Origin of the sequence: Sphingosinicella xenopeptidilytica, assembly GCF_042676985.1 — a bacterium.
In the GTDB taxonomy this organism is placed as follows: domain Bacteria; phylum Pseudomonadota; class Alphaproteobacteria; order Sphingomonadales; family Sphingomonadaceae; genus Sphingosinicella; species Sphingosinicella xenopeptidilytica.
The window spans coordinates 504,539-561,763 of sequence record NZ_JBHTIK010000002.1 but is presented as its reverse complement, the minus strand read 5'-3'; the positions used below and the strand labels follow the sequence as shown (position 1 = coordinate 561,763).

Below are 57,225 nucleotides of genomic sequence, written 5' to 3'. Positions count from 1 at the left end.
AGAGGCCGAGGCCCTCGTAGGTGATGATCTCGTTCGTGGTGAAGCAGTCGTGGAGTTCCACCAGATCGACATCGGAAGGGCCGAGGCCCGCCGCTTCGTAAACGCTCTCGGCAGCCTTGCGCGTCATGTCTGCGCCCACCGCACGGATCAGGCTGTCGCCGTCGAACGTCCTGTTGGTATCGGTGGTCATCGCCTGCGCGCGGATGCGGATCGCCGTGTCGATACCGTGGCGCCGCGCGAAGGCCTCCGAACACAGCACCGCCGCCGCGCCGCCGCACGTCGGCGGGCAGCATTGCAGGCGGGTGACGTTCAGGAAAATGGACGGCGAGGCCATCACGTCCTCGACCGAAATCGGCGTGCGGAAGATCGCCTTGTCGTTGTGCTCGGCGTGGCGGCTCGCCTTGGCGCGCACCGCCGCGAAGGTTTCGGTGCGGGCGCCGTAGCGTTCCTGATACTCGTGCCCGGCCCCGCCGAAGAGCCTGAGCGCCATCGGAACCGCCGTCAGATCGCCGAACTTGCGGTCAGCGATGGCGAGGAAGTCGGCGAGCGGGCTCGGCCGGTCCTTGAACACAGTGTCGAGCGCGCCCGGCGTCATCTGTTCGAAGCCGACCGCGATCACGCACTCCGCCGCGCCGCTCGCGATTGCCTGCCGCGCGAGATACAGCGCGGTGGAGCCGGTCGAGCAATTGTTGTTCACGTTGATGATCGGAATGCCGCTCAGCCCGACGCGGTAGAGTGCCGCCTGCCCAGCGGTCGAATCGCCATAGACCCAGCCGGCATAGGCCTGCTCGACGAGGCGATAGTCGATGCCCGCATCATCCAGCGCCAATCGCGCCGCAGCGGCGCCCATCTCGTCGTAGCTCGGGCTGGTGCCCGGCTTCACGAACGGCAGCATCCCCACCCCGGCGACCACCACATTCGCGGCCATCTCATCCTCCATTTTTCTTCTACTAGGTAGTACCCTTATTGGTGAGGCAGTGGGGTGTCAATCGGCAGGCGTTTTCTTCGGAGCTGACGGATCGAGGACGTCGTCGTGCATGTACGGAAACCGCTGCGACGGACATAAAGGCGCGTGCGAGGCGCAGCATCGTGGTACGCCTGCGCGATTTCTGTATGACAACCGAGTACCCCTGATAGAAAAATGGCACTCAAGGACGATATGACATCCGCTCCGCAAACATTGCTCCAGGCACCGACGCCCGCGCTGGTTCTCGATGAGACCCGCCTCACCGCCAACATCCGTCGGATGGAAGGCCATCTCGCGCCCTTCGACGTTACCTTCCGCCCGCATGTCAAAACGGCCAAATCGCCGGATGTGCTTCGCGCGGTCTTTGATGGCACCGGGCCGATCACCGTGTCGACGCTCATGGAAGCGCACAGGTTCGCGGAGGCGGGCTTCAACGACATTCTTTACGCGGTGGGCATCGTTCCATCGAAGCTGGATGCCGTCCGCGCGCTGGCGGATGCAGGCGTCCGTATGCAGATCATCCTAGACGACGCCGATATCGCGCGCGCGGTCGCCGATGCGATCACCGGAAACAGCGGCATCACCGTGCTGATCGAGGTGGACTGCGATGGCCACCGCTCCGGCGTCGCACCGGAGGCGGATGAACTCCTCGTCATCGGGCGCACACTGGCGGAGGCGGGGCTGCTCGGCGGCGTGCTGACGCACGCGGGCGAAAGTTACAGTTGCGAGGGCGCGGATGCGATTGCCGCCCATGCGGAGATCGAGCGCGCCGGACTTGTGCACGCGGCGGAGAGGCTGCGGGCGGCGGGGCTTCCCTGCCCCATCGTCAGCATGGGCTCGACACCGACCGCGCTGTTCGTGCGGGCGCTGGACGGGATCACCGAGGTGCGCGCGGGCGTTTACATCTTTCAGGATCTGGTGATGGCGGGGATCGGCGTCTGCCGGCCAGAGGAGATCGCGCTTTCCGTGCTGGCGACGGTGATCGGATATCAGAAGGCACAGGGCCGCCTCGTCATCGATGCAGGCTGGATGGCGATGTCGCGCGATCGCGGCACGGCGGCGCAGCGCGTCGATCAGGGCTACGGGCTCGTCTGCGACGCGGGCGGCACGATCATCGGCGATCTCATCGTCACCGGAGCCAATCAGGAGCACGGCCTCGTCGGGCGCCGCGACGGCACGCCGCTCGATCTTTCGGCCTATCCGATCGGCACCCGGCTGCGCGTGCTGCCCAATCACGCCTGCGCCACCGCCGCGCAGCATCCCGCCTATCTGCTCACCGACACAGGCGGCGCGGTTACAGCGCGCTGGCCGCGCTTCTCGGGCTGGTGATCGCGGCTTGCGCAATGTCGGCAGTCATGTCAGAAAGATAACAATGATGAGATTCAGGCGATTATACGAACATCGCCTGCAAGGGAGAGCCGTCATGATTCGATCGGTGCTGCGTGCCGCGCTCGTTCCCGCAGTCGCGCTTTGGGCGACGGCCTCCGCCGCGGAAAGCTTCGTCATCGTCGGCGCGACCGTCGTGGACGGCACCGGCGCACCGGCGCGCAAGGCCGATGTGCGGGTTGAGGACGGCCGCATCACCGCCGTCGGCAAGCGCGCGCACGGCAAGGGCGTTCCCGTCGTTGAAGGCAGCGGTCTCGTGCTCGCGCCCGGCTTCATCGACACGCACAGCCACCACGACCGCAATCTCGATGCTCACCTCGATGCGCTCGCGGCGGCCGCGCAGGGCATCACCACGATCGTCGTCGGGCAGGATGGCGGTGGCCCTCTGCCCGTCGCGGGCCTGTTCGCGAAGCGCGAAGCGCAGCCCGCAGCCGTGAACGTCGCCACGTACATCGGCCACAACAGCGTCCGCGACGCCGTGATGGGCGCGGACTACAAGCGCGCAGCGACACCCGCCGAGGTCGAGCGCATGGTCGCCGTCGTCGAGGACAACATGCGCGCAGGCGCGCTCGGCCTGTCGACCGGGCTCGAATACGATCCGGGCATCTATTCGGACCCGTCGGAGGTGATGGCGCTCGCCCGTGCCACCGCGCGGCATGGCGGACGCTACATCAGCCACATGCGGAGCGAGGACACGCGCCTCGACGCCGCAGTCGACGAGCTGCTGGAGATCGGCCGCACCGCGCGTCTTCCCGTGCAGATCTCGCACTTCAAGATCGCGATCGTCGACCGCTGGGGCGACACCGCGCCCCTCCTTGCAAAGCTCGACGCCGCGCGCCGCGCAGGCATCGACGTGACGGCGGACGTCTACCCCTACACCTACTGGCAATCGAACCTCGAAGTGCTGTTGCCGAAGCGGGATTTCACCGATCTCGCCGCAGCCGAGTTCGCGCTCGCGCACATGGCGCGGCCGGAGGATCTGCGTCTCACCCAATATCCCGCGAACCCCGCCTACGTCGGCAAGACCGTTGCCGAGGTTGCCGCGCTGCGCCACGTGCCCCCGGCGCGCGCTTATCTCGACCTCATCGTCGAAGCCGAAGCGAAGGGAATGCACAATGTGGTGATGGGCCGTTCGATGGCGGACGACGATGTCGCCGCGCTCATCGCCTGGCCGCACAGCAATATCTGCTCGGACGGCGGCATCGAGGACGCACACCCGCGCGGCGCAGGCGCCTTTCCGCGCGTGCTCGCATGGATGGTGCGCGAGACGGGCCGGCTGAAGCTCGAAGAGGCGATTTACAAGATGAGCGGACTTGCCGCCGATCACATGGGCATCGGTGATCGCGGCCGCATCGCCGTTGGACAGGCTGCCGATCTCGTGCTGTTCGACCCCGCGACCGTCGCAGACCGCGCGACGATCGAAAACCCCACGGCCCTCCCCGTCGGAATCCGCACCGTGTGGGTGAACGGCGTCGCCGTCGTCGAGACCGGCAAGGCCACCGGCGCCCGGCCGGGCAAGCCGATCCGCCGGGCCAACTGAACCTCCAACCGGAAACTGAAACCCATGCAGCCACCGTTTTTGCTTTTTCTGGGGACAGCTCCCGATATCGGCTGGGCCAAGACCGCCTCGGGCCTTGCCGAATGGCGCGCGGGAGACTGTGCGGGCCAGTATCGCATGGAAGGCTGCCCGGTCGATCTCGGCCTGCCAGACATGACATTCGCCGAAGCCGCCGCAAAGGGCGTGCGCACGCTGGTGATCGGCATCGCCAACGACGGTGGCTATATCGCCCCCGAATGGGTGCCGCACATCACGGCGGCGCTCGCGGCGGGTCTTGATGTCGCGGCCGGGCTGCACCAGCGCCTCGCCGATCACCCGGAAATATCCCAAGCCGCGCAGGCACACGGACGCACGCTGCACGATCTCCGCCGTCCGCAGCAGACGTTCAAGACCGGCACGGGCAAGAAGCGCTCCGGCCGCCGCCTGCTGATGGTCGGAACGGACTGCGCGGTGGGCAAGAAATACACCGCGCTCGCCATCGATCGCGAGCTTCAGCGACGCGGCGTGCCCTCCACGTTCTGCCCCACCGGGCAGACCGGGATCATGATCACCGGGCGCGGCATCGCCATCGACTCTGTCGTCGCCGATTTCATCTCGGGCGCCGCGGAGTGGCTCTCCCCCGATGCGGCGCCGGGTCACTGGCATGTGATCGAGGGACAGGGCGCGCTCCTGCACCCGGCCTATGCGGGCGTCACGCTCGGCCTCGTCCACGGCAGCCAGCCCGACGCGCTCGTCATCTGCCACGAGGCGGGGCGCCGGGAAATCCAGGGCTATGAGGGCGCCTACCCTTGCCCCTCCCTCACCGATGCACTCGCCGTGCATGTCGCCGCCGCGAAGCTCACCAACCCGAATGCGCGCGGCATCGGCATCAGCCTCAACACCTCACTGCTCAGCGAAGACGCGGCGCGCGCTGCGATCCGGGATGCCGAAGCGGAACTCGGCCTCCCCGCCTGCGATCCGCTACGGTTCGGACCCGCGCCCATCGTCGATCACCTGCTGGACGTGTTCGCGTAAAATTGTAGCCCGCAGAATCTTTGCATCGGCGCTTCCTCCCCTTTCCCTCGCCCTGCCTACCAATGTGATGACAACTCTGTCGCGAATGTTATTCTGAAAACATTCGCGACAGAGTGTGCAGAGCGAGAATGAAATGAGCGACCTGTTCACGCGGCTCGAGGCCGAAAATGCGAGTTACACGGCTGCGGAGCGCCAGATCGCCCTGTTCCTGCTCAACAACCGCGAGATGATCCCGTTCGAAACGGCGGCATCGATCGCGCAGCGGCTCGATGTCAGCGCGGTAACAGTTGGCCGGTTCTGCCGAATGCTTGGCTTCAAGCATTTCCGGGAACTGAAAGAGCACCTGCGCATGTCCGCGCACCTGCCGTGGCTCGCCGGGCAGGCCTTCCAGGATTTCCTTTCCGACTTCACCGACAGCGACAAGCGCCGCCGCACGCTGGAACGCGAGATCGAGCTGCTCGTCGCCGTCTACGAGCGCAGCCAGCACAAGGTGTGGTCGGATACAGTGGCGCTGATCGCGCGCAGCAGGCGGGTGCAGATCGTCGGCTTCCAGACCGAGCGGGGCATCGCGGCGATGCTTGCGCATAATCTTCAGTATGTACGCCCCGGCGTGGAACTGATCGATAGCGCCTCCGGGCATTTCGCCGATGTGCTCATCGAAGATCCAAGCGATCGCTGCCTCGTCATCATCGATGTCCGCCGCTATTCCAGCACATCGCGCCATCTCGCGGAGCGCGCGGCGGACGTAGGCATTCCGCTCGTCATCATCACGGATACGCTTTGCGACTGGGCGCCGCGCCTCACCGCAAACGTGCTGGCGGCAGACAGCGACGGCGCGCTGTTCTGGCAAAGCGCGGTGCCGATGACGGGCCTCGTCAACCTGCTCGTGAACGACATCGTCGGCCACGGCGGCGGCCGCGACGTCGAGGAGCGGCTGGAGCGGATCAGCGCGCTCTACGAAGATTTCGTGGGCTTCGTGCGGCCGACGCGCACGCGCGGAAGCGATGCATGACGCGCACCCGCGACACCGTCGCGGGGCTTTCCGGCCGGTGGCATTGAATGCTATCTCCGCGGCATGATCTCATTCTTCGATGAGCGCCAGCTCCGCCACGCCCCACTTCGCGAACTGCACAACGGCGCATGGACGCCCTATGCCGAATGCGCTGATCGCGCGCGCAATATCCGGGAAGCGATCGGCACACCGGCACCCGCACGAGATTTCGGCATGGCGCCGATCGAAGCGGTTCACGACGCGGACTATCTCGCCTTCCTGAAAGGCGCGCACGCGGCATGGCGTGCCGCTTTGCGCGAAGATGATGCGATCGCCTACACGTGGCCCGTTGTCCGTCGCCGCAAGCTGTCTCTGGACCGCATCGATGCGCGGCTCGGCCAATACAGCTTCGACGCCTCGACACCGATCGCAGAGGGCACGTGGGACGGCGCCTACTGGTCGGCGCAGACCGCGCTCACCGCGCTCGATGCCGTTCTTGCGGGCGCGCGCACGGCCTTCGCGCTTTGCCGCCCGCCGGGGCACCACGCCGGTGCCGATTATCTCGGCGGCTATTGCTATCTGAACAACGCCGCGATTGCCGCGCAGCACGCGCACGCCGCCGGCGCGGGGCCTGTCGCCATTCTCGACGTCGACTATCATCATGGCAACGGCACACAGGATATCTTCGAAGCGCGCGGCGACATCTTCTTCGCCTCGATCCACGCAAACCCGGCGACCGACTATCCCTATTACTGGGGCCATGCCGACGAGACCGGCAGCGGCGATGGCGACGGCGCGACGCTCAACATCCCGATGCCGCGCGGTACACGGATCGATGCCTATCTGGCCGCACTCGATATCGCCTTGGCGCGTATCAATGATTGGGGTGCCAGACTGCTTGTTCTCTCCTTCGGTGCGGACACGTTTTCCGGCGACCCGATCTCGCACTTCGCAATTGAAACCGAGGATTTCGCCACGATCGGCGCACGCATTGCGGCCTTGGGTCTGCCGACCGCAATCATCATGGAAGGCGGCTACGCTGTCGGCGATCTCGGCGGCAATGTCGCCCGCTTCCTCTCCGGTTTCCAAGACTAGGCGATCTTGCGGGGAAGGCCAAAACGCAATACTATAAGCCTGTTTATCGGAAACAGGCCAATGAAGCGGAGCACGGATTATCCCCTCGAACTCAGGCCCGTGATGGGCTTCGAGGATGATTATCCGGCGGGTTTCGTCGACCCCTTCCATTCGCACGATCGTGCCCAGCTCTCCTACGCCAACTCCGGCGTTATGCTGTTCATCACGGATCATTCGAGCTTCGTGCTGCCGCCCCAGCGCGCGATCTGGCTTCCTGCCGGCGTGCGGCACAAGGCGATCTGCCGCGGTCCCGTGAACATCCACACGGTATTCATCGATCCCGACATCGAATACCTGCCGCACGCCTGCCGCGTCTTCGAAGTCTCGCCGCTGGTACGCGCGCTCATTCAGGAGGTTTTCGGCTTCCAGCCCGCCTATGACGAGGAAGGCCGCGAGGGGCGGATCGTCCGGCTGCTGCTCGAAGAAATCCAGCACATGCCGAACATCCCGGTGATGGCGCGTATGCCAGCGGACAGCCGCCTGCTCAGGGTATGTCAGGCCATACTCGACGACCCCGCGGACCCGCGCGACATCGACGACTGGGCGAGCCTTGCGAGCATGGGCCGCCGTACCTTCACGCGCCTGTTCAAGCAGCAGACGGGCATGGGCCTCGCCACGTGGCGGCAGCAGGTGCGGCTGATGGAGGCGCTGTCGCTCCTCGCGTCCGGCGTCTCCGTCACCAACGTAGCCTACGACGTAGGCTACGAAAGCCCGAGCGCATTCACCGCGATGTTCCACCGCTCGTTCGGCGTGCCGCCGAGCCAGTACGTCGGCGGCTGAGCGACGTTACTTCGCTTTGGACGCGAGAAAGTCCGCGGCCGTCGTCGGCCCCTTGGCAAACGTATCGCTGTGCTCCGCAATGTATTTGCGGATTTCGAAGAAGAAATCCGCGCCCGACGGCAGCCCGCTCTTCTCCCACGCCGCGTCCAGCGCCGCACGCTTGTCCGCGGGCGTTTCCGCCGGCTGGATCAGCATGAAGTCCCATCCTTCGCCGTCGCTGTGCACATAGAGCTGCCGCGGCGGCAAACCGGCTTCGGCATTCACGGCATCGGTACGCGCGATGAAGCGCAGAAACGCCTCATGCTGCCCCGGTGCGATGCGATAGATTTCAACGAGGCTCTTCGGAAATTCCTTGGGCGCGGCCGCGGTCTGCGCCGCCACTGGCGACGCGAGAGCCAAGGCAAGGAACGCGGTCATAATTCTCATCTGTCATCTCCATTTGTCCCGAACCACGGCGCCTCATGCGCCCGTGTGCGCGGCCAGACCTCGTCGAGCGTGGCACCGTCGTAGAGGCGGCCGTTTTTCATCACCTGCGCTATGCGGCGCGCATTGCGGATATCCGTGCGCGGATCAGCATCGAGGATGACGAGATCGGCATATTTGCCCGCTTCGAGACTGCCGAATTCTGCGCCGCGCCCGATCGTTCGCGCACCGCCGATCGTGGCCGCACGCAGCACCTCGGTGGGTGTCATGCCGCCCATCGTGTGCGCTTCCATCTCCCAGTGGTACCCGATGCCAGGAAGCTCACCGTGCGCGCCCATCCCGACCGTACCGCCCGCACGCTGGATCGCCGCCGCACCCGCTGCGACCGCCGGAAAGCTGTAGTCGGAATCGATGTGCCAGCGCTGCGAACGCATCTTCGTGTCAGCCGCGAAGTGCGGCGTGAAGCGGCGGTATTTCGGATCGTCGTGCTGGTTGTCGCGCGCGATGAAATAATCCTGCCCCGGCGGGCCGCCATTGGTGATCACCAGCGTCGTCGTATAGGCGCTCCCGCTGCGCGCGACGAATTCGATCACATCGTGCCCGAGCGGCGTCACCGGCAACGCATGTTCGCTGCCGCCGTAGCCGTCGGCGATCTGGCCGAGATCGAGTTTCAGCGACAGCGCGCCCTCGGTGGTCGCCAGCATTCCGAGTTCCTGCGCCGCCATCGCGATCCACTGGCGCACGCGGCGATTGCCCGCCTGATACTGCTTGATGTTGAACGTGCGATAATGATCCCGGTAGCGGCGCAGCACCGCGCGCACCTCATCCAGTGACTCGAACCGGTTGAACGAGAACAGCGCCGTCCCCGTCGAAGGCATACGCGATCCGACCGCGAGACCCGCATCGATCAGATCTTCGTAGGCGAGCCCATCGATGGTCAGCGTGGAAGGATCGAACGCCGTCGTGATGCCATAGGCTAGTCGCTCGGCCGGTCCCCACGGCTGCATGTCGAGCACATCGCGGCGCACGTCCGCGACATGGTCGTGCGTGTCGATGAAGCCGGGCACGATCGTCTTGCCGCGCACGTCGCGAACCACAGCGTCCGCGGGAACCGAAATCGAACCGCGCGCGCCCACAGCGGCGATCCTGTCACCGTCGATCAGGATATCGGCATCCTCGATCACAGTGTCGCCGTTCATCGTAATCGCGCGCGCGCCGCTCAGCAGCAGACGCCCCGAAGGCGTGTCGCGCGGCACCTCGACGACCATCTCCATCGTCGTCTGTTTCGTGCCATCGAGCGGCATCCTGTAGAACGTCGATCCAACCGCCAACGTGATCGTGCGCCCGCCATCCGCCCATTCCAGAAAATCCGCGCCGACATCGGAAAGCTGGCGATGCGAAGGGCCGGGCGTCAGAAGATCGACCTTGCCTTCCGAATTCCCACGCAGGTCGACGAGATGCAATTGCTGCGCGATGATCGCGATGGCGTGCGTCCCGTCCGGGCTGATGCGGACATCATCGACCGGCACCGGCCCCTCGATGAAATAATAGCCCGGCCCGACGATGGAGACCGCGCGCCGCCGCTTGCCGCTTGTCAGATCGACGGCATTGAGACCGTCCCCGAATTGCAGATACACTTCACCGGGATTGGCCGCGAAATGCAGCTTGCCGCCCATCGTGTCGGAGAGGATTTCACGCGCCGTCCCACCCGCCACAGGGAGCGACACGAGCGCCGCCTGCCGCTGATTACCGAATTCCATGTAGGTGAGCAGTCGCGCCGCCTGTGCCGAACGCAGCGCAAGAACGGTACTACCGTCCGGCGTGAACACGGGGTTCGTGTAATAATCGGCAGCAGCACTCAAACGACGTGGCGCGCCATCGAGCGGTGCCATCCAGACATGTCCCGCCCCCTTCGCGGTCCACGTGACATAGGCGAGACTCTTGCCGTCCGGCGACCACGCGGGATGGAATTCGGGATCACCGCCAGAGGTCAGGCGGCGCGGTTTCGCGCTGCCATCCGCGGGCATCAGATAGACGCGGCCGAGCGCCGAGAACGCGAGCGTGCGTCCGTCCGGCGACAGCACCGGCGTCTGGATCAGCCGCGCGCGAACCGGGCCTGTCTCCTGTCGGATATCGGGCGCCTGCAGGGTGCCCAGTTCCACGTCGACCTTCGCGCTGAAAGCGATGTTCGTCCGCGCTCCCGATGCGACGTCGATGCGCTCGATCCGCCCATTGGTGCCGACGATCAGCGCCTTGCCATCGGGCGTGAAAGCATAGCCGGGAAACAGATCCTGCCACAGCGCAGCCTCGGCGAGATCGCGCTGCACCGGAAATGCGAGCCTCCGGTCGGTGCCCGTTTCAAGGTCACGCACGTGAAGCGCGGTGCCGCCGTCGTGATGCGTCGCATAGGCCAGCATCTTCCCGTCCGGCGACACCACGGGCCGGAAGAACGCGCCCGCGGGCCCGCCGCGCCGGTTTGCCGGTTCAGGCAGGATCACGCTTTCCGCGCTCGTCGCGAGCTCGCGACGGCGGATCGTCCATTCGGGAACGCTGTCGAAATTGATGCTGCCGGTGAGCGCGGCATAATAGAGATACCGGCCGTCGCGCGAGGTATTGGCGCCAACCGAATGCCGGAAGCCGCTGCGGTCCTGATCGGGGCTCGACCGCACCGGCACCACCAGCTCCTCCGCGCCGGAGAGCGCGTGCCGCCACAATTCGTAGGCGTTGAGTTCGGGCCGAAACCGCGTCACGTAGAGCGCGCTGCCGTCCGCGCTCCACGCCGGCGAGGTGATCGGCGAAACCTCGTCGCGAAAACTGATCTGCCGCGCGCCCGATCCATCGGGGCGCATCACCCACAGGTTTTCCGATCCCGAGCGGTCGCTGACAAAGGCGAGCCACTTGCCGTCGGGCGAGAACACCGGCTGCGTTTCGAACGCCATGCCGCGCGCGATCGGCTTCGCCTGACCGCCCGATACCGGCATCACATAGAGATCGCCGAGGATATCGAAGGCTATCGTCCTGCCGTCGGGCGACAGCGACAGCGACGCCCAGCTCGCCTCGCGCGTTTCGAAGGCGATGCGCCGCGTGGGCTTCATCGGCAGCGTCTGCCCCGGCGACTGGATGCGCGGCGCGGCGGCGACCGGTGTTCCGGTCTGTGCCGCAGGCGCCAGCATCGGAAGTCCGAGTTCGCCGGGCTCGTGCGCGGCGGCGGGCCACGCGATCAGCGCGGAGAGGATGAGGCAGCGTTTCATCGGTATGCCGGCGGCAATGGCGTTTCGGCGCCCGGCCGGTAACGATCGCGCAGCGCCGCCTGCCGCGACGCATCCGGTGCCTCGCGTCCGCCGATCAGCACGATCGCCGGGCCGGACTGGGGCTCCAGCGGATCACCATCCCAGATCACAAGATCGGCCGCCTTGCCGGGCGCAATGCTGCCCTGCCGGTCGTCGGCGCCCCAAATTTCCGCGCCGCTGCGCGTGATCGCGCGGAGCGCCGCCGCATAGGGCAGCCCGTTCGCAGCAGCGATCCCCGCGCCTTCGCGCAGCGCCGATCCGGCATTGTAGCTGAGATGAATGCCGAAGCCGGGCACAGTGAACGCAATCCGCACGCCCGCATTCGAAAGCAGCGCAGCATTATCGAGGCGCGCGCCGATCTGGTCGTAGCTGAGCGGCAGGTTGAGCATCGGATCGAGGATAACCGGAATCCGCTTCGCCGCGAGGTCCGTCTTCGCGCGCCACGCCTCCGCGCCGCCAAGGATGACGATGCGAATGCCGTAATCATCGGCAAGTGCAATCGCCTGCCGGATATCCGATTCCCGCTCGGCGGCGATCACCAGCGGAATGCGCCGATCGAGCACAGGCGCAAGGCTCGCGCGGTCGAGGCGGCCGAGCAGGCGCTCGCGCGGGTCGATGCCCTGCGGTGCGCGCGCCTCGTCGAGCGCATTGCGGATAAGCTGCCACTGCGCCGCGCGCGAACCGCCCGTCTTGTCCGACGTGCCGCTGCCGACGCGCACGAACAGCGCCGCCTGCGCGCGATCGAGAATGTCGCCGTCCGGCTGCAGATGCACGAGCGCGCCGCGCCCCTGAAACGGAGCGGAGGCGGAACCGCCCGGAAACACCATCGCTTCGGTCACGCCATCTGCCCGCGCCTGCGCGACGAGCGTGGAATTGGCGTTGAGCGCGTACTGGACATCGAACGCCGCGCCGAGCGCCCCACTCGCCACCGACTGGTCGTTGGTTTCACGCGCGCCCGAAACCTCGGTAAGCCCAAGCTGCGTCGCAGCGTTGACAAGGCCGGGCGTCACGACACGGCCCGCCGCGTCGATCACGCGCGCACCCGCGGGAACCGCGCCTGCGCCCGCAATCGAGACAATCTTCCCGTCGCGCGCCACGATCATCGCGTTCTCGATCGGCGTCTCCGCCGTCATCGTCCACGCCCGCGCATTCACGATCGCCACGGTTTCAGCATGTGCGGGCAACGTCGCAAGCATCGTGAGGGCGGCAAGCATCTGTTTCATCGCGGTGCAGCCTCCGTGCGGCCGATCTCGAAATCGCTGCGCGGCCGATACGCCGGGTTCGCGCGATCGTAGACGAGTGCGCCGTCGATGTAGACGCGGTCGGCATGGCTATAGATGCTGAACGGGTCGCCCGACCACAGCACGAGATCGGCGTTGTAGCCGGGCGCGAGCGTGCCGATACGGTCGTCCAGACCCATCGCCTTCGCGGGGTTGCTCGTTACCCAGCGGATGATCGTTTCCGGCAGCAAGGACACGCCCGCGCGGCGCCCCGCACCCGCGGCCTTGGCAGCCTCGATGGTCAGGCGCTGCCCCACCTGCGGCGAATCCGAATGCATCATCGCGCAGCCGCCCGCAGCCTCGACGAACGCGGCATTCTCGCGGATCGCGTCCTGCGCTTCCACCTTGAAGCCCCACCAGTCCGACCAGACCGCCGCGCACGTCCCCGCCTCGCGCAGCATCCCGGGAATCTTGTAGGCTTCGGTCGCGTGGTGGAAGGCTGCGATGTGGAAATTATATTCGCGCGCAAGACCCAGCATCACCGCCATGTCGTCGGCGCGGTAGCAATGCGCCTGCACGCGTATGTCTCCGGTGAGCACGCCGCTAAGGGTTTCGAGTTCGAGATTGCGCGGTCCCCTCGGGCCACCATGACCGCCGCCCCTGCCCGACTTCTCGCCGCGCGACCGTTCGAGATAATCCTGCGCGGCGGAAAATGCGGCGCGGAACATCGCAAGCTCGCCCTGGCGGCTGTTCGGCGCACTCCCACGCCCGCCGTAGTAGAGTTTCGGATTCTCGCCGCAGGCGATCTTCAGACCCTGCGGTGCGCCGGGGAATTTCATGCCCTGCATGGTGATCGCGGGAACATTTTTCAGAACCACCGAACGCCCGCCGATGATCGTCGTCGATCCGGGCAATATCTGCAGCGTCGTCACACCGGCGGCGAGCGCGCGATCGAAGGCGACGTCCTGCGCGTTCACCGCGTGCTCGATCCATGTCTCGGCGGCATTGGGATCGCTGATCTCGGTCACATCGGAACCGTGCTCGTCGACCGACGTGAGCGGCACCACGAAGGTGCCGTTATGGCTGTGCACATCGATGATGCCGGGCGTCACCCATTTGCCGCGCCCGTCGACGACCGCCGCACCGCCCGCATCGAGATTGCGGCCCACGGCGACCACGCGCCCGTCCCGCACCAGCACGTCGGCCGCGTCGTGCCGACCACCGGCACCATCGAGGATCGTGGCGCCGGTGATCAGCATGTCCGCGCGCGGCAGCGGCCTGTATGTACTCGGCCACGGGTCCGGCGCGGACGGAGACACAGGGGAGGATTGACGCCCCTCCTCCTTCTTCTTCGCGGCGACCACCGGGGACGCGAAGAGGGCTGCGGCGGCAACCGCGAGGATGACATGGCGGAGCTGTCCGCGTGTGTTCATGTCATCCCCCATTTGCCGCCCCACCCCACGCTTACGCATACAAATCAGAACTTGCGCGTCACCGTTCCGATCACCTGACGACCGGCGCCATAGGTGCAGCCGGACACACTCGCACATCGCGCCACGTACACCTTGTCAAAGATGTTGGACCCGTTGATTGCAAAGCGCCATTCTGGCGTATCATAGTGGACAATCGCATCGAACAACGTCGCACTTTCACCCAAGAACACCGGACCTCCGCTCGGGAGACCACCAGCACTCTTGCTCGTATATCGGCCTCCGATCCCGAACCCGAGACCACCGAGCGAACCTTGCTGAATCGTGTAATCGACGAACAACGACAACTTATGTTTCGGTGTCGTTGGTAGGACTGCACCAGCATCACCGAAGAGGCTCTTCTTCACCTCGCTGTGATTGTAGCTGTACGATCCATTGATCGATAATTGCTCTCGGATGCGAGAGACAATTTCCACCTCTCCGCCATAGACTTCAACCTCACCAGATTGGACATTGCCAATCGGCGCCCCAGTAGAGCCTACTTGCGACGAAACAAGATTCTTTTGTTTGATCTGGAAGGCCGCGGCCGTAACAAACAATTTAATGTCATCTCCCAGACCTCGGGCATCATACTTGACCCCTCCTTCAATTTGACGGCCCGTGGTTGGATCATAGGGATCGCCCTGATCGTTTGTCCCGATTGTGGGTTCGAATGAAGTCGCATAGCTCAAGTAAGGTGCGATGCCGTTTTCGGCTACATAGTTGACACCCAAACGGTATGTAAACTTATCCTGCTTGGTTTCAGCACCGGTTGCGATTGCCTTGACCTTCACCCAATCATATCGTCCGCCAGCTGTAACGTACAAGTTACCAAACTGAACCTGATCCTGCGCATAAATGCCGGTCTGCTTCAGGCGCTGGTTGTTGAAAGAAAATGCATAGCCGGGCGTGTAATCAAGCTGAGGTGCGTACACGGGATCGAACAGATCGATCGTGTTGGCGAAGATGAAGCCGAAATCCGCCTTGTTGTAGACGTTACGGTAATCGGCGCCGACCAGCAGTTTATGCTCCACACCTCCGGTCGCGAAATTCACGTCGATCCGGTTGTCGGTCGCAAAACTCTTTACATCTTCAGCATAGCTAAAATTGTATTGCTGAACGGTACGATAATAACTGGGATCAAGCGGATCGGTGGTGTTTACGAGACCGCCGCCGCCGTAGATGCCCGTAGGAGTCCGCTCCTTGTATTCACTCCACTTTGTGTTCGAGCTGAATTTAAGGCTTTCCGAAAATTCATGCCGGAAATCCCAGCCGAGCGCGAACTGCCGACGTTCATAAAGATTGTTCGGATCGCCGAGGTTGACGCTCCGCTTCACCTTGCCGATGGGGTTGTCGAGCAGCGTTCCATAAACGGGAAGGAAGCCGTTCGTATCGCCGCGGACCTCGTCGTACTGATAATAGCCGAGGCCGGTAAGCGACGTGCTTTCGCCAAGACGCCAAGTGAAGGTCGGCGCCGCCGTCAACCGCTTGGCAGACACATGATCGCGCTCAGCATCGCGGTCGCGGTAAAGCAGGGTGAAGCGGGCATCGAGCGAGCTGGAAACCGGCCCGGTCACCGTTGCAGCCAGCTGCTTGTAATCATCCTCGCCGTATTTGGCGCTGATCTCGCCGCCAAGGGCGCTCTGCGCGCGGCGGCTGACCTGGTTGTAGATACCGCCGGGAGGGGCGTTGCCGTAGAGCACCGAGGCCGGGCCCTTGAGCAGGTCGAGCGATTCAAAGGCGTAGAGATCGACACCGACCGAATAGATCGAGGTCGAAATCGGCGCAGCGAGTCCATCGATGTACTGCTTCGGCGTGAAGCCGCGCACGGTGAAGAAATCGAAGCGCAGATCGGGGCCGTAGTTCTCGCCGAACACGCCCGCTGTGTAGCGGACGGCCTGCTGCGCATCGATGAAGTTCAGAAGATCGATCTGGTCGCGCGTCACCACCGAGATCGACTGCGGCGTCTCGATAAGCGGGATGTCGGTCTTGCTCGCCGTCGCGCTGCCTTCGGGCACATAGTTGCGCGCGGTGACGACGATCATCTCTTCCCCGCCCACCGTGGTGCGCGTGGTTTCGAGAGAAGCGCCCGTCGGCGCGGCCTCCTGTGCCATCGCGGGAAGCGTAGTGAATCCTGTAAGTGCCGCCCCGGCAAGCAGCAGCGTTTTCAGCGTCCGGTCATGAACGGTCATTGCATTCCCCCTTCGATGAAATGAAGTTTCGAACCTCTTGTTGATTATGAGGCAGAGATTACTCCCGCCGGGCCCGAACGGCGTTTCGGCGCAGGGTCTAACTGTATCGCGATCAGGCCATTATTGCGAGTCATTATCATTATTGGCAGAAATCTGCGCTGCCAGCCACGTCGAAGCTTCGGCAAACGCACGGTCGGCCAGCGGCGAGATCGACACGGCTTCGAGAAAACTGTGGGTCGCGCCCGCGTATTCGCGAAGCATCACCGGCACGCCGGCGGCACGCAGCCGGTCCGCCATCGCCCTGTTTTCGTCCGCCAGCACATCGCAGGCCGCAACGGCGAAGAACGTCGGCGGCAGCCCCGCAACCTCCGCCCTCATCGGGGAGGCCAGCGGGTCGCTGAAATCCTGCGCCCCGCGCAGGTAGTTCGCCCAGAACACCGCCATCTCGGCGGTCGTGAGGTTGTATTCAGGCCCGTCGTAGCGCTCATAGCTCGGATAGACCGACTCCCGATCGAAGGCGCCGTAGTTCACCAGTATGGCGGAAAGCGGCGCATCACCGTCTCGAAGCAGCGCCAGATTGGCCGCGACCGAAAGGTTGCCACCCGCCGAGTCGCCGCCGATCGCGATCCGCTGCGGATCGAGCCCGTGCGCCGCGCCCTCGCTGCGCAGCCAGCGTACCACCGAAACGATCTCGTCGAGCGCCCGCGGGAACTTCGCTTCGGGCGACAGGCTGTAGTCGATGCCCACGACGGCAACGCCGGCCCGCGCCGCATACTCGCGCATGAGGCGGTCATGCGTGTCGAGGCTGAACAGCGTCCAGCCGCCGCCGTGAACATAGATCAGCGCAGGCAGCACCTGTCGCGCGTCCGGCCGATGGATGCGGATACGAACGCCAAACGGACCCACGTTCAGGGTTTCGGTGCTGTGCATCACCGGGCCGCCTGCGGCCCACGGCGCACGCACCTCCTCCGCGATACGGCGCCGTTCGGTGAGCGGCAGGCGGTCGAAATCGGGGTAACGGCCGTAGGCGGCGGCCATCTCGCGCTGGAAACGGCGAATGTCGGGATCGAGGTCGTCGGCGACCCCGGCTGTCGTCTGGTTCATGGGTTCAGGCTTCCGAAAGGGTGCGGCGCAGGCGCGAATGGCGCACGCCGTAGAGAAGGTAGAAGGCGATGCCGAAGGCGATATAGAGGCCGAGAATGGTGGCAGGCAGCCACTCCCCGACCATCGCCTTGCGGATGATGTCGAGCACCACCGGCGCCATCATGAGGACGCTGAAGGCGAACGCGAGCATCGGCACCACGCCGAGCCAGAGGTTCCCGATGCGGATGCTGCCAAAGGGCACGCGGAACGGGCGCGGCAGATCCGGCTGCGTGCTGCGCAGCCAGATGACGCTGATCGCCACGGTGATGAACACGCAGCCCGTGCCGAGGCTGACGAGATCGCCAAGCATCGAGATCGGCAGGAACGCAGCGGCGATACCCGCCGCCAGTGCGACGAACCACGTGCCTTGGTGCGGCGTGCGGAAGCGCGCGTGCACGCGGCTGAACAGCGGTGGCAGGAGCCCGTCCGTCGACATCGCATAGCATACACGCGAATGCGCGTAGGTGTTCACCATCAGCACGGAACAGAGCCCGGTGAGCGCACCCACCTTGATGACGATGCTGAGCACCGGCATCCCGATCGCCGAAACGGCGACGGCAACCGGATCGGGCACGTTCAGCATCTTGTAGGAGACGAGGCCGGTGAGCACCGCCGCCACCGCCATGTAGACGATCGTCGCGATGGCGAGCGCGCCGAGGATGCCGATCGGGATATCGCGCTGCGGCTTCTTCGCCTCGAGCGCGGCGGTCGCCACTGCCTCGAAGCCGAGATAGGCGAAGAACAGGATCGAGGCGCCGCGCAGCACGCCTGCCCAGCCGTAAGTGAAGCCACCCTCGTTCTCGGGGATGAACGGCTTCCAGTTCGCCGGGTCGACATGCGGCAGGCCGAAGATGATGAAGGCGATGAGCACGCCGACCTTCACGGTGACCATGATGGCGTTGATCGTCGCGGACTGCGAAACGCCGCGCACCAGGATGAAGGCAAACAGCAGCACCGCCGCCGTTGCGACGAGATTGATACCGCCGCCGGTCACGAACGCGGTGCCCGCCTCGCCCGCTGCGGGCCGGATGAACGGCGTCGCCAGAACCGCCGGGATATGAATGCCGAAATCCCCGAGCAGGCTGACGAGATACCCCGAAACGCCCACCGCAAGCGCGGACCCGGCGAGCCCGAGTTCGAGCATCAGCATCCAGCCGAGCCCCCACGCGAAGGCCTCGCCAAGCGCGGCATAGGCATAGCTGTAGGAGGCACCCGAAACCGGCAGCGTCGAGGAAAGCTCGGCGTAGCAAAGCCCTGTGAACGCGCAGGCGAGCCCCGCGAACACGAACGACAGCATCACCGCCGGACCGGCATAGTTCGCCGCCGCCGTGCCGGTCATCACATAGACGCCCGCGCCGATGATGCAGCCGATGCCGATGAGCACGAGATGCACGGGGCCGAGAGCACGGTGAAGACCGTGGCGGTCGATATCGCTGCGCACGTCGGCGAGCGGCTTGCGGATCAGATATCGGGTCGGCGCACGCGCCATGGCTTCAATCCCCCAAGGATGCGCCAGCTTACTGCCGCCGGCGCGTGCCCGCCCACGCAATCGGGCCGGGCGTCATTCCTTCCGGGCCGCCCCGCGCATCGCATCCGCGAGCGCCGCATTGGGGTGGCGCTCCACGATTTCCGCGAAGGTCTGCGCGCTCTCGTCCTGCCCCAGCTTGAACGTCGCCTGCTCCGAAAGCACCCACGCGCGGAAGGCGACGATATGGTCCAGCATCGGCACCGCGCGTGCGCCCATCTCCGCGACCGTCCACGCGCCGGGGCCGGTGCCTTCGAGATGCGCGGCCAGCCGCTCGACCGCGCTCGGCGTTTCGTCGGGCACGAACACCACCTCGGTCTCGAAGCGCACGACGGCATAGTTCCACGTCGGGCCCCATGTCGGATTGGAGACGAGACGCGGCGACACATAGCCCTCTGCGCCCTGAAACAGGATCGCGGCGCGCGGATCGGCTTCCAGCGCCGCCACGTGCGGGTTGCGCTTCGCGAAATGGCCGAACAGCGCAACCACCCGCCCCTCGCCGTCGCATTCGGCAAGAAGCGGCAGCGGCGTCGAAACGAAGCCCGCTGGCCCGTTCGAGACGATCCACGCCAGCGGATGCGCGGCGATCAGCGCCGCGATATCGCCCTGAGCACGCGGAATGAAAACGCTCATCGTGCCCTCACCTTTCGCCGCGCCGCCCAGAGCAGGACGCCGACAATGATCATCGTCACGAGCCACGCGCCGATCGCCGCGACTGCGATACGCCCGGCAAGCCCACCCATCTCGCCTGTGTGGAACGGGAACAGCCCGTCCACGAACGCACGGCTGGGCGCAGCATCCAACGCATCGAAGCGCGCGAGGATGCGGCCGTCCACCGCGCTCACGAACACGCGCGTCGCCCCGTAAGCCCGCCGCGCCTCATCAGGCTGCGTCACGCGGATCTGCCACACAGGTCGTTCGCCATCCGGCGCATAGACCGCCGCGAGCGTTGATCCCGGATAGGCCGCAAGCGCGGTTCCCGCCGCTGCGGCAAGGCCCACGCTCGCCGCCCCCGCCGGCGCATCCGCAGGCGCCGCGATCGGCGCCGGCTGTACGATACGCTCGACGCCGCCCGCGAAGGTCAGCAGCACGCCTGCCGTGATGCTCGCGAGCGCCGGAACACCCACGATCAGGCCGAGCGCCCGGTGCCAGCTGTAGTGGCGTACCGCCGCCTGGCCCTTGCGCTGCACGCGCAGCGCACGCCCCCACTGGCCGCGCTTCGGCCAGGCGATATAGAGCCCGGAAAGAATATTGGTAACGAGCAGGACGCCGCTGATCCCCACGATCCAGCTTCCCGTGTCTCCGGCGAGCAGATTGTGGTGGATCAGCACCAGAGGCGTCGTCCACGCCGCCGGCCCCGTGTAATCACCGTCCACGAGGATCTGCCCTGCCCCGTCGATGCGGACGCTGCGACTTGCCTCCGGTGTATCGCCTGTAATGCTCACATCGTAGCGATCGGGCGCACCCGCGCCCGTCCAGATCGAGCCGAGCCGCGCGCCCGAACCTTCGGGAGTCAATTGCCCAACCGTGCGTTCGATCGCGGCAAGATCGGTCTGCCGATGCGCGCCGGGGATGAATGCATCCCGGATTTCCCAGTGAAAGACGATCAGCACGCCGGTCAGCGCCTGCACAAGCCAGAACGCCGCCGCTGCAAGGCCTGCCCAGCGGTGCCAGCGGATCAGATTTGCTTTCAGCGTCATCCGCTTTGTCTCCTCAGGGCAATTCGAAGATCAGCCGCCCACCACCGACGAGCGCATCGCCCACAAGCGTGCCGGAAAGCGCCCATCCATACCCTTGTCATAGAGGCGGCATGGCCGGGCCGCTTATCGAAACAGGCCATCAATTTGCTCAATTGCGCCATCGCACGGGCAAATTTGCAGCCCGGAAACCCAACTTCGTATCAATCCAAAACAGTGTCGGGATATATTACAAAGTTACGACACCGAAACATGATTAACCATAAAATTCGTTGAAAGAGCTTGGGTGGCACGGTTCGTGCTAGGCATTTGTATAACAAGGTCAAGCTCGTTACTTTGACGTTATGGAGATTCTGATGCGTTCGACGATGATCCGGAACCTGCTCGGTTCTGCACTGACCATCGGCCTTCTGGCCGGCGCAACCGCGGCGAACGCGACCACTCTGTTCCAGGACAATTTCAACCGTGGTGTTCACGGCACGGTCGGCAACGGCTGGGTTGAAAACCACACGAGCGAAGTCGATCTCTTCGGCCGCGGCGCTGGCGACCAGGTGCTGCGCCTGAAGCAGACTCCCGCCGGCGAAGTCACGGCGACGCAGAACGACATCGACCTCACGGGCTATGAGAACATCGTGCTGTCGTTCCAGTACAAGCCCTGGGAAACCGAAGCCGGCGACGTGCTCGAGGTCTACTTCGGCGATCTCGTCTATTCGGTTTCGCTCGATAGCGCGTGGAACTGGTACAACGTATCGCTCGCGCTCGATGTCGAGGACGTCGCTGGGCTCGACCTCATCTTCAAGCTTGTCTCGAAGAACAACTCTTACTCCACCGTCGAGTGCACGAAATACGACCGCAAGGGCAAGTGCACGAAGTGGAAGACGAAGTCTTGGGACGACAGGGAAGACTGGGTGAAGATCGACAACGTCCTCATCACCGGCGATCTGATCCCGCCGCCGCCCGTCGACACACCGGAACCGGCTGCGCTGGCCCTCTTCGGCCTCGGCCTCGCCGGCCTCGGCGCAGCGCGCCGCCGCAAGGCGAAGTAAACCGGCCTCATACGCTGAAAGAAACGGCGGTCCGAAAGGGCCGCCGTTTTCTTTTTAGGCCCTAGTGACGCGCCGCGCGCCGTTCGAGACCATAGTCGATGCGGATGCGCACCCATTCGCCGATCATCGCCCGTCCGCCGATCTGCGGCGGGCGCACGCGGAACTGCCACGCGGCGGCGAGCACCGAGCGTGCGATGTTCGAGCCCTGCGGGTATTCACCGAGCGCCACGCAATCCTCGACGCGGAAATCCTGCACCGTGCGGCACGCGATGAGGCCCCACCCCGGCCCCCGCGCCGTCGAAAGATAGCCGGCCAGTTCGTCGTCATAGGGCTCGCGGTACCACGACGCCGCATAAAGCGGCTCGCCGTTCGGCCCCGTCCCGTCGACGCGCTGGCTATCGCCGGCAAACGTCGGCGCGGGCGGCCCCATCATGGGCCGCGGCGCGGGCGCAGTCGGCGGCGGCAGATTCGCGATGTCGGTTGCCGCCATCTCCTCGCGCGAAAGCTGGATCACCGGCAGTTCGATCGGAACCGGCGGGGGTTCGACCGGTTTCGGCGGAGATTTCAGCTCCGACGGCTGCGCGGCGGCGCTTTGCGTTTCTGGGGCTTCGGCCTCGCTCTCGGGCTCTTCATCGCGGATCATGTCGAGCCGGAACACCGCCATCGGCACCACCTTCTCGGAAATCGAGGGTACCAGCGTCAGCAGCAGCAGTGCCAACAGCCCTTCGATGAAGAGCGCAAACAGGATGCCCGCGGCGCGCCGCTCGAACCCCGCGCGAAACCGCGCGGGCAGGGAACGGAAAAATACACCCACAGACTGGAACACGCGAGCGATCCCGGCAAGAAACCGGGCGGCTGATACCCGGACGCGGCTCAGCGATACGGCGCCAATGCGTTCAAAACAAGCCGTTCCGGGCGGGCTCCGTTACGTCTTCGGCCGCGGATCGTTCGGCAGCGGGATACGCTCGTCGTCATCACCCGGAATGTGTGCGAAACGGTCAGCCTCCCAGTCCTCAATGGCCTGGTTGATGCGCCCCGGGCGGGAGGAGACGAAGTTCCACCAAATCTCGCGCGGCCCGTCCATCGCCTTGCCGCCGAGCATCAGCACGCGCGCATCGGTCTCCGCCGTCCATTCCACCGTCGCGCCGGGTTCGAGCACGAGCATCGTCGCCTCCTCGGCAACCTCGCCGCCGGTGAGCGCGATGCGGCCGCTCGCCACATAGATCGCGCGCTCCTCATGCTCGGTGGAGACATCGATCGTGGCGCCCGCCTTAGCATCCACGTCCACGTAGAACGTCGGCCAGACGACACCGACAGGGGACTGTTTGCCGTAGGCCGTGCCCGCGATCACCGTGAGCCGCGCCCCGTCCCGTTCGATCACCGGCAGCGTGTCCGCCGGATGATGCACGAAGCTCGGCTCCACCTCCTCGTGCGTTTTCGGGAGCGCCACCCACGCCTGAATGCCTTCCATGCGCTGGCCCGCCGCCTGCACTTCCGGCGAGGTGCGTTCGGAATGCGTGATGCCCCGCCCCGCCGTCATCCAGTTCACCGCGCCGGGGCGGATCGCCTGCGCGCTGCCGAGGCAGTCCCGATGAAAGATCTCGCCCTCGAACAAATAGGTGACCGTGGCAAGGTTGATGTGCGGGTGCGGGCGCACGTCGAAACGCTCGCCGGGCGCATAGTCCACCGGCCCGAAATGGTCCCAGAAGATGAACGGCCCCACCATGCGCTGGCCCGCCACCGGAAGCACCCGCCGCACCACGAAGCCCCCTCCAAGATCACGGCGGCGGCCTTCGATGCGGCGGAGAATCATGGCTTCAGTTCCCTTGCGAGCGTGGCGCGGGTTTTCTTCCCGTAGGGAGGTTTCAAGCCCGCGAGGCCCGCAAGGTCAAGCTTCGGCTGGCGATAGACGCTCTTCGCGTGGCTGAACGTGCGGAAACCGTCCGCCCCATGGTAGCTCCCCATGCCGGACGGGCCCACGCCGCCAAACGGCAAATCCTCCGCCGTCACGTGAAAGATCACGTCGTTCACCGTGACACCGCCCGACACCGTGCGATCCAGCACGCGCCGCTCCTCCGCACCGTCCGTGCCGAAGTAATAGAGCCCGAGCGGCCGGTCGCGCCCGTTCACGAACGCCACCGCCTCGTCCGTCTCGCGGTAGGTCTTCACCGGCAGCACCGGCCCGAAAATCTCCTCCTGCATTACGCGCATGTCGTCCGAAACGTTGCGCACGATGCTGAGCGGCATCTTGTTCGAGTTGGTGTTCGAAAAGTCCTCGTTCGCCGGGTTCACCGTGACGATCTCGGCGCCCTTCGCGGCCGCATCGTCGAGCAGGCCCTGCAGGCGCTCGCGGTGGCGCGCGTTCACCACCGACGTGTAGTCGTCGTTGGCGAGGAGCGACGGATACATCTTCGCCGCCGCCGTCTTCAGCCCCTCGACGACCTCGCCCTCCTTCTCGCTGGGCACGAGCAGGTAATCGGGCGCAAGGCAGATCTGGCCCGCGTTCATCATCTTGCCGAGCGCGACACGCTCCGTCGTCTGCGCGATATCGGCGCTGCGCGAGACGATCACGGGCGATTTGCCGCCAAGCTCCAGTGTCACCGGCACGAGGTTCTCCGCCGCCGCGTGGAGGATATGCTTCGCGACCGCCGTGGCCCCCGTGAAAATCAGGTGATCGAACGCCAGCCCCGAAAACGCCTTGCCCACCTCCGGCCCGCCGATGACGAAGCCCAGTTCCGTCTCGTCGAACGCACGGCCCGCAAGCTCCGCCATCAGCGCGGAAGTCACGGGCGTAAATTCAGACGGCTTCACCATCGCCCGGTTCCCGGCCGCGAACACGCCCGCGAGCGGCCCGAAGGTCAGGTTCACCGGGAAGTTCCACGGGCTGATGATGCCGACGACGCCCTTGGGCTGATACACGACCTCCGCCTTCGCGCCGAGCAGGCCGAGCGGGAAATCGAGCTTCCGCCGCTCCGGTCGCATCCACGCGTCCAGGTGCTTGATCGCGTGCTTCAGCGGCTTCACCGAAGCCATGATGTCCGTCACCAGCGTCTGCTCGGCGCTCCGGTGGCCGAAATCCTCCGAGAGCGCCTTCACGAACCGGTCCTGATGCGTCAGCACGAGGTCGACCGCCCGGCGCAGGCGATCCTTGCGGACAGCAGCGGCAACGGGCAATTCCGCCATGAATGCCGCACGCTGCCGCGCCAGCAGCGCCGTCATCGCTTCAATGGATTTCGCCTCACCCGGCAGAATGGCCGCAGTCGCCATAACGCGTCTCCCTCAAAACGCTTGGATTTGAGCGGCACTTTAACCGGTGGCGGCGCATCCCGCCACCCGGGCGAAATCGTCAGGTCGAGCGGCGGCTTTTCAGGCGCATTTGTCCGTATAGACCGCCGCCTCGCGCGGGGTCAGCGGCTTCATCGCCTCGTCGAGCGAAAGGCTGAAGCCTTCCCACGGCTGCTGCGGCGGCCGTGCGCCCGTCACCCACAGATAGCCGGGGCGCTTGCCCGGCGCCGAAAGACGATACCAAACCGGCGCGTTCAGGCCCTTCAGCTTCGGGCAGCGCGCGAGCGTCGCTGTGTAGCCCGCACCCTTCAGCGCCGCGAGCAGGGCAGGCGTACCGATCGGTTTCCCCTCGTTCTTGAAATAGAGGTTCATCACCATCGTGCGCGCGCCGCCCGCAAGCACCTTCACTTGCTGCCCGGCGACGGTCGCGATGCCCGCGCGGCGGAAATACTCGCCGTTCGACATCGGCTTGTCGAGCATCTCGGGCGGCAGCGCCGCCCACGTGACGTGCGGTGCGGTTTCGATATGCCGCCAGTCGTAAAAGCTGTTCGCCGGATAGTCCCCCGGCTTCAGCAGCCCGCCGAGCACGGCCGCGAAACCATCCGCGGGCGTTTTCGCGGCCACAGCCGCCTTCGGAGGAACCGCCGCAGGCGCCGGCTTGGCTGCAGCAGCGGAAGGCGCGGCGGGCGCCGCAGCCCCGCACTGGCGAAACAGCTTCGCACGCACAACCTGCGTCATCGGCGCGCCGATCGGCGTCTTCAGCGTATCGTCATGCTCGATCTGGACCGCGCCGCGCTTCTCCTCGGCGTTGAACATCATGATCACGGGCATGTTGTCCCCGCCCCACTTGTCCTTGCCGTACTTGATCCCGACCCAGCGCTGGATGCCTTCGTACTGCGCGCCGCCCGCGCAGGAATAGCAGACGTCGATGGGAAGCGGCCCCTGCCGCCCCGCCGCCGTATCGATGACCACGCCCGCCTTGCCCACTTCGATGCGCGGCTGCTTCGAACAGTCCCCGCCCGGCGCATAGCGGCCGTAAAGCTCTTCGGGAGGCACATTCGTCTGCGCGGCAGCCGTCCCCGACGCCAGCACCAGAGCCATAAACAGCGCACGCTTCAGCATGAAAGCCCCCTTCCCCGTCCATCCCACATGGTCGTTTCGACTATGTGACGAAGGGAATGAACGCAAGCTGAGTGGAACCTCAACTCGGTTTAGCGTGCCTTGAAATTCTCCATTACGAAAATTTTGTCTTTATCGGGATTGCGTCGCCGTGGTCCGGGGCGCCATAGAGACCGGCGGGACGAGGAAGAAAACGGGAGGGTAGCGATGCGTATATCGCGGCCGGTATTCACAGGTTTCACAGCAGCAGCATTCGTTCTTGCATCCGCGGCCGTGCCGAAAACAGCAGCGGCGCAACCCACAATCGACGCGCTCTCCGGTCGCTACATCGCACTCCTGCTCCGCAGCAGCCCCGAACTCGTGCCGCTTTCCGGGATCGAGGGCGCACGCCAGTCGGCACTGCCGCCCATCGCCCCTGAAACCCTGAACGCCGTCGCGGCGGAGGAAGACCGGCTGTGGCAAGACCTGAAAGGCCTGGACGAAGCAAAGCTCGACGATGCCGGCCGCGCCTCCTACGCGCTGATGGCGGACGGCCTCGAAGCCGCGCGCGGGCTGCGGGTTTGCAATCAACCCCTGTGGAGCATCAGCCACATGACCGGGTGGCAGGTCACGCTTTCGCGGCTTGCGCAGGCGCAGGCCACCGGCACGCCCGATGCACGTGAAGATGCGATCCGGCGCTGGGAAGGCCTACCCGCTTACGCCGATCAGGATATCGCCAACCTCCGTGAAGGCCTGAAGCAGGGTTATGCCGTGCCGCGCTCGGTCGTCACCCGCGTCGTTGGCCAGCTCGACCGGCTGCTCGCGCTGCCCGCCGAACAATCCCCCTTCTATGCCCCAGCCCGGGCCGATGGTGACGCCGCCTTCAAGGCCCGCTTCAGGCCCATCGTTGCGGAGGGCGTGCACGGCGCGCTGAAACGCTATCGCGATTTCCTCGCCGAAGAGTATCTGCCCAAAGCGCGCGAAGGCATTGCGCTTTCGGAGCTGCCCAACGGCGGCGCCTGCTACCAAGCGCTGCTTCGTGCCTCGACGACGCTGGACCGCACGCCCGCCGAGGTCATGGCGGTCGGCGAGGCGGCCGTTGCGCAAAACGTGAAAGATATCATCGCGATCGGCGGCAAGCGCTTCGGAACCTCCGATCTCGCTGCCACCCTTGCCGCGGTGAAGGACGCACCGGACAATCATTTCGCCACGGCCGATGAACTGGTCGATTTCTCGAAGCGGAGCCTCGCGCGGACGACGAAACTCAGCGCCGCCGCTTTCCAGCAGCTCCCGAAGCAGCCCGCGGCGATCGAGGTGCTGCCCGCGACCGAGGCGGGAAGCGGCGTTCCCGCGCACTATCTCCCCGAGCCTGATCCTTCGAAACCGGGCCGTTACATGCTGCCGCTCGATCACTGGAAGACCGAGACGAAAGGCGGCGCCGAAGTCACGGTCGTGCACGAGACGATCCCCGGCCATCACCTGCAGATCGCCATGACACAGGAACTGGCGGCGAAGGTGCCGCTGCTCCGCATCGCGCTCACCGGCGCTTATGTCGAAGGCTGGGCGCGCTATTCGGAACGTTTGGCGGAGGAACTGGGCGTTTATGAAACGCCCTACGCGGGCATCACACGGCGCGCGTGGATGGCACGCGGCATGGTTGTCGATCCGGGCATCCACATGTTCGGCTGGAGCCGTGAGAAGGCCATGGCCTATCTCGTCGAAAGCGGCCGCTTCGACGAGGCTGCCGCAGCGGACATGCTGGACCGGATCGCGGTCATTCCCGGCCAGCTCACATCATACGACAGCGGTGGCCTCGAAATCGCGGCATTGCGCGCGGAATCGGAATCGTCGCTCGGGAAATGCTTCGATCTGCGCGCCTTCCACCAGCAGGTTCTCTCCGGCGGCGCGCTGCCGCTGAAAGCCCTGCGCGGCCGGATCGAGGCCTGGCAGATGGCGGCGCGGAAGGCTTGCACGAAGTAAGACCGAACGAAAACGGGGCGCCGAAGCGCCCCGTCCTTCGTGTCTGATGCCGCGGACTACACGCCCTGCGGGCTCGGCTCCCCGCCGAAGCCGCGCTTGCCCGTCTTCGGGATGGCGCTGACGCCCGTGGAGACAGGGGCGGGACGATTGCGGGCACCGCGGTCGCGGTCCACGCCTTCGCCGGCGAGCAGCGCCTTGATCTCGTCACCCGAGAGCGTCTCGTATTCGAGCAGCGCCTGCGCGAGCGTGTGCAGCTCTTCGCTGTTCTCGGTGAGCAGGCTCTTCGCCCGCTCATAGCCACGCATCACGATCTCCTTGATCTCGTGATCAATCAGCTGCGCGGTCTGTTCGGACACATTCTGCGTCTTGGTGACGCTGTGGCCGAGGAAGACCTCTTCCTGGTTTTCCGCGAGCTTCATCGGGCCGAGCTTGTCGGAAAGCCCCCACTGCGTGACCATGCTGCGCGCCAGATCGGTCGCGTACTGGATGTCCGACGAGGCGCCCGAGGAGACCTTGTCGTAGCCGAAGATGATCTCTTCGGCGACACGGCCGCCCATCGAGACGGCAAGGTTAGCGTGCATCTTGTCGCGGTGGTAGCTGTATTGGTCCCGCTCCGGCAGGCGCATGACCATGCCGAGCGCGCGGCCGCGCGGAATGATCGTCGCCTTGTGGATCGGATCGGACGCCGCCTCGTGCAGCGCGACGATGGCGTGACCGGCCTCGTGATAGGCGGTCATCTTCTTCTCGTCCTCGGTCATGATCATCGAGCGGCGCTCGCTGCCCATCATGACCTTGTCCTTGGCTTCCTCGAACTCGGCCATGCCGACGAGGCGCTTCGACTTGCGCGCCGCCATCAGCGCCGCTTCGTTCACGAGGTTCGCAAGATCGGCGCCCGAGAAGCCGGGCGTGCCGCGCGCGATGGTGCGGGCATCGACATCCGGCGCCAGCGGCACCTTGCGCATGTGGACGCGCAGAATCTTCTCGCGGCCCTCGATGTCCGGGCGCGGCACGACGACCTGACGGTCGAAGCGGCCGGGGCGCAGCAGCGCGGGGTCGAGCACGTCCGGCCGGTTCGTCGCGGCGATGATGATGATGCCTTCGTTCGCGTCGAAGCCGTCCATCTCGACGAGAAGCTGGTTCAGCGTCTGCTCGCGCTCGTCGTTGCCGCCGCCGAGGCCCGCGCCGCGATGGCGGCCGACCGCGTCGATTTCGTCGATGAAGATGATGCAGGGAGCGGATTTCTTCGCCTGCTCGAACATGTCGCGCACGCGGCTGGCGCCGACGCCCACGAACATCTCGACGAAGTCGGAGCCCGAAATCGTGAAGAACGGCACGTTCGCCTCGCCTGCGATGGCGCGCGCGAGCAGCGTCTTGCCGGTGCCGGGCGAGCCGACGAGCAGCGCACCCTTCGGAATCTTGCCGCCGAGGCGCGAGAAGCGACCCGGATCCTTCAGGAAGTCGACGATTTCCTCAAGCTCTTCGCGCGCTTCATCGATGCCCGCGACATCATCGAAGGTCACGCGGCCCTGCTTTTCGGTGAGCAGCTTGGCGCGGCTCTTGCCGAAGCCCATCGCGCCCTTGCCCGCGCCGTTCTGCATCCGCTGCATCACGAAGATCCAGATGCCGAGGATGAGGAGGAACGGCAGGATGTTGATGAGAATCGCGGCGAGCAGCGAGCGGCTTTCCTCCGGCTGCGCCTTGAACTTGACGCCCGAGGCTTCGAGGCGCTCGACGAGGCCGGGGTCGCCCGGCGAATAGGTGCTGAACATCTCGCCGCTGGTGAGGCGGCCCGCGATGTCCTGCCCGCGGATGTCGACCTCGCGGACGGCACCCTCGTTCACCTTGGTGATGAACTCAGAATAGGCGATCTGCTGCACCGCGCCCTGGGACTGCGGCGCGTTGTAGACCGAAACGAGCACGACGACCGCGAGCAGGATGACCGCCCACATGGCGAGGCTCTTGCCCCAGGGTCCGGTCGGTCGCTTCTTGTTCTCGTCCATCTGGTTCGTATTCCTGAAAAGGGTTCGGTTCTAAGATAGGCACGCAGCCGTTAACGACAACCGCTATTGCGGCCTATTCGGTGGATGTGCGCATTTTTCGCGGCGGCTCGGCCCGGAAGCGCCACAGCGGACCGCCCTCCACGAGCACGCCCCCCAGCGTGCCACCCTGCCCGGCAAGCAAACGCTGGAGCGCCGGACCATCGGGCTCGACACCCTGCATCTCGCGAAACGCCCTGAGCACGAGCCGCCGAACCAGTTCGGCCGGAAGCCCCCGCGTATCGAGCGCGATAGCCTCCCCCGAGACACTCGCCCGCCCGGCCCAGGCCTCATCCACCACCCACTGAAGCGCCGCCTCAGCCTCCGCAAGATGCACGGCCGTCGCAACCGCACCCCCTGCGTCCACCCCTCCCCCCGCCAGCAACGCCCGCGCACCGGTTCGATCGTATGCATCACTCCGGTTGCTCGGATCATCGACAGCCGCGATACCCGCCTCCGCCACCAGCGCCACGAGATCAGCCTTGCGCGCGCCAAGCAGCGGGCGCAGCAGAGTGACAGCATGCCCCTCCACAGGCCGCCGCGCCCGGATTCCCGCCATGCCGCCAAGCCCACTGCCGCGCGACAGGCGCATCAGCAGCGTCTCGGCCTGATCGTCGGCATGGTGCGCGGTCATCAGCCAGCGCAGGCCATTGGCATCGCACCAGCCCGCCATCGCCGCATAGCGCGCACCCCGCGCCGCCGCCTGCACGCTCGCCGTCTGCGGGACATCGACGGCAAGCGTGACGTGCGGCACGCCGAGCCCCGCGGCGATAGCAGCGACATGGCGCGCTTCCGCCGCGGCCTCGGGCCGGAGTCGATGATCGACCGTAAGCGCCACAGCGTCGAAACCGGCGCGGTGCGCGAGGAGCAGCAGCGCAAGGCTGTCCGGCCCGCCCGAGACGGCGAGCGCGACCCCTCCGCGAAGATCAGGCGCCAGCGCCTCGACCGCCGCACGGAAGCGCTCCGGCGTCAGGCCGGGGTCAGCCGCAGCGGGCTGCCGAGCGGGCATCCACGAGCTGCGTGCGGAGCGACTGCGAGAGTTTCTTGCCGTAGCTCTCCTCAAGCTGATCAAAGGCCTCGCACGCCTTCTGCGGACTGGGCGGCGAGAACGCCATCAGTGACTTGCCGAGCCAGAGCAGGCTTTCCGGCGCGCGTTCGCCCTCCGGCCGTTTCTGGTAGTTTTCGAGCAGCGTGCGCGCTGCCTGAACCGGCTGGTTCTGCGCGAAATAGGTGCGGCCCAGCCAATATTGCGCGTTGCTGGCGCGGGCGTGCTTCGGGTTCTTCGCGATGAAGGCAGAAAGCGCCTTCTCGGCCGCCGGATAGTTCTTGGCGGTCACGAGGCCGTAGGCGGCGTTATATTCCTGCTCAGGTGTCAGCGGTGCGGCTGCGGCCTGCTGAGGCGGTGTGGTCGCGGGTGCCGTCGGCGCGCCGGGGGGCGGGAACACGCCTGCGGTCCCCGCCGCGGGCGGCGGCGCGCCGCCCTCCAGCGTGGTCAGGCGGAACTCGGCGTCGGTCTTGAACTTCTCAAGCGCGGCTTCAAGCTGACGTACCTTGAAGCTGTTTTCCTCGATCTGCCCGGTCATCGTGGTGAGCTGGCTTTCGAGCGAATCGACGCGGCGCGAGAGGTCGCTCAGCGGGTTGGAGGCAGGCACGCCCGGCGCCGTCACCGGCGCAGCAGGCGCTTGAATTTCCGCCTCGAAATACTCTTTGGAACCGCCCGGAAACACCTTGCGCTGCACGGCGCGCATTTCGCTTTCCAGCTTCTTCACCCGGCCTTCCACCTGCTGGGCGGTCTGCTGCGCGGCGGCGGGCACCGCAGGGAGCAACAGCGGCAGGGTCAAAAGGAGCAAAGGTTTGAATTTCATCATGACTTTCCCGACAATTGATAGACGCAGGGCCGAGCCTAGCAGCCCGTCCCTTGCCTGAAACTGAAGCGCATCACTCCGCGCGCGGCTGCGCCCGCGCTGCGAGACCCGCCGCCGTCAGCGGCACATCGCGAACCGTCTGCGTCGCGGCGCCGAGCGGTGGAATCGCCGTGCCGCCCACGGTGAGGTCGAGCGCGCCGGCGCGACCCGTCCAGAGCAGCAAATCTTGTCGATCCGCGGGAACCTCATAACGGTCGCCCGCCGCCATCACGCCCTGGAACACGGAGCGGCCGGAGCCAACCTCGTAAATCTTCACCCACGCATCCTCGCGCGCGGTGACGACGATCGCACCGCCCGTCGGCACTGCAGGCGCGGGCGTCGCCGCAGCAGCCGTCGCGGCGTCGGTCGCAGGCACTTCCGCCACGCCAGGTGATGAAGCCTGCGGCGCCGGCGGCGTATCCACAGCAACGGTCGCGCCGTCATCCGATCCCGCCGGCGCTTCCGCCACAGCAGGCGCCTCGTCACCGCCGAACCAGCCGAGGCCCCACGCGGCGACGGCAAGTATGACAACGCCAAGCAGCACGATACCGAGCAGCGCCGCGGCGCGCGTCGGTACGCGCACGTCCTCGATCGGCTCGTGATCCATCGTGGGGATCACCCGGTCGGGCTTCGTCGTTTCGCGGCGAAACTGCTCCGCCGTCGTATCCGGATCGAGGCCCAGTATGCGCGCGTAAGATTTCACGAAACCGATCGTGTAGGGAAGCGCCGGCAACGTATCGTGTTTGCCTTCTTCGATCGCGGTCAGGTGTCGCAGCGGCACGCGGGTCTGATGGGCAATGTCGGCCAACTCCCGGCCGAGTTCCAGCCGCCGCGCACTCAGCACCTCGCCGATATGACGCGCGCCGCCGAGATTGATACCGTCCTGCGTTTCCAGCTCGTCGCTCACCCAAAACCCTCCGAACAGACGCCAACTCGCCCAATTGCCACGTTCGCGCGCAGCTTCGCCAGTGTCAACGCGCTTCGTCGCGGCGCGGCCTCAGCCAGCGGCGATGCCGCGGCTCGATGCGTATTCCGTCAGCGCCGTGCGGATGTTGATACCCCGGCGCAGCCAGCCCTCCATCTCGTGCTGGAGCGGCGCGAGCGCCAGCGACCGGATCATCGCCTTCATCGGGCCGATCCCCGCCGGCGTGATCGACAGGCGCTCGATGCCGATGCCGAGCAGCGCCAGCGCATCCAGCGGGCGCCCGCCCATCTCGCCGCACACCGTAACCGGACGCCGCGCAGCACGCGCCTGATCCGATACGCGCTTCAGGAAGCGCAGCAGCGATACCGAAAGCCAGTCGTAGCGATCGGCGAGCTTGGGATTGGCGCGGTCCGCCGCGAACAGGAACTGCGTGAGATCGTTCGTACCGACCGACAGGAAATCGAGGCGCGGCAACAAAAGGTCGAGCGATTCCGCAAGCGCCGGCACTTCGAGCATACAGCCGAACTCGATCTTCTTCGGCACGGGATGGCCGCGCGCGACCATGCGCGAGAGCTGCGCCTCCACGAGCGCGCGCGCCTCATCGAACTCCCACGGCTCCGAAACCATTGGAAACATCAGTCGCAGCGTTCGACCGGCGGCAGCGTCGATGAGCGCGCGCGCCTGCACCTTCATCAGCCCTTCGCGTTCGAGCGCGAGGCGAAGCGCGCGCCAGCCGAGCGCGGGGTTTTCCTCCACGGTGTCGCCCATCATGTAGGGCACCGCCTTGTCGCCGCCGATATCGACGGTGCGGAATGTCACGGGACGATCGCCCGCCGCATCGAGCACGGACTTGTAGAGCCGCGTCTGCCGTTCGCGGCGCGGCAGCGTCGCCGAAACGAGGAACTGGAACTCCGTGCGGAACAGGCCGATCCCATCCGCATTCGTGATGTCGAGAGCTTCGAGATCCGAACTCAGGCCCGCGTTCATCATCAGCGTGATGCGCGCACCGTCCACGGTTTCGGCGGGGAGATCGCGAAGTTTCGCATATTCGGCCTGCCGCCGCGCCTTCAGCGCGACCTGCTCCTCGAACTGGTGGACGACTGGCTCGCTCGGCCGCACGAACAGCGCGCCGCGCTGCGCATCGAGCAGCAGCGGATCGCCTTCGAAGATCGTGGTGCGCAGATCCTTTACGCGACCGAGCACCGGAATACCCATCGCGCGCGCAATGATGGTGACGTGCGCGGTGAGCGACCCTTCCTCCAGCACCACGCCGCGCAGGAAGCGCTTGTCGTATTCCAGAAGCTCGGCGGGCCCGAGGTTGCGGGCGATCAGGATCATGTCCTGCTGCAGACCCCGCTTCGCGGCGGTATCCATCTGGCCTGAAACGATGCGCAGCAGGCGGTTCGAGAGATCGTCCAGGTCGTGCAGGCGCTCTTGGAAGAACGGGTCCTTCGTGGCGCGCATCCGCGTGCGCGTCTTCATCTGCACGCGCTCGATCGCCGCCTCGGCGGTAAGGCCGGTATCGATCGCCTCGTTGATGCGCCGCGACCAGCCCTCGTCGTAGGCGAACATCTTGTAGGTTTCGAGGATCTCGTCGTGATCGCCCGGGGCGGCAAAATCTGCCTGGCCCATCATGTTGTCGATCTGCTCGCGCATCATCTGGAACGCGGCGTAGACGCGCGCGCGTTCGGCTTCGATATCGTCGGCGACCGTATGCTCGACGATGACGCGCGGCTGGTGGAACACCGCCTGCCCTCGCCCGACGCCCTCCACGAGCTTGAGCCCGGTCATGCGCGCCGGCCGGCTTTCGCGTTCGCGCGCCTGCTGCACGGTCTGGTCATCAACAAGCCCGGCTGACGCGATCAGCTCCGCCAGCACCATCGCGGTCGTCTGCAGCGCCTCGATCTCGATATCCGCATATTCGCGCGGATCGACGTGCTGCACGGCGAGCACACCGATCGCGGTTTCCTGCCGGATGATCGGCACACCAGCAAAGCTGTGGAAGCTCTCTTCGCCCGTTTCCGGCTTGTACGCGAAATCCGGGTGCGCCTTCGCTTCAGCGAGATTAAGCGCTTCGCGCGTCTTCGCGATCGTGCCGACAAGGCCTTCACCCACGGCAAGCCGCGTGACGTGCACGGCGGACTGGGCAAGGCCGCGCGTCGCGAAGAGTTCGAGCACGCCGTCGCGCAGCAGGTAGACTGAGCACACTTCGGACGAGAGCGCACCCGCGACGATATCGACGACGCGGTTCAGCTTCGCCTGCGCGCCCGCCTTGGTAGCCATGACATCGTGAAGCCGCCGCAGAATCTCACGCGCGGCGCTGGTTGCCGAGACGTTCCTCTCGGCGTTCATGCAGCCTGAACGCCGCGGCGGGTGAGCGCCGCCGCCGCTTCGCTGACCAGTTCGTCGATGATCGCCTGCACAGGCTCCTCGCGCTTCACCATGCCAACCGACTGGCCGGCCATCATCGAGCCGTTCTCGATATCGCCGTCTACCACAGCGCGGCGCAGCGCGCCCGCCCAGTAATGCTCGATCTGGAGCTGCGCCGCGTTCATATCGACCGTACCGGCGTCGAGAAGCCCGGCGACCTCGCGCTGCTTGGCGGTGAACGCCTCGGTTCCATTGTTCTTGAGCGCACGCACGGGGATCACCGGCAGGCGCGGATCGATTTGCACACTCGCCACGGCGTCTCGCGCCGCAGCGCGGATGAACGCCTGCTTGAACTTCGGATGCGCGACGCTTTCGGTGGCGCAGACAAAGCGCGTGCCGAGCTGCACACCCGCCGCGCCCATTTCAAGGAATGCCGCGATCGCTTCGCCGTGGCCGATACCGCCCGCGATGAACACCGGCACGTCGGTAATGTTGGGCAGGATTTCCTGCGCAAGCACGGTCGTGGAAACCGGGCCGATATGGCCGCCCGCCTCGGTGCCTTCGATGACGAGCGCATCGACACCCGAGCGCACCAGCTTCTTCGCGAAGGCGAGCGCCGGGGCGAAACAGATGAGCTTCGCGCCCGCAGCCTTCACCGCCTCGATCGCCGGGCCGGACGGAATTCCGCCCGCAAGCGCGATATGGCCGACCTTTTCCTCGGCGCAGACCTGGATGAGTTCCAGCAGCGCCGGGTGCATCGTGATGAGATTGACGCCGAACGGCTTCGAAGTCAGCGCGCGCGTCGCCACGATCTCCTCGCGCAGCCGCGCCGGATCCATCGCGCCGCACGCGATCATGCCGAAACCGCCCGCGTTCGAGATTGCGGAAACGAGATTTCGCTCGGAAACCCAGGTCATCGCACCGGCCATGATCGCATAGCGTGTGCCGAGGAAGGCACAGCCGCGCGCCATCAGCGCATCAAGGCGATCACGGCCGCCGCTCACGCAGCGGCCCCGGCAGGCTCGGACGTATCGTCCAGGCCGTAAGCGGTGTGGAGCACGCGCACCGCAAGCTCGGTGTATTCCTCGGCGATGAGCACCGAAATCTTGATCTCGGACGTGGTGATCGCCTTGATGTTGATGCCGCGGTCGCCGAGTGCCTTGAACATGGTGAGCGCGACGCCCGCATGGCTCTTCATGCCGACGCCGACGACGGAGACCTTGCAGACGTTGTCGACGGCTTCCAGCTCGCCGTAGCCGATCGAGTCCTTCGCCTTCGCCAGCTCATCCATGGCGCGGGCCAGCTCGGTGCGCGGCACGGTGAAGGTGACGTCGGTATGGCCGCTTTCGCGCGCAACGTTCTGCACGATCATGTCGACATTGATGTTCGCGGCGGAGAGCGGTTCGAAGATGCGCGAGACGACGCCGGGCGTGTCGGGCACGCGCGTCACCGTGACCTGCGCCTCGTTGCGGTTGTACGCGATGCCGGTGATGAGTTCCTGTTCCACGCCTTCTTCCTCGTCGACTACGAACGTGCCGGGCGCGTCGGTGAACGACGACAGCACCTGCACCTTGACCTTTTCCTTCATCGCAAGCTCGACCGAACGGGTCTGCAGCACCTTCGCGCCGACGCTTGCGAGCTCGAGCATCTCCTCGAACGTGACCGACTGAAGCTTCTTCGCTTTCGGCACGATACGCGGATCGGTGGTGTAAACACCATCCACATCCGTATAGATATCGCAGCGATCCGCTTTCAGCGCCGCCGCAACCGCGACCGCGCTGGTATCCGAGCCGCCGCGGCCGAGCGTGGTGACGCGGCCGTCGTCGGTGACGCCCTGAAAACCCGGAACGACCGCAACGCGGCCCTTCGCCATGTCGGCGAGGACGGCGCTAGTATCGATATCGCCGATGCGCGCCGTCGAGTGCGCGTCCGACGTGCGGATGGGAAGCTGCCAGCCGAGCCAGCTGCGCGCGGGCACGCCGATCGCCTGCAGCGTGATGGCGAGAAGCCCCGACGTCACCTGCTCGCCCGAGGCGACGACAACGTCGTATTCCGCCGGATCGTGCAGCGCGGCGGCTTCGCGACAGAAGCCGACAAGACGGTCCGTCTCGCCCGCCATGGCGGAGACGACGACGGCGACTTCATTGCCGGCATCCACCTCACGCTTCACGCGCTGGGCGACGTTACGGATACGCTCGATACCCGCCATCGACGTACCGCCGAATTTCATCACGATCCGGGCCATGGTCTGGCGCCTGTTCCTTCTTCACGTTCACGAAAACAACCCGGCCGGAACCGGCCGGTACGAAAGCGGCGCCTTGATAGAAGCCGCCTTGCCCGAGTGCAAGCGCCTCGGCTTGCCGCGCTCGCGCCAACGGCTTATGCGTTCGGGTATGACCGCCGTTCGGCCGTATCCGGAGCTTTGCTGCACCATGAAATCACGCTTCCTCGGCACCGCCATCGCCCTCGCGCTGGTGGCCGTGCCGGCCCTCGCCGCCCCGAAGAGCGCGGGCCCCGATCCCGCACTCGTTTCCGCCGTCGATATCCCCTACGAGCGCTTCACGCTGCCCAATGGCCTGCGCGTCATCGTCCATACCGACCGCAAGGCGCCGATCATCGCGACGAGCATCTGGTATCATGTCGGCTCCAAGGACGAGCCTGCGGGCAAGACCGGCTTCGCGCACCTCTTCGAACACCTGATGTTCAACGGCAGCGAGAACTACAACAACGACTGGTTCGTTGCGCTGCAGGAGATGGGCGCGACGAGCTACAACGGCACGACGTGGTTCGACCGCACGAATTACTTCCAGAACGTGCCCACCCCCGGACTCGAACGCATCCTGTTTCTCGAATCCGACCGCATGGGGCACCTGCTGGGCGCCATCGACCAGACCAAGCTGACGAACCAGATCGGCGTCGTGCAGAACGAGAAGCGGCAGGGCGACAACCAGCCCTACGGCAAGACCGAGTACCGCATACTCGAAGGCCTGTTCCCCGAAGGCCACCCCTATCGCCACTCGACAATCGGCTCGATGGCGGACCTGAGCGCGGCCTCGCTCGACGACGTGAAGACGTGGTTCCGCACATGGTACGGCCCCAACAACGCCGTGCTCGTGCTGGCAGGCGATATCGACGCCGCGACTGCAAAACCGCTTGTCGAGAAGTATTTCGGCGACCTTCCCGCCGGGCCCGCCGTGGAGCGCCGCCTGCGGGCATGGGTGCCGGAACGCAGCGAGACGGTGCGCGAAACGATGGAGGACCAGGTCTCCAACACGCGCATCTACCGTGTTTGGGCGGTGCCCGGCCTCAACGACAAGGACGCGCAGAACCTCTCCATCGCCGCGGCGACGCTCGGCGGCGGCGGAAGCTCGCGACTTTACAAAGATCTCGTCCGCGACAAGCAGCTCGCCATCGGTGTGTCGGCATATCTGCAACCGTTCGAAGCGGTCAGCCTGCTCCAGATGGAGGTGGACGTGAAGCCGGGTGTGGATCCGGACACGGTGAACGCGCGCCTCGACCAGCTTCTCGCCGACTTCCTCGCGAAGGGCCCCACCAAGGACGAGGTCGGCCGCGTTGCCATGCGCGCGGTTTCCGGCACCATTCGCGGCCTCGAAGCCGTCGGCGGCTTCGGCGGCAAGGCGGTGACGCTCGCGGAGGGCGAGCTTTATTCGGGCGATCCGCAGCAGTTCAAGAAAGACCTCTCCGCCTACGTGAACGCGACGCCCGCCAGCGTGAAAGCGGCTGCGGACCGGTGGATTGCCAAGGGTGACTACCAGCTCACCGTCTATCCGTACGGCAGCCTGCAGCAGGTCGCCGGCAAGGGCATCGACCGATCGAAACTGCCGCCGGTGGACGGCGCGCCTGCGCTCGAGTTCCCCACCGCCGAGCGCGCGAAGCTTTCGAACGGTATCGAGGTCGTGTTCGCCAGGCGCGACACCGTGCCGGTCGTGAACCTCTCCATGGTGTTCGACGCGGGGAATGCCGCGGATTCGCGCGAAAAGCTCGGCACGCAGTCGCTGATGCTGTCGCTGCTCGACGAGGGCACCGCGAAGCGCACCGCGATCCAGATCGCCGAAGAAGAAGAGCGCCTCGGCGCCAATATCGGCGCGGATGCGGGCAACGACACCACCGAGGTCTCGCTCTCGGCGCTTTCCACCAACCTCGCCCCCTCGCTCGACCTGTGGGCGGACATCATCCGCAACCCGAAGTTCGACCCTGCCGAGCTTGAACGCGTGCGCAACATTCAGATTGCAGGCATCGCGCAGGAGGAAAGCCAGCCTCAGACGCTCGCGCTGCGCCTGCTGCCGCCGCTCATCTACGGCACGGCGCACCCCTACGGCGTACCGCTCACCGGCTCCGGCACGGTGGAGGGCGTCAAGGCGGTGACGCGCGGCGATCTCGTCAGCTTCCACCAGACGTGGATGCGCCCCGACAACGCCACCATCTTCGCTTCGGGCGCGACGACGCTCGCCGCGCTGATGCCGCTCCTCGAAAAGACCGTCGGCACGTGGGCGGCTCCTTCGACGCCGAAGGGCGCCAAGACGTTCACGGCAGCGAACGCGCCTGCCGCAAGCAAGATCATCCTGATCGACCGCCCGGGCTCGCCGCAGTCGTTCATCCTCGCCGGATACCCGCTGGCGCGCAGAGGCACGGACGACAACCTCGCCCTCACCACCGTGAACACCCCGCTCGGCGGCGTGTTCACCTCGCGGCTCAACATGAACCTGCGCGAGGACAAGGGGTGGTCCTATGGCGTCTCGACCGCGATCTCGCAGACGAGCGAACAGATGCCCTTCTACGTCTTCGCGCCCGTGCAGGCCGACAAGACCGGCGCATCGCTCGCCGAACTCCGTAAGGACATCACCGCCTATGTCACCGACAAGCCGATCACGCCGGACGAAGTGAAATCGACGCTGGCGTTCCTTACCGGCCGCCTGCCGGGCGCCTACGAATCCTCCGCTGCGGTGCTCGATGCGCTGGAGACGAACGCCCGCCTGAAACGGCCGGACGATTACCAGGTGACTTACGCCGCGAAGCTGAACGCGCTCTCCCGCGAGCAGCTTGTCGCCGCGGCGAAAGCGAATATCGATGTGAACAAGCTGCTGTGGGTCGTCGTCGGCGACCGGCAGCAAGTGGAACCGCAACTGAAAACCCTTGGGCTACCGATCGAGGTGAAATGATGAGCAAAATCGAGACAGGTTACGCGGACTATTCTGACGGCAAGACCACATTCGAGGCCTTCGTTGCGCACACAGGCGGCACGGAGAAGCGACCGGCGGTGCTGGTAGCCCACCAGTGGGCGGGGCAGATCGATCACGAACGCAGCCGCGCCGAACAACTAGCGGAAGCGGGCTATGTCGGCATCGCCATCGATACCTATGGCAAGGGCGTGCGCGGCACGCCGGGACAGGACAACGGCGCGCTTATCGCCCCGCTGATGGCCGACCGCGCGCTGCTTCGCGACCGGCTGATGGCGGCTGTCGCCTTCGCCAAGGCGCATCCGCTCGTGGACCCTTCGCGCATCGCCATCATCGGCTTCTGCTTCGGCGGTCTTTGTGCACTTGATGTCGCGCGCACCGGCACCACCGAAGTGGTGGGCGCCGTATCGTTCCACGGCATCTATCCGCAGCCGAACCTCGGCCCGCAGGCGCCGATCCACACCAAGGTGCAGGTCCACCACGGCTGGGAAGATCCGCTCGCCCCGCCGCAGGACGTGCTGGCGCTTGCCAAGGAATTGACCGATGCCGGTGCGCAGTGGCAGCTCAACGCCTACGGCGACACCGTGCACGCCTTCACCGCGAAGGGCATGAACAATCGCGAAGGCGGCGCACAGTACAACGAGATCGCCGACCGCCGCTCATGGCAGGCGACGCTGCTGTTCTTTGAGGAGATCTTCGCCTGAGGCGGATCTCCAGCCTTTGCGTGTTCCTCGGCTCCAGCCGGGGGGCGCGCACCGATTATGCGGAGGCCGCGCACGCGCTCGGCACGGCGATGGCCGCGCGCGGCATCCGCCTCGTTTACGGCGGCGCGTCGATCGGCCTGATGGGCGTGCTTGCCGATGCCGTGCTCGCGGCGGGCGGTGAAGCCGTCGGTATCATCCCGCAGGCGCTTGTCGACCACGAGGTCGCGCACCACAGCCTCACCGAGCTGGTCATCACCGACTCGATGCACGAGCGCAAGGCCGAGATGGCCGGCCGCGCCGATGCCTTCGCAGCGCTTCCCGGCGGCGTCGGCACGCTCGAGGAGCTGTTCGAGGTGTGGACATGGAGCCAGCTCGGCATCTTCGAGAAGCCCTGCGGCCTCCTCAACGTCGCTGGCTATTACGACCAGCTTGCCGGTTTCCTCGACCACATGGCCGCCGAGAAATTCGTGCGCCCGCAGCACCGGGGGATGCTCGCCGTCGCGGAAACGCCGGATGCTCTCATCGATGCGCTGGAGGCTTGGCAGCGCCCTGTCGTCGAGAAATGGATCGGCCTCGAACAGAGCTAGACGAGACCATTCGAGGCTGCTATCGGCCGCCGCGATGTCCATGACGATTAAAACGATTAGCACCAAGCCGACCCGCGCTCGCGGGGCGGTTCTGCGTGTGCTGACGGTTTAACCGGTCAAGCAAGCAGGACAGAGCCCCGCCGAGCGCGGGGCGGCCTGGAACCTTCCAAAGCCAAACTCCCCGCGCCTCCGCACATAACAGGAGACGCAGTTCACATGACCAGATCCCTTCCCGCCCGACCCAACGTCGGCATCGTCGGCGCCACCGGCCTCGTCGGCGGCATGATGCTCGAAATCCTTGCAGAGCGCGATTTCCCGCTCGGTACGCTCCGCCTGTTCGCGTCTGCGCGGTCGGCCGGAAAAGCGATGCCCTTCCGCGGCACCGACGTGGTGGTTGAAGACGCCGAAACCGCGGATTTCGCAGGCCTCGACATCGTCTTCTTCTCCGCAGGCGGATCGACCTCACGCGCACTCGCGCCAAAAGCAGCGGCCGCAGGCGCGGTCGTCATCGACAACAGCTCGGCATGGCGCAGCGATCCCGACGTGCCGCTCGTCGTCGCGGAGGTGAACCCCGAAGCGCTGCGCGACATCCCGAAGGGCATCGTCGCCAACCCCAATTGCACCACGATGGCCGCGATGCCCGTGCTGAAGCCGCTGCACGAAGCCGCGGGCCTGAAGCGCCTCATCGCCAGCACCTATCAGGCGGTCTCCGGCGGCGGCATGGCGGGCGTCGAGGAACTCCACGAACAGATCGTCGCGGGCGCGGCGGGCAGCGACGCGCTGGCGCGCGATGGCGGCGCCGTCGATCTGGGCCAGCCGCGCAAGTGGGCGGTGCCGATCGGCTTCAACGTCGTGCCGCTCAACTACGTGCTCGGCGAAGACGGCTACACCGAGGAAGAAACGAAGCTCCGCGACGAAAGCCGCAAGATCCTCGGCCTTCCGGACCTCACCGTCTCCGGTACCTGCGTACGCGTTCCCGTGTTCAGCGGCCACGCACTCTCATTGAACGCCGAGTTCGAACGGCCGATCGCTGTCGCCGACGCGCTGAAGCTGCTCGAAGCGGCGCCCGGCGTGGTCGTCACGGCGGTACCGAACCCGCTCGAAGCCACGGGCAAGGATCCTGTGTTCGTCGGCCGTGTGCGCAGCGACCCGACCGTTGCTCACGGCCTCGCCCTGTTCGTGGTCGGCGACAATCTCCGCAAGGGCGCGGCGCTCAACGCCGTGCAGGTCGCCGAAGTCCTCCTCGAACAGGCGCGCTGATCGCACTCAATCGATAAGGGCCGGAGCGGCGAGCTGCCTTGCATGGGCACGCACGTCCTCCGGCCAGTTTTCGGTGAGTTCGGCGAAGCGTGCGCCATCCGCTGCGAACAATGCCCGCGCTGCCTCCTCGAAGTTCTCCCGGTTGCCCGCCATCGCAGACATGAAACGATAGGCAGCTTCCGCCGCCGCCTTCGAGGCGCTGCGGCTGTCCCGCGCTGCATCCTCGACAAGGCGGCGCAACGTCGCCGATGCCCCGCCCCGCTGCGTTTTCAGCCAGTCCCAGTGACGCGGCAGCAGCGTCACCTCCTTCGCGACGACGCCGAGCTTAGGGCGACCGGGCGCGACGGGCGGCAATGCATAGCGCGCGGCGACCTCCGCTTCCGTGCCGCGCAGATCGAGGTCGATCTCGGTGCCGGTCCTGTCGTTGAAGATGAGCACATTGTTTGAACCGCCCCGTTTCAGGGCGAGCGCCACATCCGCAAGCGGCCCGGAGACGCACCTGCTGTCGCCCCGAAACGCCGTGAAATTTTCCTGTTCCATGCGCAGCGATTTACCCGGGTAAAAATATTTCGTCAATATTACCCGGGTAAATTCTTCGCACTGCCTGCGCGCCACTGCAGCGCGACCTCGCAAACCACCAGCGGCACGACCCAGTTCACCCAGATCGCGGCCGAGATCGCCTCTTCGCCGAGCGCGGAAAAAACAGGGAAGCCGGGAAACTGCGTGACGATCCGGCATCCCACGAAGGTCCATGTCAGCACGTAGCTGCGGATCATCCACTGGCGATGGCTTTCGATGCGGCCATTCCGCGCCGCGCGCCAGCCCATGGCCGCGACAAGCAGCCAGACGGCGGCAAGCGTCCCCGTAGCGGCGCCGACACTCCGCGGCTCGTGATACGCGGCGATGGAGAGCGCGAGCGCCGTTCCAGCACCCAGCACGCCGCCAAGGAAATAGACCCGCCCGATGCGGCGGTGCCACCCGAAACCGCGGCGCGTCCAGCCAATGTAGATGTTCGCGGTACCGGCAAGGATCATCACGACCCCACCTGCGGCATGTGCGTAGACCAACGGAACATGCTGCGCGTGCTGAGCAAAGCGCGCACCATTCAGAAGCGGCAATGCAACCACCCACAGGATGATTGCGGATGTCAGCACCGCGAGCCCCATCAGGATGCCGGGCAGGCGTAGAACCGATGGCATGGCTTCCCCCCTTGTCGCGTGCAGTAGCTAGCATATTCCCCGGACGCACGACATGATCCGCGACATGCTTCCCCCAATTGTCACACAGTGGTTCGACGCGCGCGGCTGGCGGGTGCGGCGGCATCAGGCGGAGATGGTCGCGGCGGCCGAGGCTGGGCAGCACGCGCTGCTGGTGGCGGCCACGGGCGCGGGCAAGACGCTCGCGGGTTTCCTGCCGACGCTCGCCGATCTCGTGCAAAACCCCTCTGAAGGCCTGCATACGCTTTATGTCTCGCCGCTGAAGGCGCTCGCGGCGGACGTCGAACGCAACCTGCTGACGCCGATCGCGGAGATGGGCCTGCCGATCCGGGTCGAGACACGCACCGGCGACACCCCCTCAGACAAGAAGGCACGTCAGCGGGCCGCCCCGCCGCACATCCTGCTGACGACACCGGAATCGCTGTCGCTGCTGCTCTCCTACCCGGACAATGCGCGCATGTTCGCGGGCCTCAAGACCATCGTAATCGACGAGGTCCATGCCTTCGCCAGCGGCAAGCGCGGCGATCTGCTGGCGCTCGCGATGGCGCGGCTGCAGGCGATCGTGCCGGGACTACGTCGCGTGGCCCTTTCCGCGACCATCGGCGACCCGGAGGATTATCGTCGCTGGCTCGCGCCCGAAGAAAACGTGACGCTCGTCGCGGGCGAGCCAGGCGCGAAGGCCAAGATCGAAATTCTCACTCCGGAGGGCCGCGTCCCGTGGTCCGGCCATTCGGGGCGCTACGCCGCCGAACAAGTGTATCGCGAGATCGAGCGGCACAAGCTCACGCTCGTCTTCTGCAACACGCGCAGCCTCGCCGAGCTCGTGTTCAACGACCTCTGGGCGGTGAACGAGGCGACGCTGCCCATCGGCCTGCACCACGGATCGCTGTCGAAGGAGGCGCGGCAGAAGGTGGAGGGTGCGATGGCGGACGGGCGGCTGCGCGCGCTCGTCTGCACCGCGAGCCTCGATCTCGGCGTCGACTGGGGCGATGTCGATCTCGTCATCCAGATGGGCGCGCCCAAGGGCTCGTCGCGGCTTATCCAGCGCATCGGCCGCGCCAATCACCGGCTCGACGAGGCGAGCGAAGCGATCGTCGTGCCCGGCAACCGCTTCGAATATCTCGAAGCCCGCGCCGCGCTCGATGCCATCGACGCGGGCGAACTCGATACCGAGCCATGGCGCCCCGGCGCGCTCGACGTTCTTGCCCAGCACCTGATGGCGTGCGCCTGCGCCGAACCCTTCGATGCGGACACGATGTTCGACGAGGTCCGCCGCGCCGCGCCCTACGCAGCGCTCACCCGCGCAGAGTTCGACCGCGTGCTGCATTTCGTGGCGGACGGCGGCTACGCGCTGCGCGCCTACGACCGCTACAAACGCCTGACGCAGAACCCGGACGGGCGCTGGCGCGTCAGCCATCCCACTCTTGCAAAACAGCACCGGCTGAACGCTGGCATCATCGTCGAGGCGCCGATGCTCGATGTGCGTTTCGCCAACGGGCGCAGCCTTGGCCGCGTCGAGGAGTATTTCGCCTCCACCCTCTCTCCCGGCGACACGTTCCGCTTCGCAGGCCTCGCGCTGGAGGTGGATCGCATCGTCGACACCGATCTCATCGTCAGCGCGACGCGGCGCGCGGCGATGATCCCGAGCTACATGGGGGCGCGGCTGCCGCTATCCACGCACCTTGCCGACCGCGTGCGCGGCTTCCTCGCCGAACCGGAGGAATGGCGGCGCTTCCCGGCGGACGTCGCGGAATGGCTGGAGGTGCAGCAAATCCGTTCCGTGCTGCCGAAGCCCGGCGAGCTTCTGATCGAAACCTTCCCACACGACGGCCTGCACCACATGATCGCTTACAGCTTCGAGGGCTGGAACGCGCACCAGTCGCTGGGAATGCTGCTCACCCGCCGCATGGAGACGCTCGGCCTGCAACCTACGGGTTTCGTGGCGAATGACTACGCGCTCGGCGTCTACGGCCTGAAGGAAGTCAAAGACCCCGCCCCGCTGTTCTCGCCCGATATCCTCGAAGACGAGCTTGCCGAATGGGTGCAGACCTCGCACCTGCTGAAGCGCGCTTTCCGCGAGGTCGCGGTGATCGGCGGCCTCATCGAGCGCCAGCATCCGGGCAGGCGCAAGAGCGGTCGTCAGGTCACGTTCTCCACCGATCTCATCTACGACGTGCTCCGCAAATATGAGCCCGACCACATGCTGCTGCGTGCCGCGTGGGAGGACGCGCGCCTGCGGCTGACGGACGTCGCGCGCCTCGCGAACCTGCTGGACCGCGCCGCCAGCAGCATCGTCCACAAGCGGCTCAGCCGCGTATCGCCGCTTGCTGTACCTGTGTTGGTGATGATCGGCCGCGAAAGCGTCGCGCAGGGTCTTGCCGACGAGGCGCTGCTCATCGAGGCGGAAGCCCTCGCCCAGGAGGCGATGCACGTCGACGAGCCTCGTTGTTGAACGCCCCGATATGGCGTAGAATCGCCGCCGGGGAGATCGCGTTATGAACGCCTGGGCAATCGCCGTTCTGCTTGTCGCCGGAACCACAGAACCGGTCTCGCCGCCGCCTGCCGCGAACGAAGCCGTCGATTTCGGCGCCGACAAGTCACAGCGCATGACCGTGCCGGTCAGCATCGACGGGCAAGGGCCGTTCAATTTCGTCGTGGATACAGGCGCCGAACGCACCGTGCTCTCCGAAGAGCTGGCAAACACGCTCGGCCTCGGGCGCACAGGCACTGCCGAGGTGCACAGCATCAGCGGTGCCCAGCGCTTCCAGACCGTGACAGTGCCATCGCTCTCGGTGACGAGCACGCCCGTTCGCAATGTGCAGGCACCGCTCCTCAAGCGCGGCAATCTCGGCGCAGAGGGGCTGCTCGGCATCGACAGCCTGCAATCGAAAGCGATCCTTATCGATTTCGCGCAGCAGAAGATCATGGTGACGCCCGCCTCGAAGGCGCCCGAGCTGAACGCCGACGAGGGCGATACCATCGTGATCCGCGCGCGCAGCCGCCTCGGCCGCCTGATCCTGGCCGACGCGGCCGTCGGAGAGCGCAAGATCGCGGTGGTGATCGATACGGGCGCCGAGCACAGCGTCGGCAACCTCGCCATGCGCAAAGCGGCGGTGAAGCGCGGCAAAGCGATGCTGCTGATCCCGACGACACTGCAGGACGTCGCGGGTGGCTCCGTTCCCGCAGAGATCGCCGTCGTGAACGACATGCGCCTCGGCAGCGTCACACTCACCGGTATGCCGATCGCCTTCGCCGACCTCCCCGTTTTCCGTCAGCTCGGGCTCGACAAGCGCCCGGCGATGCTGCTCGGCATGAATACGCTCCGCGCTTTCAATCAGGTGGCGGTGGACTTCGCGACGAAAAAGGTGCGCTTCGTGGTGCCGGGCGACAGCAGCCGCGAGGACGCCACGCAGCTTGCAAGCGCCGAATAGCGCCCCTTGATCCCGCCCGCGCGTCGGGGCATAGCCGGAGCCATGGTTCCCCTTTCGTTCGCAGGCCACGAGATGGTGCCGCTCGCCGCGGGCGCGCTCTGGTGGCCGGCGCGCCGCGCGCTTCTCGTTGCCGACCTGCACTTCGAAAAGGCGAGCTGGTTCGCACGTTTCGGCCAGATGCTGCCGCCCTACGACAGCCTGCAGACACTCTCCGACCTCGACGCGCTGATCACTGCCACCGGCGCACAGACGCTCTGGTGTCTCGGCGACAGCTTCCACGACGCGGACGGCCCCGGACGGCTCGGCGCCAAGGCGCTCGAACTGCTCACCACGCTTCAAAGCCGTGTCGACTGGGTCTGGATCACCGGCAACCACGATCTCAAAGCCGACGGCCTCGGGCATGTCCGTCCGGAGGTCGAGGTGGACGGCATCGTTCTGCGCCACGAGGCTGAAGTCGGATCCCCCCTCCCCGAGATCAGCGGGCATTTTCACCCGAAAATCCGCGTTCAGGGGCGCGGACGCATGGTGAGCCGCCGCTGCTTCGTGATGTCGGAGCGCAAGCTGATCCTGCCCGCCTTCGGCGCGCTCACGGGCGGGCTCGCCGCCGACCACCCCGCGATCCTGAACGCCGCCGGACGTCCCGCGACCGCGCTGGTGCCAACCAAAGACCGCCTGCTACGTTTCCCGCTCGCCGCTTGACGCTCTAGGCTGTCCGCGGTCCCCACAGGATGACGGCCGCGCCGACGAGGCAAAGCCCTACCCCGATCACATCCCATCGATCCGGCCGCACGCCCTCGGCAGCCCACAGCCAACCGAGCGCCGAAAGAATGTAGATGCCGCCGTAGGCCGCGTAGGCCCGGCCCGCCTGATCGGTTTCAGCGAGCGTCAACAACCACGCGAACAGGCAAAGCGACAGCACGCCCGGCACCAGCCAGAGCGGCGACTTGCCAAGACGCAGCCACGCCCAGAATGCGAAGCATCCCGCGATTTCGGCAACAGCAGCGCCGACATAGGCAGCGATGGTAAATCCCGGCATCCGCTAAAGCACTTCGGTCTTGTAGTGGTGCCACATGAAGACTGCCGCCGCGCCCCGGTGCGGCCGCCACAACTCGGCGATTTCCCGCGTCGCACGCTCGCTCGGCCGCTCTGCAAGCCCTTTGATACGCCCCACCTCGATCTGCACGGCGAGATCGCCCGCGGGCCAGATGTCGGGGCGTCCCTCGGCGAACAGCAGATAGATTTCCGCCGACCAGCGTCCGATGCCCTTCACGGCGCTGAGGAGTGCGATGGCCGCCTCATCATCGGCGGGCAGGTTCGCGAAGTCGATCTCACCGGAAGCGGAAAGACCGGCAAGGCTTTGCGCATAGCCGATTTTCTGCCGCGAGAGGCCCGCCCCGCGCAGCTCTTCTGCAGAGCGTGCAAGCAGCGCACGGGGGTCCGCGATGTCGCCGATCGCGACCGCAAGCTTGTTCCAGATGCTGTTCGCCGCGCCGACGCTCACCTGCTGGCCCACGATGGTCCTCAGCAGCGTTTCATAGCCCCGTCCGCGGATGCGTGGCTCCGGATACCCCGCCCGGCCGAGCGCCGCCGCAACATGTTCGTCGCGCGCCGCGATGACATCGATGCCTTCCCGCAAGGCTTCCGCACTCAGACCCATCCGCCGCTCATGCCTTTTGACAACGCCCGTCTTGCCGCTATTAGGCTCCCCGAATCCAAAGGTCGAGGGAACGGGGAACGAGATGCCGAAACTGATTGTCGTGTCGCGCGACGGGTCCGAAAAGACGGTGGAAGCCGAAAACGGCCTTTCCGTGATGGAAGCCATTCGCGACAACGGCTTCGACGAGCTTCTGGCGCTGTGCGGCGGTTGCTGTTCATGTGCGACCTGCCACGTGTTCGTCGACGACGCATGGACGGACACTGTGGGCGGGCCCGGCGAGGACGAGAACGATCTTCTCGATTCGTCTGACCACAAGCAGGCCAGTTCACGGCTTTCCTGCCAGATCGAGATGAGCGACGCGCTCGACGGCCTCAAGGTCATCATTGCACCAGAGGATTGAGGTTTTGGGGCCTGAGTTCCACGCTCGCGTTTTGCGGGCGATTGTTGCAGTCTTTGCGTGATGAAACTCGGTCCACTTCCCAAACAGGGCTTTTTCGCCGACAAGAACCACGCCTTCTGGATGCTCCAGATCGGCGGCTGGTCGGCCTATCTGGTGCTGCGCGCACTCGGCGGGCTCGCGAACTCGATGGGCATCGCCTACATCCTGCCGACGCTGATCGCCACGGCGACGGGCTTTTCCCTCACGCTGCTGATGTCTGCCGCTTACCGGCGGATTATCCGGATGCGTGCGGTGTTCGTGTGGAGCCTCACACTCACGCTCGTCGCGCTTGCCGCCGGCGTCTTTTCGGTGATCGAGGTGTGGGCGCACGCGCGCTTTTACAACTCGACGTTCGAGCCCGAAGGCATCCAGTTCTTCGGCGCGATCCTGCTCGACCTCTCCGTGCTCGCGGCGTGGACGGGGCTATACTACGGCATCAACTACTACCTGCTGCTCGATGAACAGTCGGAACGCGTGCTCATTCTTTCGGGTCAGGCGAGCGCAGCGCAGCTTGCGATGCTGCGCTACCAGCTCAATCCGCACTTTCTGTTCAACACGCTGAACAGCATCTCCACGCTCGTGCTGCTGAAGGAGACCGAGCGCGCCAACACGATGCTCTCGCGCCTGTCCTCGTTCCTGCGCTACAGCCTCGTCAGCGATCCGACCGAAACGGTGAGCCTCGCGCAGGAAATCGAGGCGCTGAAGCTTTATTTCGAGATCGAAAGGATGCGCTTCGAGGATCGGCTGCGCACGCGCTTCGATATCGAGGAGGCCGCGCTGCAGGGCCGCCTGCCCTCGCTCCTCCTTCAGCCGCTTGTCGAAAACGCCATCAAATATGCGGTGACCCCGCAGGAAGAAGGTGCGGAAATCGTCGTTGCAGCGCATGTTTCCGGGGATCGGCTGCTCATTTCGATCAGCGACGACGGCCCCGGTCTCACCGCAGAACGCTCGGCACTCATCCCGTCCGCCGGGGTCGGATTGAACAATATTCGCGATAGACTGTTTCAGACCTATGGCGACGACCAGCGGTTCGAAATGATATCAAACGTGCCGCAGGGGGTCGTCGCCAACATTGAAATCCCGTTCGAGCCAGCGAACGCCCGGCTCAAGGAGAATGCCTGATGATGATCCGGACCATATTGGTCGATGATGAGCCTTTGGCCATCAAGGGTCTTGAGATGCGGCTGGAAGCCTTCGATGACATCGAGATCATCGAACGCTGCGCCAATGGCCGCGAGGCCATCCGCGCGATCAAGACGCACAAGCCCGATGTCGTGTTTCTCGACATCCAGATGCCCGGTTTCGACGGTTTTTCCGTCGTGAACGGCCTCGCCGACATCGAGCCGCCGCTCGTTGTGTTCGTCACCGCCTACAACGAGTTCGCGCTCAAGGCCTTCGATGCCCACGCGGTCGATTACCTGATGAAGCCCGTGGACGAGGCGCGCCTTGCAGCGACGATGGAGCGCGTGCGTCAGCGGCTCGCGGAAAAGAACGCCGGGGCCGAGAAGGACCGGCTGCGCGAGCTTCTTGAAGAAGTCGCCCCCAACGCCGCCGCCGACATCAAGCCCGCGCCCGAGGCCCATGCGGCCTCCCGCTTCGAGCGGATGATCAACATCAAGGATCGCGGCCAGATCTTCCGCGTCGACGTGGAAAGCATCGAACGGATCGATGCTGCGGGCGACTACATGTGCATCTACACCGGCGACAACACGCTGATCCTGCGCGAAACGATGAAAGACCTCGAAAAGCGGCTCGACCCGCGCATTTTCAAGCGCGTGCACCGTTCGACGATCGTCAATCTCGATCAGGTGAAGCAGGTGAAGCCGCACACCAACGGCGAATGCTTCCTGAAGCTCGGCTCCGGCGCCGAAGTGAAGGTCAGCCGCAGCTACCGCGACGTGGTGGCACGGTTTTTGTAACACACGGCTGCTCGGGATGACGGACGTCCGTCATCCCGCCCCTTCCCAAATAGGGTTTCGCATGAAAGGCTCTCCGCGAACCGCGACCCATGTTCGCCTCTTGGAATCCGCCCGTGCGAGAACCGAGAACAATCCCGGAGCACGCGACCGATCACGGTGATCGCGCGCACGTGCGGCCGCGCGCGTGTGCCCCCGCGTACGCGATCGCGCGCGAGCATGTGTCAACTTCATCAACTTCGGCTGGAATTCGGGCGCGGAAGGGCCGGAATTCCGCGCGTTACCGCACACATATCCCTATTCGGCAAGACCGCCGGTCAGGCGTGGACCGCCGCACCGATGTAGTTGATGCGGCGGTCATCCGAGAGTTCGAAGCCGCGCGACGGGCGGAAGCCGATGCCGCGCGTTTCCGTAACCCTGAGTCCGGTGCTCTCCAGCGCAGTGGTCAGTTCCTCGGGCGTCAGGAACTTGTTCCAGTCGTGCGTGCCGCGCGGGATGAAGCGCAGCACCCATTCGGCGCCGACGATGAGCGTGCCGTAGGAGTGTGCCGTGCGGTTCGGCGTCGAGAAGACGAGGAGACCGGCTGGCTTCAACAGGCTGGCGATGCCCCGCAGAAAGACCGGCACGTCCGCGACATGCTCGACCACCTCCATGCAGGTGATGAGATCGAAGCGCCGGCCCGCCTCCACCAGCGCCTCCACGGAGGACTGGCGATAGTCGATTTCGAGGCCGGACTCGGCCGCGTGCGCCTTCGCCACGGCAATCGCCTCTGCCGCCGCGTCGATCGCCGTCACGCGCCCACCGAGCCGGGCGAGCGGTTCAGCAAGGATGCCGCCGCCGCAGCCGATGTCGAGCACGTCCAGCCCCGCAAGCCACGCCCGATCCCGCGAATCGCGTCCGAAGTGCGCCAGCGCCTGCTCACGCACGAACGCGAGGCGCACCGGGTTCACCTTGTGAAGCGGCGCGGATGATCCGTGCGCATCCCACCATTCATGGGCGATGCTGTCGAAAAGCCGGGCCTGCGCGGGGTCGATCGTGGTCGTGGTCATAAAACCACTCTCGCGCGCCGACGCCCGCGCCGCAAGATGCGACTAGCTGCAGGGATGCCTGAGGACGGCGCCTGCGCGTGTATCTTCGAGCTTGCCCTTGTCGAGCGCGACGCGGCCATTGACGATGACGGTCTCGATGCCCTTCGGATAATCGACCGGGTTGGTCCAGCCCGCCACGTCGTCGAGCGTCTCGTAATCGAAAACGACGACATCCGCGCGCATCCCCTGCCGGACGAGGCCGCGGTCGCTGAGACCCATGCGCTGCGCGGGCCAGCCGGTCATCTTGCGGACCGCGTCCTCCAGCGTCAGCACCTGTCGGCGCTTCACATATTCGGCGATCACGCGCGGAAACGTGCCGTAGGAGCGCGGGTGCGGCAAGCCGAGGTCGTCGATCTCGCCGGCCTTCATCGCCGCACCCGCATCGCTGCCGATGCTCGTCCACGGCTGACGCAGCGCCGTCTCGATGTCCTTCTCGTCGATCATGAAATAGAGCGCCATCGAACGGTTGGGATAGGCATTCAGCACGATGTCCCACGCCGCGTCGGCGGGATCGAGACCGAGCGCCTTGCCGATCTCGACGAAGTTCTTGCCGTGGAACTGCGCGTACTTCTCGCTGTGCGCATTGGCGAGAACGACACGCTCCCAGCCGCCCGAAGCCTCCACGAGGTTCGACCAGCCCTCCATCGAGCCTGCTGCGAGCTGCTCTTTCAGTTTCTTGCGGATCGCTGGGTCTTTCAGGCGTTCGAGGCCCTTCTCGACCCCGTCCGCCCACACCCAGTTCGGCACGGTGATTTCGACGCCGGTACCGCCCGCCGGATAGGGATAGAGGTCGGCCGCGACATCGACCCCGCGCGCCCGCGCCGCCTCGACGGCCGCCACCGCCTTCGCCATGCCCGTGCCCCACGCCGGCGCGTAGGCGTTTTTCAGGTGGTAGATTTCCACCTTCACGCCGCCCTTCTCGCCGATCTCGATGGCCTCCTCGATGGCAGGCACGAGCTTCGCGCTCTCGTCGCGCATGTGCGTGGCGTAGAAGCCATTGCACTGGCCCGCCACCTTGGCGAGTTCGATGAGGTCGGCCGTCGTCTGGAAGCTGCTCGGCGGATAGATGAGCGCGCTGGTCACGCCGAACACACCCGCCTTCATCGCCGCGGCGACTTCCTTTTTCATCGCCTCCATCTGCGCCTTCGTGGGCGCGCCGGCGACATCGCCCATCACCTTCTCGCGCGCCTGCGAGGTCGCGTAGTAACTGCCGAAGTTGACCCCAATGCCCTGCGTTTCCAGCTTCGAAAACCAGGCCGGAATCTCGGCCGCATCGACCGGCGTACCGCCCTCGCCCGAGATCACCGTGGTAACGCCCTGCCGCAGCTTGTTCTCCGCCGTGCCATTCACCGGCAGCACGCGCCCGGACTGGTCCATCATGTCGATGAAGCCCGGCGAAACGTATCGCCCGCGCGTGTCGATCTCACGCTTGCCCTTTGCCTTGATCGTACCGACCGCAGCGACACGGCCGTCCTTGATCGCCACATCGGCATTCACCCACGGGTTCCCTGCACCGTCGAGAACCCGGCCGCCGCGGATCACGATATCATAGTCCACCGCCGGCTGCGCCGAGGCCGCGCCCGACAGCAGCATCACCGCGAGCGCCGCACGTGCGGCCATGGCCGCCCCATTTCCCTCAACCATGTTCACCCTTCCCGTTCGGCGCCGACAATGTGGCGCACAAATCTCCTTATCAGGACAAAATGATCCCAATCAGAAATTTGTCAATTCCTGTGAGCGCATCATTCGCTCGCAATATTTTACGCCGGGTCCTTCGGCAGGGGGTTGAGTGCCGACTTCAGATCGGCATCGGTTGCCGAACAGATGGAGAGGATACGGCAGGGCCCCTCTCCCACCGCGACATAGGCGTGGCCCATGCTGCCATCGAAATAGACCGAGTCCCCTGTGGACATCAAAGAGGGAGCGTAGAGGTCGCAATGGAATTCGCACTGGCCTTCCAGAACCAGCGCATATTCCTCGCCGGGATGGCGCATCATGTCGCCGAACTCCGCGAGCGATCGCGCGCGGACATCTATGATCATCGGGTTGAGCGATTTGTTGAGCAGGTCCGCCGAGGGGTACACATAGTCGTAAGTCGCGGTGCGTATACGGGGGCCATCGCCCGCGCGGGTGATCGTCCGGCGCCCCGTGGTGAGCGAACGTCCGGCAGGGGCAGCCTTCGGAGCGGCGAACAAGCGCGTGATGTCGATGTCGAGACCGCGGCTCAGACGCATGAGCTTTTCGTAACTCAGCGAAATCTTGCCAGTTTCCACTTTGGACAAAGTCGAAATCGGCATACCCGTCCGCTTGCTGACCTCCGCAAGTGTCATGCCGCGCTCGGTACGGATGCCGCGCAAAACTTCACCCGGATCGATCTCCGCCAGCGAAGCTGCCGGTATCGGGCGCGTGGCGCGGTTTGCAGTCGACATCCTGTTCCTCTCCTGATGCCGCAAGCTAGCAGAGCCATGCCCGACTGTCATGGCGCTGAAACAGGGTCGGCCCCATCCGATTTTTCAAAAATTGACAAATTTGAAAATCGCCGACGTAGTGTCACATCCGATCACAGCTCCGCCGGTAAACGCTAAAAGGACTGCCCATGCGACGTGCTTCTCTCGTGGCCCTCATTTCCGCCGCACTGCTGGCATCCGGGCCGTTGGCAGCGCCGGTTCTGGCCGCGCCCGCCGCGGCGACCACGCAGAACCGTCTCTCGGATGCGTTCAAGCTGTTCGCCGAGCAGACCGACGGCACCGTCGGCGTCGCCCTGCAGGCGGTGGACGGCAAGGACATGGCGACGCTGAACGCCGGCACCACCTTCCCCATGGCGAGTACGTTCAAGATCGCCGTCGCCGGCAAGATCTTTGAGCGAATAGACAAGGGCGAAACCTCGCTCGACCAGATGGTGACAGTCGATCCGAAACTGCTCGTCGGCTCCTACGGTATGGCGATCCAGACCCCGCACCCCGGGATCGCGCTCTCCGTCCACAATCTCCTCGAATTCATGCTCACCCAGAGCGACAACACCTCGACGGACGTGCTCGTCCAGCTCGCGGGCGGGCCGGCGGCCGTCAACGCATGGCTGCGCGCGCAGGGCATCACGGGGCAGCGGGTCGACAACGATACCGCACACCTCCTCTACCGCGCGATCGGGATCGAAACCCCCGGCCCCGGCACATTCAAGGAAAACGTGGAGGCCGCCTTCAAGGCCAATCCGGCACTGCAAGACCGCGACGGCCCCCGTGCCCCGAACGCGCCGTTCAATGCCGACCCGCGTGACACATCCACCCCGGAAGCCATGGTACAGCTTCTGCTCCGCATCCATTCCGGAAAGGCGATGAGCGCGGCAAGCACGAAGACGTTGATCGGGATCATGGAGCGCTGCCGCACCGGCGGGAATCGCCTCAAGGGCCTGTTGCCGTCCGACACGGTCATCGCCCACAAGACCGGCACGCTGTCGTCTGTGGCGAACGATGTCGGCATCATCACGCTCCCGAACGGACGCCAGTTCGCGATCGCGGTGTTCGTGAAGGGCGATACCCGGGGCACAGCCACGCAGGACAAGGTGATCGCCGACATTGCCCGCGTCGCCTACGACCACTTCCTCACCGCCAACTAAGCGCGGCAACAGCAACATATCCAAGGGAGAAAAGAATGGCGACCAAGCTGCCGCCTGAGCCGCTCGATTGGCGGATCAAGGGCCTGCCTGCCGCATGGCACGGTGACGCGGCGGACCTTGCCGGCGCCGGGCTCTCGGTGCTGAACGAAGACCTCATGCTGCCGGCAGCGGTGCTGCGCCGCTCGGCGCTCCAGCACAACAGCCGCTGGATGCAGCGTTTCACCGCACTGACCGGCACGCAGATCGCTCCGCATGGCAAGACGACAATGAGCCCTGAACTCTTCGCCATGCAGATGGCGGACGGCGCGTGGGGAATCACCGCGGCGACCGCCGGCCATGTCCGCGCCTACCGCGCATTCGGCATCGGGCGAATCTTCATGGCGAACCAGCTCGTGGGGCGTGCGAACATCGCCTATGTCGCAGGTGAACTGCGCACCGATCCCGATTTCGATTTCTACTGTCTCGTCGACTCGATGCACGCGATCGACCTTCTGGAAGCCGGGCTGGCGGCGAGCCCGCCGGGCCGGCGGCTACAAGTGCTCATCGAGCTCGGCCTTTCCAGCGGCCGCACAGGTTTCCGCGACGATGCCGAGGCGGTTGCGGCAGCAGAGCGGATCGCAGCGTCCCCGTACGTGTGCCTTCGCGGCATCGAGGCGTTCGAAGGCGTCGTTCAGGGACTCGA

General features: G+C 65.7%; 48 protein-coding genes (2 of these 48 only partly in view). 20 read left to right on the top strand and 28 right to left on the bottom strand.

Going from position 1 to position 57,225, the window contains the following annotated elements; all coding sequences use genetic code 11:
* A protein-coding gene (locus ACFQ00_RS05580; RefSeq protein WP_381487396.1) for a lipid-transfer protein crosses the window boundary here: on the bottom strand, window positions 1–940 show its 5' portion. Its footprint begins 257 nt before the window's first position; 940 of the gene's 1,197 nt are visible here — the first part of the coding sequence; it begins with the start codon at window positions 938–940; its stop codon lies off the left edge, out of view.
* 201 nt (window positions 941–1,141) lie between these two features.
* Here ACFQ00_RS05580 and ACFQ00_RS05575 point away from each other — a divergent pair, with 201 nt between their 5' ends.
* The 6 genes from ACFQ00_RS05575 (at window position 1,142) to ACFQ00_RS05550 (ending at window position 7,830) form a co-directional block, all read left to right on the top strand.
* On the top strand, window positions 1,142–2,296 hold the full coding sequence (locus ACFQ00_RS05575; RefSeq protein WP_381487393.1) for an alanine racemase: 1,155 nt from the start codon (window positions 1,142–1,144) through the stop codon (window positions 2,294–2,296).
* Window positions 2,297–2,390: 94 nt separating this feature from the next.
* Window positions 2,391–3,893, top strand: coding sequence for an N-acyl-D-amino-acid deacylase family protein (locus tag ACFQ00_RS05570; protein ID WP_381487389.1), 1,503 nt, complete (start codon window positions 2,391–2,393; stop codon window positions 3,891–3,893).
* Window positions 3,894–3,917: 24 nt separating this feature from the next.
* On the top strand, window positions 3,918–4,925 hold the full coding sequence (locus tag ACFQ00_RS05565) for a DUF1611 domain-containing protein (protein WP_381487385.1): 1,008 nt from the start codon (window positions 3,918–3,920) through the stop codon (window positions 4,923–4,925).
* A 133-nt stretch (window positions 4,926–5,058) separates the two neighbouring features.
* Complete coding sequence (locus tag ACFQ00_RS05560; protein WP_381487382.1) at window positions 5,059–5,937, top strand: MurR/RpiR family transcriptional regulator; 879 nt, start codon at window positions 5,059–5,061, stop codon at window positions 5,935–5,937.
* Window positions 5,938–6,000: 63 nt separating this feature from the next.
* Window positions 6,001–7,011 carry a histone deacetylase family protein gene (locus tag ACFQ00_RS05555; RefSeq protein WP_381487379.1) on the top strand — a complete coding sequence of 337 codons (1,011 nt, stop codon included), beginning with the start codon at window positions 6,001–6,003 and terminating at the stop codon, window positions 7,009–7,011.
* Between the two features lie 60 nt (window positions 7,012–7,071).
* Window positions 7,072–7,830 (top strand): AraC family transcriptional regulator, encoded by a 759-nt coding sequence (locus ACFQ00_RS05550; RefSeq protein WP_374594131.1) that lies wholly within the window; start codon window positions 7,072–7,074, stop codon window positions 7,828–7,830.
* Between the two features lie 6 nt (window positions 7,831–7,836).
* Here the strand turns inward: ACFQ00_RS05550 and ACFQ00_RS05545 are convergent, their stop codons facing one another.
* From ACFQ00_RS05545 to ACFQ00_RS05505, 9 genes are all read right to left on the bottom strand, one after another.
* Window positions 7,837–8,256 (bottom strand): hypothetical protein, encoded by a 420-nt coding sequence (locus ACFQ00_RS05545; RefSeq protein ID WP_381487375.1) that lies wholly within the window; start codon window positions 8,254–8,256, stop codon window positions 7,837–7,839.
* Entirely contained in the window at window positions 8,253–11,504 is a 3,252-nt protein-coding gene (locus ACFQ00_RS05540) for an LpqB family beta-propeller domain-containing protein (RefSeq protein WP_381487372.1), read from the bottom strand. The genes ACFQ00_RS05545 and ACFQ00_RS05540 overlap by 4 nt, the downstream gene beginning before the upstream one ends.
* Window positions 11,501–12,766: an amidohydrolase family protein gene (locus ACFQ00_RS05535; protein ID WP_381487369.1), complete on the bottom strand. Its 1,266-nt coding sequence runs from the start codon at window positions 12,764–12,766 to the stop codon at window positions 11,501–11,503. Before ACFQ00_RS05535 ends, ACFQ00_RS05540 begins: the two co-directional genes overlap by 4 nt.
* A complete protein-coding gene (locus ACFQ00_RS05530) occupies window positions 12,763–14,196 on the bottom strand; it encodes an amidohydrolase family protein (RefSeq protein WP_381487366.1) in 1,434 nt (477 codons plus the stop codon). The genes ACFQ00_RS05535 and ACFQ00_RS05530 overlap by 4 nt, the downstream gene beginning before the upstream one ends.
* 44 nt (window positions 14,197–14,240) lie before the next feature.
* Window positions 14,241–16,424, bottom strand: coding sequence for a TonB-dependent siderophore receptor (locus ACFQ00_RS05525; RefSeq protein ID WP_381487364.1), 2,184 nt, complete (start codon window positions 16,422–16,424; stop codon window positions 14,241–14,243).
* Between the two features lie 120 nt (window positions 16,425–16,544).
* Window positions 16,545–17,528 (bottom strand): alpha/beta hydrolase, encoded by a 984-nt coding sequence (locus ACFQ00_RS05520; protein WP_381487361.1) that lies wholly within the window; start codon window positions 17,526–17,528, stop codon window positions 16,545–16,547.
* Between the two features lie 4 nt (window positions 17,529–17,532).
* Window positions 17,533–19,056, bottom strand: coding sequence for an APC family permease (locus ACFQ00_RS05515; protein ID WP_381487358.1), 1,524 nt, complete (start codon window positions 19,054–19,056; stop codon window positions 17,533–17,535).
* Window positions 19,057–19,128: 72 nt separating this feature from the next.
* Window positions 19,129–19,725 carry an FMN-binding negative transcriptional regulator gene (locus ACFQ00_RS05510; protein WP_381487355.1) on the bottom strand — a complete coding sequence of 199 codons (597 nt, stop codon included), beginning with the start codon at window positions 19,723–19,725 and terminating at the stop codon, window positions 19,129–19,131.
* On the bottom strand, window positions 19,722–20,792 hold the full coding sequence (locus ACFQ00_RS05505) for a PepSY-associated TM helix domain-containing protein (RefSeq protein WP_381487352.1): 1,071 nt from the start codon (window positions 20,790–20,792) through the stop codon (window positions 19,722–19,724). Before ACFQ00_RS05505 ends, ACFQ00_RS05510 begins: the two co-directional genes overlap by 4 nt.
* Before the next feature lie 353 nt (window positions 20,793–21,145).
* Here ACFQ00_RS05505 and ACFQ00_RS05500 point away from each other — a divergent pair, with 353 nt between their 5' ends.
* The gene (locus tag ACFQ00_RS05500; RefSeq protein WP_381487349.1) at window positions 21,146–21,835 is read left to right on the top strand and encodes a PEP-CTERM sorting domain-containing protein; all 690 of its coding nucleotides are present in this window, start codon (window positions 21,146–21,148) and stop codon (window positions 21,833–21,835) included.
* 61 nt (window positions 21,836–21,896) lie between these two features.
* On the opposite strand, the gene ACFQ00_RS05495 is transcribed toward ACFQ00_RS05500, so the two are convergent.
* From ACFQ00_RS05495 to ACFQ00_RS05480, 4 genes are all read right to left on the bottom strand, one after another.
* Window positions 21,897–22,661 (bottom strand): hypothetical protein, encoded by a 765-nt coding sequence (locus ACFQ00_RS05495; protein ID WP_381487347.1) that lies wholly within the window; start codon window positions 22,659–22,661, stop codon window positions 21,897–21,899.
* Between the two features lie 99 nt (window positions 22,662–22,760).
* Window positions 22,761–23,648 (bottom strand): pirin family protein, encoded by an 888-nt coding sequence (locus ACFQ00_RS05490; RefSeq protein ID WP_381487344.1) that lies wholly within the window; start codon window positions 23,646–23,648, stop codon window positions 22,761–22,763.
* A complete protein-coding gene (locus ACFQ00_RS05485; RefSeq protein ID WP_381487339.1) occupies window positions 23,645–25,102 on the bottom strand; it encodes a coniferyl aldehyde dehydrogenase in 1,458 nt (485 codons plus the stop codon). The genes ACFQ00_RS05490 and ACFQ00_RS05485 overlap by 4 nt, the downstream gene beginning before the upstream one ends.
* Window positions 25,103–25,201: 99 nt before the next feature.
* Window positions 25,202–26,242 (bottom strand): hypothetical protein, encoded by a 1,041-nt coding sequence (locus tag ACFQ00_RS05480; protein ID WP_381487335.1) that lies wholly within the window; start codon window positions 26,240–26,242, stop codon window positions 25,202–25,204.
* Window positions 26,243–26,446: 204 nt separating this feature from the next.
* Between ACFQ00_RS05480 and ACFQ00_RS05475 the strand changes: the two genes are divergently transcribed.
* The gene (locus tag ACFQ00_RS05475; RefSeq protein ID WP_381487332.1) at window positions 26,447–28,198 is read left to right on the top strand and encodes a DUF885 domain-containing protein; all 1,752 of its coding nucleotides are present in this window, start codon (window positions 26,447–26,449) and stop codon (window positions 28,196–28,198) included.
* 56 nt (window positions 28,199–28,254) lie between these two features.
* On the opposite strand, the gene ftsH is transcribed toward ACFQ00_RS05475, so the two are convergent.
* The 7 genes from ftsH to ACFQ00_RS05440 all read right to left on the bottom strand — a co-directional run bounded on the left by ftsH (window position 28,255) and on the right by ACFQ00_RS05440 (window position 37,678).
* On the bottom strand, window positions 28,255–30,198 hold the full coding sequence (ftsH, locus tag ACFQ00_RS05470) for an ATP-dependent zinc metalloprotease FtsH (RefSeq protein WP_381487329.1): 1,944 nt from the start codon (window positions 30,196–30,198) through the stop codon (window positions 28,255–28,257).
* A gap of 73 nt (window positions 30,199–30,271) precedes the next feature.
* Window positions 30,272–31,243: a tRNA lysidine(34) synthetase TilS gene (tilS, locus tag ACFQ00_RS05465; protein WP_381487326.1), complete on the bottom strand. Its 972-nt coding sequence runs from the start codon at window positions 31,241–31,243 to the stop codon at window positions 30,272–30,274.
* The gene (locus ACFQ00_RS05460) at window positions 31,215–32,102 is read right to left on the bottom strand and encodes a hypothetical protein (protein WP_381487323.1); all 888 of its coding nucleotides are present in this window, start codon (window positions 32,100–32,102) and stop codon (window positions 31,215–31,217) included. The genes tilS and ACFQ00_RS05460 overlap by 29 nt, the downstream gene beginning before the upstream one ends.
* Before the next feature lie 70 nt (window positions 32,103–32,172).
* Window positions 32,173–33,045 (bottom strand): helix-turn-helix domain-containing protein, encoded by an 873-nt coding sequence (locus tag ACFQ00_RS05455; protein WP_381487321.1) that lies wholly within the window; start codon window positions 33,043–33,045, stop codon window positions 32,173–32,175.
* 90 nt (window positions 33,046–33,135) lie between these two features.
* Entirely contained in the window at window positions 33,136–35,415 is a 2,280-nt protein-coding gene (ptsP, locus tag ACFQ00_RS05450) for a phosphoenolpyruvate--protein phosphotransferase (protein ID WP_381487318.1), read from the bottom strand.
* The gene (locus ACFQ00_RS05445) at window positions 35,412–36,404 is read right to left on the bottom strand and encodes an NAD(P)H-dependent flavin oxidoreductase (protein ID WP_381487873.1); all 993 of its coding nucleotides are present in this window, start codon (window positions 36,402–36,404) and stop codon (window positions 35,412–35,414) included. The genes ptsP and ACFQ00_RS05445 overlap by 4 nt, the downstream gene beginning before the upstream one ends.
* A 29-nt stretch (window positions 36,405–36,433) precedes the next feature.
* A complete protein-coding gene (locus tag ACFQ00_RS05440; protein ID WP_381487315.1) occupies window positions 36,434–37,678 on the bottom strand; it encodes an aspartate kinase in 1,245 nt (414 codons plus the stop codon).
* A 187-nt stretch (window positions 37,679–37,865) separates the two neighbouring features.
* On the opposite strand from ACFQ00_RS05440, the gene ACFQ00_RS05435 reads away from it, so the two are divergent.
* From ACFQ00_RS05435 to ACFQ00_RS05420, 4 genes are all read left to right on the top strand, one after another.
* Window positions 37,866–40,613, top strand: coding sequence for a M16 family metallopeptidase (locus tag ACFQ00_RS05435; RefSeq protein WP_381487312.1), 2,748 nt, complete (start codon window positions 37,866–37,868; stop codon window positions 40,611–40,613).
* Window positions 40,610–41,335: a dienelactone hydrolase family protein gene (locus tag ACFQ00_RS05430; RefSeq protein WP_381487309.1), complete on the top strand. Its 726-nt coding sequence runs from the start codon at window positions 40,610–40,612 to the stop codon at window positions 41,333–41,335. Before ACFQ00_RS05435 ends, ACFQ00_RS05430 begins: the two co-directional genes overlap by 4 nt.
* 20 nt (window positions 41,336–41,355) lie before the next feature.
* A complete protein-coding gene (locus ACFQ00_RS05425) occupies window positions 41,356–41,922 on the top strand; it encodes an LOG family protein (protein WP_381487307.1) in 567 nt (188 codons plus the stop codon).
* 216 nt (window positions 41,923–42,138) lie between these two features.
* The gene (locus tag ACFQ00_RS05420) at window positions 42,139–43,182 is read left to right on the top strand and encodes an aspartate-semialdehyde dehydrogenase (protein ID WP_381487304.1); all 1,044 of its coding nucleotides are present in this window, start codon (window positions 42,139–42,141) and stop codon (window positions 43,180–43,182) included.
* A 6-nt stretch (window positions 43,183–43,188) separates the two neighbouring features.
* On the opposite strand, the gene ACFQ00_RS05415 is transcribed toward ACFQ00_RS05420, so the two are convergent.
* Both ACFQ00_RS05415 and ACFQ00_RS05410 read right to left on the bottom strand, forming a co-directional pair.
* Complete coding sequence (locus tag ACFQ00_RS05415; protein WP_381487301.1) at window positions 43,189–43,722, bottom strand: DUF2239 family protein; 534 nt, start codon at window positions 43,720–43,722, stop codon at window positions 43,189–43,191.
* 38 nt (window positions 43,723–43,760) lie between these two features.
* Window positions 43,761–44,381 carry a DUF2306 domain-containing protein gene (locus ACFQ00_RS05410; RefSeq protein WP_381487298.1) on the bottom strand — a complete coding sequence of 207 codons (621 nt, stop codon included), beginning with the start codon at window positions 44,379–44,381 and terminating at the stop codon, window positions 43,761–43,763.
* 52 nt (window positions 44,382–44,433) lie between these two features.
* Here ACFQ00_RS05410 and ACFQ00_RS05405 point away from each other — a divergent pair, with 52 nt between their 5' ends.
* Genes ACFQ00_RS05405 through pdeM form a run of 3 tightly spaced genes read left to right on the top strand, consistent with a single transcriptional unit; the run spans window position 44,434 to window position 48,529 of the window.
* The gene (locus ACFQ00_RS05405) at window positions 44,434–46,851 is read left to right on the top strand and encodes a ligase-associated DNA damage response DEXH box helicase (protein WP_381487295.1); all 2,418 of its coding nucleotides are present in this window, start codon (window positions 44,434–44,436) and stop codon (window positions 46,849–46,851) included.
* Between the two features lie 43 nt (window positions 46,852–46,894).
* Window positions 46,895–47,830 carry a retropepsin-like aspartic protease gene (locus ACFQ00_RS05400; RefSeq protein WP_381487292.1) on the top strand — a complete coding sequence of 312 codons (936 nt, stop codon included), beginning with the start codon at window positions 46,895–46,897 and terminating at the stop codon, window positions 47,828–47,830.
* 42 nt (window positions 47,831–47,872) lie between these two features.
* A complete protein-coding gene (gene pdeM, locus ACFQ00_RS05395; RefSeq protein WP_381487289.1) occupies window positions 47,873–48,529 on the top strand; it encodes a ligase-associated DNA damage response endonuclease PdeM in 657 nt (218 codons plus the stop codon).
* Window positions 48,530–48,533: 4 nt separating this feature from the next.
* Here the strand turns inward: pdeM and ACFQ00_RS05390 are convergent, their stop codons facing one another.
* Together ACFQ00_RS05390 and ACFQ00_RS05385 are read right to left on the bottom strand one after the other, a co-directional pair.
* Window positions 48,534–48,866, bottom strand: coding sequence for a YnfA family protein (locus ACFQ00_RS05390; RefSeq protein WP_381487286.1), 333 nt, complete (start codon window positions 48,864–48,866; stop codon window positions 48,534–48,536).
* A gap of 3 nt (window positions 48,867–48,869) precedes the next feature.
* A complete protein-coding gene (locus tag ACFQ00_RS05385; RefSeq protein WP_381487283.1) occupies window positions 48,870–49,487 on the bottom strand; it encodes a DNA-3-methyladenine glycosylase family protein in 618 nt (205 codons plus the stop codon).
* 82 nt (window positions 49,488–49,569) lie between these two features.
* On the opposite strand from ACFQ00_RS05385, the gene ACFQ00_RS05380 reads away from it, so the two are divergent.
* From ACFQ00_RS05380 to ACFQ00_RS05370, 3 genes are read left to right on the top strand one after another with little or no spacing between them, the layout of a single operon-like run.
* Complete coding sequence (locus ACFQ00_RS05380; protein ID WP_374594197.1) at window positions 49,570–49,887, top strand: 2Fe-2S iron-sulfur cluster-binding protein; 318 nt, start codon at window positions 49,570–49,572, stop codon at window positions 49,885–49,887.
* A gap of 60 nt (window positions 49,888–49,947) precedes the next feature.
* A complete protein-coding gene (locus ACFQ00_RS05375; RefSeq protein ID WP_381487871.1) occupies window positions 49,948–51,048 on the top strand; it encodes a sensor histidine kinase in 1,101 nt (366 codons plus the stop codon).
* Window positions 51,048–51,845 carry a LytR/AlgR family response regulator transcription factor gene (locus ACFQ00_RS05370; protein ID WP_381487279.1) on the top strand — a complete coding sequence of 266 codons (798 nt, stop codon included), beginning with the start codon at window positions 51,048–51,050 and terminating at the stop codon, window positions 51,843–51,845. The genes ACFQ00_RS05375 and ACFQ00_RS05370 overlap by 1 nt, the downstream gene beginning before the upstream one ends.
* 314 nt (window positions 51,846–52,159) lie before the next feature.
* On the opposite strand, the gene ubiG is transcribed toward ACFQ00_RS05370, so the two are convergent.
* The 3 genes from ubiG to ACFQ00_RS05355 all read right to left on the bottom strand — a co-directional run bounded on the left by ubiG (window position 52,160) and on the right by ACFQ00_RS05355 (window position 55,359).
* On the bottom strand, window positions 52,160–52,891 hold the full coding sequence (gene ubiG / locus ACFQ00_RS05365; protein ID WP_381487276.1) for a bifunctional 2-polyprenyl-6-hydroxyphenol methylase/3-demethylubiquinol 3-O-methyltransferase UbiG: 732 nt from the start codon (window positions 52,889–52,891) through the stop codon (window positions 52,160–52,162).
* A 42-nt stretch (window positions 52,892–52,933) separates the two neighbouring features.
* The gene (locus tag ACFQ00_RS05360; RefSeq protein ID WP_381487273.1) at window positions 52,934–54,550 is read right to left on the bottom strand and encodes an N-acyl-D-amino-acid deacylase family protein; all 1,617 of its coding nucleotides are present in this window, start codon (window positions 54,548–54,550) and stop codon (window positions 52,934–52,936) included.
* A 140-nt stretch (window positions 54,551–54,690) separates the two neighbouring features.
* A complete protein-coding gene (locus tag ACFQ00_RS05355) occupies window positions 54,691–55,359 on the bottom strand; it encodes a helix-turn-helix domain-containing protein (protein ID WP_381487270.1) in 669 nt (222 codons plus the stop codon).
* 167 nt (window positions 55,360–55,526) lie between these two features.
* Here ACFQ00_RS05355 and bla point away from each other — a divergent pair, with 167 nt between their 5' ends.
* Complete coding sequence (bla, locus tag ACFQ00_RS05350; protein ID WP_381487267.1) at window positions 55,527–56,543, top strand: class A beta-lactamase; 1,017 nt, start codon at window positions 55,527–55,529, stop codon at window positions 56,541–56,543.
* A gap of 35 nt (window positions 56,544–56,578) precedes the next feature.
* Window positions 56,579–57,225 carry the 5' portion of an alanine racemase gene (locus tag ACFQ00_RS05345; protein ID WP_381487263.1) on the top strand. The gene runs 640 nt beyond the window's last position, so 647 of the gene's 1,287 nt are visible here — the first part of the coding sequence; its start codon is at window positions 56,579–56,581; its stop codon lies beyond the right edge, outside the window.

Coding starts and splice junctions, on each gene's coding strand:
- ACFQ00_RS05575 (WP_381487393.1), top strand. CDS start 1,142: ATGGCACTCAAGGACGATATGACATCCGCTCCGCAAACATTGCTCCAG.
- ACFQ00_RS05570 (WP_381487389.1), top strand. CDS start 2,391: ATGATTCGATCGGTGCTGCGTGCCGCGCTCGTTCCCGCAGTCGCGCTT.
- ACFQ00_RS05565 (WP_381487385.1), top strand. CDS start 3,918: ATGCAGCCACCGTTTTTGCTTTTTCTGGGGACAGCTCCCGATATCGGC.
- ACFQ00_RS05560 (WP_381487382.1), top strand. CDS start 5,059: ATGAGCGACCTGTTCACGCGGCTCGAGGCCGAAAATGCGAGTTACACG.
- ACFQ00_RS05555 (WP_381487379.1), top strand. CDS start 6,001: ATGATCTCATTCTTCGATGAGCGCCAGCTCCGCCACGCCCCACTTCGC.
- ACFQ00_RS05550 (WP_374594131.1), top strand. CDS start 7,072: ATGAAGCGGAGCACGGATTATCCCCTCGAACTCAGGCCCGTGATGGGC.
- ACFQ00_RS05545 (WP_381487375.1), bottom strand. CDS start 8,256: ATGAGAATTATGACCGCGTTCCTTGCCTTGGCTCTCGCGTCGCCAGTG.
- ACFQ00_RS05540 (WP_381487372.1), bottom strand. CDS start 11,504: ATGAAACGCTGCCTCATCCTCTCCGCGCTGATCGCGTGGCCCGCCGCC.
- ACFQ00_RS05535 (WP_381487369.1), bottom strand. CDS start 12,766: ATGAAACAGATGCTTGCCGCCCTCACGATGCTTGCGACGTTGCCCGCA.
- ACFQ00_RS05530 (WP_381487366.1), bottom strand. CDS start 14,196: ATGAACACACGCGGACAGCTCCGCCATGTCATCCTCGCGGTTGCCGCC.
- ACFQ00_RS05525 (WP_381487364.1), bottom strand. CDS start 16,424: ATGACCGTTCATGACCGGACGCTGAAAACGCTGCTGCTTGCCGGGGCG.
- ACFQ00_RS05520 (WP_381487361.1), bottom strand. CDS start 17,528: ATGAACCAGACGACAGCCGGGGTCGCCGACGACCTCGATCCCGACATT.
- ACFQ00_RS05515 (WP_381487358.1), bottom strand. CDS start 19,056: ATGGCGCGTGCGCCGACCCGATATCTGATCCGCAAGCCGCTCGCCGAC.
- ACFQ00_RS05510 (WP_381487355.1), bottom strand. CDS start 19,725: ATGAGCGTTTTCATTCCGCGTGCTCAGGGCGATATCGCGGCGCTGATC.
- ACFQ00_RS05505 (WP_381487352.1), bottom strand. CDS start 20,792: ATGACGCTGAAAGCAAATCTGATCCGCTGGCACCGCTGGGCAGGCCTT.
- ACFQ00_RS05500 (WP_381487349.1), top strand. CDS start 21,146: ATGCGTTCGACGATGATCCGGAACCTGCTCGGTTCTGCACTGACCATC.
- ACFQ00_RS05490 (WP_381487344.1), bottom strand. CDS start 23,648: ATGATTCTCCGCCGCATCGAAGGCCGCCGCCGTGATCTTGGAGGGGGC.
- ACFQ00_RS05485 (WP_381487339.1), bottom strand. CDS start 25,102: ATGGCGACTGCGGCCATTCTGCCGGGTGAGGCGAAATCCATTGAAGCG.
- ACFQ00_RS05480 (WP_381487335.1), bottom strand. CDS start 26,242: ATGCTGAAGCGTGCGCTGTTTATGGCTCTGGTGCTGGCGTCGGGGACG.
- ACFQ00_RS05475 (WP_381487332.1), top strand. CDS start 26,447: ATGCGTATATCGCGGCCGGTATTCACAGGTTTCACAGCAGCAGCATTC.
- ftsH (WP_381487329.1), bottom strand. CDS start 30,198: ATGGACGAGAACAAGAAGCGACCGACCGGACCCTGGGGCAAGAGCCTC.
- tilS (WP_381487326.1), bottom strand. CDS start 31,243: ATGCCCGCTCGGCAGCCCGCTGCGGCTGACCCCGGCCTGACGCCGGAG.
- ACFQ00_RS05460 (WP_381487323.1), bottom strand. CDS start 32,102: ATGATGAAATTCAAACCTTTGCTCCTTTTGACCCTGCCGCTGTTGCTC.
- ptsP (WP_381487318.1), bottom strand. CDS start 35,415: ATGAACGCCGAGAGGAACGTCTCGGCAACCAGCGCCGCGCGTGAGATT.
- ACFQ00_RS05445 (WP_381487873.1), bottom strand. CDS start 36,404: ATGGCGCGCGGCTGTGCCTTCCTCGGCACACGCTATGCGATCATGGCC.
- ACFQ00_RS05440 (WP_381487315.1), bottom strand. CDS start 37,678: ATGGCCCGGATCGTGATGAAATTCGGCGGTACGTCGATGGCGGGTATC.
- ACFQ00_RS05435 (WP_381487312.1), top strand. CDS start 37,866: ATGAAATCACGCTTCCTCGGCACCGCCATCGCCCTCGCGCTGGTGGCC.
- ACFQ00_RS05430 (WP_381487309.1), top strand. CDS start 40,610: ATGATGAGCAAAATCGAGACAGGTTACGCGGACTATTCTGACGGCAAG.
- ACFQ00_RS05420 (WP_381487304.1), top strand. CDS start 42,139: ATGACCAGATCCCTTCCCGCCCGACCCAACGTCGGCATCGTCGGCGCC.
- ACFQ00_RS05415 (WP_381487301.1), bottom strand. CDS start 43,722: ATGGAACAGGAAAATTTCACGGCGTTTCGGGGCGACAGCAGGTGCGTC.
- ACFQ00_RS05410 (WP_381487298.1), bottom strand. CDS start 44,381: ATGCCATCGGTTCTACGCCTGCCCGGCATCCTGATGGGGCTCGCGGTG.
- ACFQ00_RS05405 (WP_381487295.1), top strand. CDS start 44,434: ATGATCCGCGACATGCTTCCCCCAATTGTCACACAGTGGTTCGACGCG.
- ACFQ00_RS05400 (WP_381487292.1), top strand. CDS start 46,895: ATGAACGCCTGGGCAATCGCCGTTCTGCTTGTCGCCGGAACCACAGAA.
- pdeM (WP_381487289.1), top strand. CDS start 47,873: ATGGTTCCCCTTTCGTTCGCAGGCCACGAGATGGTGCCGCTCGCCGCG.
- ACFQ00_RS05390 (WP_381487286.1), bottom strand. CDS start 48,866: ATGCCGGGATTTACCATCGCTGCCTATGTCGGCGCTGCTGTTGCCGAA.
- ACFQ00_RS05385 (WP_381487283.1), bottom strand. CDS start 49,487: ATGGGTCTGAGTGCGGAAGCCTTGCGGGAAGGCATCGATGTCATCGCG.
- ACFQ00_RS05380 (WP_374594197.1), top strand. CDS start 49,570: ATGCCGAAACTGATTGTCGTGTCGCGCGACGGGTCCGAAAAGACGGTG.
- ACFQ00_RS05375 (WP_381487871.1), top strand. CDS start 49,948: ATGAAACTCGGTCCACTTCCCAAACAGGGCTTTTTCGCCGACAAGAAC.
- ACFQ00_RS05370 (WP_381487279.1), top strand. CDS start 51,048: ATGATGATCCGGACCATATTGGTCGATGATGAGCCTTTGGCCATCAAG.
- ubiG (WP_381487276.1), bottom strand. CDS start 52,891: ATGACCACGACCACGATCGACCCCGCGCAGGCCCGGCTTTTCGACAGC.
- ACFQ00_RS05360 (WP_381487273.1), bottom strand. CDS start 54,550: ATGGCCGCACGTGCGGCGCTCGCGGTGATGCTGCTGTCGGGCGCGGCC.
- ACFQ00_RS05355 (WP_381487270.1), bottom strand. CDS start 55,359: ATGTCGACTGCAAACCGCGCCACGCGCCCGATACCGGCAGCTTCGCTG.
- bla (WP_381487267.1), top strand. CDS start 55,527: ATGCGACGTGCTTCTCTCGTGGCCCTCATTTCCGCCGCACTGCTGGCA.